Source organism: Curtobacterium phyllosphaerae (assembly GCF_049341865.1).
In the GTDB taxonomy this organism is placed as follows: Bacteria; Actinomycetota; Actinomycetes; order Actinomycetales; family Microbacteriaceae; genus Curtobacterium; species Curtobacterium phyllosphaerae.
This window is the reverse complement of record NZ_JBMPIU010000002.1, coordinates 56,231-111,518: the sequence shown is the minus strand read 5'-3', so window position 1 is coordinate 111,518 and position 55,288 is coordinate 56,231. Positions and strand designations below refer to the sequence as shown.

Sequence of the window (55,288 nt, the reverse complement as noted above, 5' to 3'; positions counted from 1 at the left end):
CGACGACGACCGAGGCGATGACCTGCGGCAGGAAGAGCACCGTCCGGAAGAACGACATGCCCGCGAGCCGGTTCGCCCGGGAGATCAGCGCCGTGAGGAACAGCGCGATGGCGACCGGGACGACCGAGTAGAAGAGCATGAGCACGAGCGCGTGTCCGAAGGCCCCGCGGAGCTCGGTGTCGGTGAAGACGGACGCGTAGTTCGCTGCGCCCGCCCACGTCGCCGGGGAGAGGCCGTCCCAGTCGTAGAACGAGTACTGGATCGTCTGCAGGAACGGCCAGCCGAGGAACACCGCGAAGACGAGGAACGCCGGCAGGACGTACAGGTAGGCGACGAGGCTGCGGCGCCGTCGGCGCGGCGTGCCGCGTACCGGACCGGAGGCACGGGGCGGGGCCGCTCCGTCCCTCCCGTCCGTCTGCGGCTCGGTCCCGGGACCGGCGCCCGAGCGCCCGGACCGGGCGCCACCTGCCCGGGCGCCCGATCCGGTCCGTGTCGCTGCGTCGGTCACGTCAGCCGCGGCTCTTCGCGAAGGCGGAGTAGTCCGTCTGGAGTGTCTCGGTGTACTCCGCCGGCGTCGACTTGCCGGCGATGAGGTCCTGCATGGCCGCCGACAGGGTGTCGTAGAAGGTCGGCGTCGCGTAGTCGAGGTACGGGGTGATGCCGTTCGACTCCGAGATGGTCTTGTACTCGCTCGTGATGTCGGCCGCGAGCGTGCCCGTGGCGGGGGTGTCGTCCGACGGCACGACGGTCGGCAGGTTGCCCGTCTTGACGAGGACCTCCGACGCGCGCTCGTCCGTCACGAAGTCGACGTAGGCGGCCGCGGCGTCGGCGTGCTTCGTCTTCGAGGTCAGCGCCCATGCGAGCCCCTCGCCACCCATGGTCACGGCGGTGTCCGACCCCTTCGGGGTGAGTGCCGTGAACCGGATGTCCTTCGCTGCGGACGCGGCCTCGAGCGTCGCCTGGTTCCAGGTGCCGGTGACGAGGAACGCCGACTCGCCCTTGCCGAAGGTCGCGACGGCGTCGTCGCGCGAGACGCCGTTCGACCCGGGGGTGATGTAGCCGTCGTCCTGCCAGCCCTGGATGGTCTTGGCGGCCTCGACGCCGTCGGCGTCGGTCCATGCGCCGCTCTTCGAGGTGACCAGGTCGTTCACTGCGTCGTGTCCGGCGAGCGCCGACAGCACGAGTCCGTACAGGTGGATGCCGGGGCTCTTCTCGACGTCACCGTAGCTCAGCGGCAGGTCGCCCGCCGCCTTGACCTTCGCCATGTCGGCCGTGAGGTCGGCGACCGTCTTCGGTGCCTCGCTGATGCCTGCCTTCTGGAGGACGGCCGAGTTGTAGTACAGGCCGACGAGCTCGCCGGTCTGCGAGACGCCGTAGAGCTTGTCACCCTGCCAGGTCGTGCCGTCGGACGAGAACGAGTTGAGCTTCAGCAAGCTCGACGGGTAGTAGTCGTCCCAGCCGTAGAGGTCGGAGTAGTCGTCGACCGGACGCAGGAGCTTGGCCTTCACGAAGGCGCCCATGTCCGGGTACCCCTGGTTGGCCTGCACGACGTCCGGCGGGTTGTCGCCGGAGAGCGCCAGCTTGAGCGTCGTCTTGAGGTCGGCGAACGAGCGCGAGACCCGCTTGATCGTGACGTTCGGGTACTTCTTCTCGAAGGACGCGTTGAGCTGCTGCTGGGCGTCGCTGATCCCGCCGTCGGTGTTCTGGTCCCAGACGGTCAGGGTGATCTTGTCCTTGCCGACGCTCTTCGAGACCGGGCCGAGGCTCTGGTCGCTCGTCGCCGCGGAACCGCCCGGTGCGCAGCCGGCGAGGCCGAGCGCGACGGCGGCGGCCGCGCCCACGAGGAGCGATGCCTTCCTGAGGTGCTTCATGGTGTGTTCCGATCTGTCGGGAGTCCGGATGCTACGGGGGTGGGTACTGCGGTGCGGCCCGGAGCCGCTGGCCTGTGGGGGAACCGGCGGGATCAGCCGGTGGGGAGGGACGGCTCGCTGAGGAAGGACCAGTCGCCGTCCGGACGGGTGCGGTCCACGAACGCGACGAGGTCGGCCGGGCGGGGTGCACTCGCCGCGCCGCCGAGGCCGGTGACGGACATCGACGCGCAGAGTCCTGCGAACCGGAGCTGCGTGGCGAGGTCCCACCCGCGGTCGGCCGCTGCCATGAACGTCGCGACGAAGACGTCGCCGGCACCGGTCGGGTCGAGCACGGGGACCCGCACGGTGGGCACCTCGACGAGCGTGCCGTTCGCGGAGTCGACCGCGACGGCACCGTCCGGACCGCGCGTGACGACGGCCAGCGGGACCCGTTCGGCGAGGGCCTTGGCGGCGGCGACGGCGTCGTCGGTGCGGGTGTACCGCATCGCCTCGACGTCGTTCGGGACGAAGACGTCGACCTCGGCGAGTCGGTCGAGCACGTCCGCCGACCACGCACCGGTGTGGTCCCAACCGACGCCGCCGACGACCCGGGTCCCGGAGGCCCGGAGCCGCGCGACCCACGCCGGCAGGGGCGCCGCGATGCCGACGTGCGTCGCGCCGATCGGTCCGATGTCCGTGGGGAGCACCAGGTCGCCGAGGCGCTCCTGGTAGGTGATGAAGCTCCGGTCGTGTGCGCCGGTCTCGGCGTGTGCGCCGGTCAGGGAGACGCTGACCGGGCTCTGGAAGCCGGGGACGACCTCGAGCAGGGACGTGTCGAGGTCCGGCTCGGCGTCGAGCACGGCGTGGATGTGCTGGCCGAGCGGGTCGTCACCGAGACGCGCCAGGAGCATCGTCCGCGCACCGGCCCGCGCCGCCGCGACGGCTCGGTTCGCGACGCCGCCCGGGGTGATGCCGAAGCCGTCGGCGTACACCTCGGCGCCGACCTCGGGCACTGCGACACCGGAGAACACGACGTCGCAGAAGACGTCGCCCGCGAACAGCAGGTCGGCGCCGCTCGTGCGGGCTGGGTCGGTCACGGTGTCTCCTCGTCGTCGCGGATCCGTCTGGACAACGGCTGCGAGATGTCATGCAATCCTGAGCATCCGTTGTTGCAAGCACGTTACCGACGTGACGCACTTTTGTTAACTCTGCGCAGGTAACGGTTTCGTGATGCGCGACTTTGCTCGACTTCGCGCAACTCTTCGGTACAGTGGCGATCGTGATCCTCCGCGACCGGCAGAACCGCATCCTCAGCGCACTGCGCGTGGGCGGCGCTGCCTCGGTGCGCGAACTCGCCGAGGCACTCGACGTCAGCGAGTCGACGATCCGACGCGACCTCGAGATCCTCGACCGGAACGGCGAGCTCACCCGGACGTACGGCGGTGCGGTGCTGAAGCCCGGCACGACGGTCGAGGAACACGGCGGACAGGCATCCGAGAGCGCGTTCGACCAGTCGGCCGATCGCGACCTCAAGGAACGGATGGCCGATGCCGCCGCCGCGATGGTCACCGACGGCAGCGTCGTCGTCCTGGACATCGGGACCACCACCCCGCTCCTCGCCGCACGGCTGCACGGTCGCGACGTCACGGTCGTCACCTCGAACCTCGCCGTGTTCGACGAACTCCGCGACGACGACGCCGTCCGCCTCGTGCTGCTCGGCGGGGTCGTGCGCCGGAACTACCGCACGCTCGTCGGCTCGCTCGCCGAGCAGGCGCTCCAGCAGATCAGCGCGGACATCGTGTTCCTCTCGTGCACCGGTGTCCGTGCGAACGGCCACGTCGTCGACAACATGGCGGTCGAGGCCCCGATCAAGCAGTCCATGATCGCCGCCTCGGACCGGGTCGTGCTGCTCGCGTCCGAGAACAAGTTCCCCGGGAGCGGCGCCCTGCGCCTCTGCTCCCTCGCCGACGTCGACGTACTCGTCACGACGACCGGCGCACCCGACGAAACACTCGAACTGTGCCGGAACGCCGGCGGAGAGGTCACGCTGACATGAAGCTCTGCATCCTCGGAGGTGGCGGGTTCCGCACCCCCTACGTCTACCAGGCACTCCTCCGTGACACGGGCTCGCCCCGGGTCGAGGAGGTCGCCCTGTACGACGTCGACGAACAGCGTCTGCACGCCATGATGGCGATCCTCTCGGAGTTCGCGGCGGACTTCCCCGACGCGCCGACGCTCGTCCCGACGACGTCGCTCGAGGCGGCGGTCGAGGGCTCGGACTACGTGTTCGCCGCCCTCCGCGTCGGCGGGCTCGAAGGCCGTCGCTGCGACGAGCACGTCGCCCTCGACCTCGACGTCCTCGGACAGGAGACGACGGGCCCCGGCGGCCTCGCCTACGCGATCCGGACCGTGCCGGTGATGGTCGAGGCGGCGAAGGTCATCAAGCGCCTCGCACCGAACGCCTACGTGATGAACTTCACGAACCCGGCCGGGATCATCACCGAGGCCATGCAGACCGTCCTCGGCGATCGTGTCCTCGGCATCTGCGACACCCCGTCGGGCCTCGGGCGTCGCGTCGCCGGGCTCATGGGCCTCGACCACACCCGCGTGCAGATGGACTACGTCGGGCTCAACCACCTCGGGTGGATGCGCCGCGTCATGTACGACGGGCGGGACGTCCTGCCGCAGCTCATGGAGTCGGACGAGCTCCTCGGCGCGATGGAGGAGGGCCACGTCTTCGGGCTCGACTGGGTCCGGTCACTCGGCGCGATCCCGAACGAGTACCTGTTCTACTACTACTTCAACCGCGACGCGGTCCGCTCGATCATCGACTCCGGCACCACGCGCGGGGACTTCCTCGCACAGTCGCAGGGTGCGTTCTACGAGCGTGCGACCGCGGCGGGGGACGGCGTCGCCGAACTCTGGCGCGAGACCGTCGAACGGCGCAGCGCGTCGTACATGGCCGAGGCGAAGGGCGGCACGCAGGAGGCGCCGACCCACGAGAAGGAACGCGAGGCCGACCCCGCCCACCAGGGCTACGCCGGCGTCGCGCTCGGCGTGATGGCCGCGATCAGCCGGAACGAACGGCAGACGATGATCCTCAACGTGCGGAACAACGGCACCATCACGGGCTTGCCGGACGACGCCGTGGTCGAGGTGCCGACGATGGTCGACGCCAACGGCGTGCACCCCCTCTCGACCGCGCAGCCGGACCTGCACCAGATCGGCCTGATGTCGCAGGTCAAGGACGTCGAGCGGTACACGATCGCCGCCGCGATGACCGGGAGCCGGGACGAGGCGCTCAGGGCGTTCGCTCTGCACCCGCTCGTCGACAGCGTGACGATCGCGCGACAGCTCGTCAGCGGCTACATCGACAGGATCCCCGAGGTCGCGGCGGTCCTCACCCGCTGACGGGGTCAGCCCCGGGGTCGGTCGAAGCGGGACCCCTCCGGCCGGGAGTCCAGTGCGAACCAGATGATGAGGATGATGCCGCCGACGATCGGGATGAGCTGCAGGAGCTGCCACCAGCCGCTGCGGTTGCGGTCGTGCAGTCGGCGGGCGCCGAGGGCCCACCCGGGGATGAGGATCGCAAGTCCCCACACGTAGGAGACCCAGTTCCCCGGCGCGGCGAACGACGACCCGACGAGGGTCGACAGGTTCGACGGGTCGCCCTGGAGCTGCGACGCCATCTGCATGGTCGAGCCGGTGACCGCGTCGATGACCGAGCCGACGATCGACAGCACGAACGCGATGATGATGTTCCACAGGGCGAACCACCAGTACTCGCTGCGGCTCGCCCGCCCGGTGAAGTCGGCGTACTTCTTGAAGACCCGGACGAACGCCTGCGCGAACGGGATGCCGTACCAGGGCGCCCAGATCGGCGGCTCGCCGCCCGTCGGTCCCGACCGACCGGACTGCGGGTAATGACCGGACTGCGGGTACTGGCCGGGCTGCTGTTCGCCGTACTGGGGGGTGCTCATGTCGCGAACCTACCGGGGTGGCGGCGACCGTGTTCCGCCTCCCGGTCGGTCCCGCCGCTACGGGGTCGCCCCCGCCGCCGCCCGTGCCGCCGCCGGGAGCGCGTCGAGGACTCGGGACACGGCGCGCTCGTCGTGGGCCGCCGTGACGAACCACGCCTCGAACACGCTCGGCGGGAGGGTGACCCCCGCGTCGAGCATCGCGTGGAAGAACGGCGGGTAGCGCCACGTGTCCTGCGCGCGCACGTCGTCGTAGTTCTGCGGGGCCGTGTCCGTGAACGCGAACGAGAACAGGTTGCCGGCGTGCTGGACGGTGTGCGCGACCCCCTCGGCGCCGAGCGCGGCGGACGCCGCCGTGGCGATGGTGGCGGCGGTCTCGTCGAGACGCGCGTACACCGCGGCGTCCGCTGCCCGGAGCGTCGCGATCCCGGCAGCGACGGCCAGCGGGTTCCCGGACAGGGTGCCGGCCTGGTACACCGGCCCGAGCGGGGCCAGGAAGTCCATCACCTCACGCCGACCGCCGAGCGCGGCGAGCGGCATGCCCCCGCCGATGACCTTGCCGAAGGCGACGAGGTCGGGCTTCCACCCGCGACCGTCGGGGACGACCTGGGACGCCTCGAGCCCCCACCACCCGGCCGGCCCGACGCGGAACCCGGTGAGCACCTCGTCGAGGATCAGCAGCGCACCGTGCGACTGCACGATCTGCGCGAGCGCCCGGTTGAACCCGCGTGCCGGTGCGAGCACGCCCATGTTCGCGGCGGCGGCCTCGACGATCACACCAGCGATCCGCTCGGAGTGCTCGTCGAACGCGCGGCGGACGGCGTCGAGGTCGTTGTAGGGCAGGACGAGGGTCTGCGCCGCGGTCTCCGCCGTGATCCCGGCGGACCCCGGGAGGGCGAGGGTGGCGACCCCGGAGCCGGCCTCGGCGAGCAGCGAGTCGGAGTGCCCGTGGTAGTGGCCCGCGAACTTCACGAGGAGGTCGCGGCCGGTGTACCCGCGGGCGAGCCGGATCGCGGTCATGGTCGCCTCGGTGCCGGTCGACACCATCCGGAGCTTCTCGACCGGACCGTCGCCGTCGACGCTCACCCGGTGGCGGACCAGCTCGGCGAGCTCGGTCTCCCCCGGGGTCGACGCCCCGAACGACAAGCCCCGCGCCGCGGCGTCCTGCACCGCACGGACGGTGCCGGGGTGCGCGTGCCCGAGGATCGCCGGGCCCCACGACGCGACGAGGTCGACGTACTCGCGACCCTCGGCGTCGGTGACGTACGGACCCGTGGCCGAGACGAGGAAGCGCGGCGTCCCGCCGACCGACCCGTAGGCGCGGACGGGTGAGTTCACGCCGCCCGGGATCGACTTCTTCGACCGGCGGAACAGGTCGTCGTTCGTGGCCGCAGCCGTCGCGCCGCTCATCGTGCGCCCCCGAACGCACCGGTGCGCGACCCCGTCAGGGTGCGCGCGACGTCGACCGCGAAGTACGTCAGGATCGCGTCCGCCCCGGCGCGCTTGATGCCGACGAGGCTCTCCATGGCCGCGGCCTCGAGGTCGATCCACCCGTTCGCGGCGGCAGCGTGGATCATCGAGTACTCCCCGGAGATCTGGTAGGCCCACACCGGCACCGGCGAGGTCTCCGCGGTCCGGGTCAGCACGTCGAGGTAGCTCATCGCGGGCTTGACCATGACGATGTCGGCACCCTCGTCGATGTCGAGCGCGACCTCGCGGAGCCCGGCACGGCCGTTCGCAGCGTCGATCTGGTACGTCCGGCGGTCGCCGACGAGCGACGACGACACGGCCTCCCGGAACGGGCCGTAGAACGCCGAGGCGTACTTCGCCGCGTAGGCGAGGAGCGCGGTGCCGGTGTGCCCTGCCATGTCGAGTGCGTCGCGGGCCGCGTGGATCTGGCCGTCCATCATGCCGCTCATGCAGACGAGCTCGGCACCGGCTTCGGCCTGCGCCACCGCCATGTCCCGGTACCGGACGAGGGTGGCGTCGTTGTCGACCGAGCCGTCGGCCGCGAGCACCCCGCAGTGTCCGTGGTCGGTGAACTCGTCGAGGCACAGGTCGCTCTGCACGACGAGGGCGTCGCCCACCTCCTCCTTCGCCACGCGGATCGCGACGTTGAGGATGCCGTCGGGGTCGGTCGCACCGGACCCCGTCGCGTCCTTGTGCTCGGGCACGCCGAACAGGTTGACGCCACCGACCCCGGCCTCGGCCGCCTCGACGAGCGCGCGGCGGAACGAGTCGAGCGAGTGCTGGACCACGCCCGGCATCGACGCGATCGGCACCGCCTCGGCAGCGCCCTCGCGGATGAACATCGGGAGCACGAGCTCGGCGGGGTGGAGGCGGGTCTCGGCGACCAGGCGGCGCATGGCCGGTGTGGCGCGGAGACGGCGGGGACGGACCTGCGGGAATCGTCCGACGGCGGAGCTGTGTGCGGAGGAGAGCGGCACGGTCACCTTTCCGGGGTGTGGTGGTTCGGGGATGTATGGAGATCGGCGACGACGGCGTCGAGGAGTGCGGTGGCCGACCGGGAACGCCCGACCACGTGGACGGGGAGCCCGGCGGCACGGGCGTCGGCGGCCGTCCTGGGACCGATGCACGCGATGCGGGTCCGGGGACCGAGCGGCGTCATCCGCCGGGCGACCTCCCGGGCGACGCTCCCGCTCGTCACGAGGACCACGTCCGGCGCCGGATCGAGGACGATCGGCTCGGTGCCGGTCCCCACCGTACGGTACGCGACGACGTCCTCGACGTCGATGCCGCGGGCGCGGAGGCCGTCGGACACCGTCGTCGCCGCGATGTCCGACCTCGGGAACAGGACCCGACCGGGAACGTCCGGCATCGCGAGCACGAGGTCGGCGGCGGAGGCCTCCTCCGGGACGACGGCGACGTCCCAGCCGACGGCGCGGCACGCGGCGGCGGTCGCCTCCCCGACGGCGGCCACCCGGAAACCGTCGGCCTGGAGGCGCGGGGCCGCGTCCGCCACCACGCGGACGGCGGTCGCACTGGTCACCACCACCCATGCGTGCGCGCCGTCCGCGAGTGCGCGCACGGCGCGGGCCAGCGCGTCGACATCAATCGGCGGCACATCGGTGATGAGCGGGACCGTGACCGGCTCGAGACCGCGAGCACGGGCCTCCCGTCCGATCCGTTCCGCCCACTCGCCGCCGCGCGGCAGGACCACGGTGGGGCGCTGCGACGTGTCCGTGACGATCCCTAGCGCGAGGTGCTCGCGATGTCGGCCAGGTCGGCCGCGCCGCTGTCGAGGAGCTCCCGAGCGACGCGCTGGGCGACCTCGCGGGCCTCGGCGAGACGGGGCGCGGCAGCACCGGGCTCGAGGTGCGCGCCGTGGGACGCCGACCGGTACTCGGTGCCGTCCGGGCGGTAGACCGTCGCGGTGACGAGGAGCAGCTCGGCGTCGACGACGGCGGTGGCACCGATCGGCGCCGAGCAGCCGGCCTCGAGCGTCGCGAGCACCTGCCGTTCCGCCGTGACGGTCAGCCGGGACTCGGCGTGCTCGATGCCGCGGAGTCCCCGGTCGAGCGACGCGTCCCCGTGGTCGTCGCGCACCTCGATCGCGAGTGCTCCCTGCCCGGGAGCGGTCGGCCAGGAGCCGAGCCCGATGAGGTCGGTGGCGTCGGCCAGTCGGTCGAGTCGTCCGAGGCCGGCCGCGGAGAGCATGACGGCGTCGAGGTCGACCCCGACCCGTCCGAGCCGCGTGTCGATGTTGCCGCGGATGTCGACGATCTCGAGGTCCGGGCGACGTCGACGGAGCTGCGCCGCGCGGCGCGGGGACCCGGTGCCGACGCGCGCACCCTCCGGCAGCGTCTCCAGGGTCAGACCGTCCCGGGCGCACAGGGCGTCCCGGGCGTCGGCGCGGAGCGGGACGGCCCCGATCGAGAGTCCCGGGTAGGGCGCGGTCGGCAGGTCCTTGAGCGAGTGCACGAGGACGTCGACCTCGCCCGCGACGAGCGCCTCGCGGAGTGCCGACGCGAACACGCCCGTGCCGCCGAGGGTCGCGAGCGACTCCTTGGAGCGGTCGCCCTCGGTCCGCACCGTGACGAGCTCCACGGATCGGCCGGCGGCCTTGCCGAGCCGCGCCGCGACCTGCTGGGACTGCGCGAGGGCCAGGGCGCTCCCGCGCGTCCCGACCCGGATCGGGGCGGGACCGGCCTCCGGTGCGGTGCTGTCGGTCGTCGTCCGGGTCACGGCTTCAGTCCGGCGACCGCCGGCTTGAAGCCCGCACGGACGTTCTCGCAGCACCCGGGACGGCAGACGTCGTACCAGGGGCCGATGTCGGTCAGGTGCGGACGCTGCTCGACCGGGGTGGCGTCACGGCGTTCGAGGACGAGGTCGACGAGCCCCGAGACGTACGCCGGGTCGACACCGGGGGTCGGCGTCCGGGTCGACCAGAACCCGAGCTCGCCCGCGGTCTCGGTGGCCTCTTCGTCGAGGTCCCACATGACCTCCATGTGGTCGCTGACGAAGCCGAGCGGGACGATGACGACGGCGCGCGTCGGACCGCCCGCGAGTTCGTGCAGGTGGTCGTTGATGTCCGGCTCGAGCCAGGGCTGCGTCGGCGGGCCGGAGCGCGACTGGTACACGAGCTTCCAGGACGGGAGCGCCGACCCGGCGAACGGTGCGCCGAGCGGGGTCGCGACGAACTCCGCCCATGCGGTGTCGAGGACGACCTGGGCGACCGCGGCGTGCTGGGCCGCGTACGCCCCGTGCTCGTCGAAGCCGCGGAAGTCCGGCCCGGACCGTTCGGCGTCGGACGACGGGATCGAGTGGGTCGAGAACAGGACCTGCAGCTCGGTCCCGAGGTCGAGTCCCTCGTTCGCGACGACCGCCTCGGCGATCGCGGTGCGGACCCCGTCGACGAAGGGCCGGACGAAGCCCGGGTGGTCGAAGAACTGGCGGACCTTGTCGATGGCGACGGTGTCCTGGAGACCCGTTGACTCGAGCACGCGCGCGAAGTCCTCGCGGTACTGCCGGCAGCCGGAGAACGAGCTGTAGGCGCTCGTGGCGATCGCGATGAGCTTCGTGTGGCCGGCGTCGGCGGCCTCCTGCACGGCCTCCTCGAGGTAGGGCGCCCAGTTCCGGTTGCCCCAGAGCACCGGCAGGTCGATGCCGCGCGATGCCAGTTCGGCCTCGAGCGCGGCCTTGAGCGCACGGTTCTGGGCGTTGATCGGGCTCACGCCTCCGAAGTGCCGGTAGTGGTGCGCGACCTCCTCCAACCGCTCGTCCGGGATCCCGCGGCCGCGCGTGACGTTGCGGAGGAACGGGATGACGTCGTCCTGCCCCTCGGGGCCGCCGAACCCGGCGAGGAGGATCGCGTCGTACGCCGTCGGGGCGGTGACGTACTCCGGGCCGTCCGCCGCTGCGGCCGTCGCGGCCATCACCAACTGACCGTTCGAGATGTTGCTGGTGTCCGTCACGCCATGACCTCCGGGAGTTCAGTGGTGTCGATGCGTCGGCCCGTGAAGAACGGGACCTCCTCGCGCACGTGCAGGCGGGCCTCGGTGTACCGGAGGTCCCGCATCAGGTCGACCAGGTCGACGAGTTCCGGCGACTCGAGCGGCAGGATCCACTCGTAGTCGCTGAGTGCGAAGGTCGCGATCGTGTTCGTCAGCACCCGGCGGTACTTCGCGCCGGCGATGCCGTGGTCGCGGAGCATCGCGCTCCGCTCGACCTCCGGCAGCAGGTACCACTCGTAGGAGCGGACGAACGGGTAGACCGTGATCCACGCCTCGGGGTCCTTGCCGCGCAGGAACGCGGGCGTGTGCCGCTTGTTGAACTCGGCCTCGCGGTGCATCGCCATCGCGTTCCACACCGGTTCGGCGGTCTGGAACAGCATGGTGCGTCGGATCCGGCGGAGCGCGGCCTGGATCGCCTGCGCCTCGTCACCGTGCAGCCAGAGCATGACGTCCGCGTCGGCCCGGAACCCGGAGACGTCGTAGATCCCGCGGAGGGTCACGCCGTGGTCCGCCGCGGCGGCGATCACCGCGTCGAGTTCGTCGACCGCCGCGGCGTCGGCTTGCCGGATGCCCTCGATGGGACGGCGGAACACGGCCCACAGCGCGTAGGCGGTGAGGAGGTTCGGGTCGACACCGGTCGCAGGGTCGACAGTGCTCTCCGGGACGGTGCTGGTCGTGCTGTCCGGCGCGGGCGCGCTCGTGCTCATGGGAGCCTGGTTCCTTCGGTCGAGGAGGATGGTCGTCGCGGCGCCCTTGCCGTCATGGGTGCCCGACCGACGTTCCCTACCGGCGACGGATCACCGTGACGACGATACCCCCGATGGCCAGGGCACCCCCTGCGAACGCAGCCAGGTACGGCACCGGCTTCCGTTCGATCCCGCGCTTGACACGGGAGGCCGCGAAGCCGATCTGCTTCGGCACGTTGAGGCGGTCCTCGATCGCGTCGAGGGTGTCGAAGAGCTGTGCCCGGGTCGCCGCGACGCGTTCCGTCAGGCCGTCGAAGTCGGGGCCGTGGTCCTGGTCGTCGTCGGCCATCAGAAGGTCCCGGGGACGTCGGGACGCCGGTCGGCGTGCTGGCTCGGCGGGGTCGGCTTCTTGCCCATGCCCTTGACCGCGTTGATGTCGTTCTTGACGCTGTCGATCGTGCGCTTGGGCAACGGCGGGAACCCGGTCTTCAAACGACGCCACCCGAGGAGCCCGAGGATGCCGGCGACGATCAACAGGACCACCGCGACGATGATCGCCGCGAGCCAGCCGGGAAGGACGGTCGCGAGACCGAGCACCGCAGCGGTCAGCAGGACGCCGATCGCGTACAGGACGATGACGAGCGCGACGATGAGGAACGCGGCGGCGAAGGCGAACACCTTCGCCTTGCCGAGCAACTCGGCCTTGAGCAGGGCGATCTCACCCTGGACCAGGTCCTTGACGAGCCTCGGGACGTCGCCGACGAGTCCGAAGAGGGACTTGCGGCCGGTGCGCGTGTCGGACATTCAGGACCCTGCCGACCCGGAACCCTTGGGCCCGGCCTTGCGGACGACCTTCTTGGTGGTCTCGCCGATGAACTCGGCGACGTCCGGGGTGCGGTCGGCGATGAAGTCCTCGACCGTGTGCACCTGCTTCTGCACGCCGTTGCTGTTCCAGACCCGGCTCGACACCGACTTGATCTGCTCGTACCGTGCGCGGCCGGCGCGGGCTCCCAGGACGTACCCGAGTGCTGCACCGGCGACGAAGATCAGTCTGCCTCGCATGTGGAGTTCCTCCGGTTGGTGTCATGCGCCGAACGGAATGTGTCGGCGGGTTGGGATGGTGACTCGGTCAACAGTAGACCCCGGGGCACCTCGCCGTTCAGGCCGGGTGCGGGTCTCGTCCGTCGAGCACCTCGGCCGCCCGGGCCCTGGCACCGGCCACGATCCCGGCGAGCCCCCGCCCCGTCGACGCCTCGCCGACGCCTCGGACCCCGTCCGCGAGCCCGGCCGCCTCGGTGTCGGGGCCGTGCCAGCGGACACGGGCGGCCCCGACCACGTGGCGGGCGCCGAGCGGCACCCCGAGGAGCGTCGCGGCGTCCGCTGCCGTCGAGGCCGCCAAGGCGCTGTCCGGGTCGACCGCGACGCTCCGTCCGACGTCGGTCGTGTCCGGGCCGTCCTGCGGGCCGACGGCGTAGCTGAGCCGCAGCACGTGCCTCCCGTCCGTCCGCTCGGCGAGCCACGGCCACTTGACGGTCGCGTGGGTGAGCGCCTTCGGTCCGGGCCGGGCACCCCGTGCTCCGGTCCCGCGGGCGAACGGCGCGTCAGGGTGGACGAGCATGCCGGTGCCGCGGGGGGCGTCGTCGAGCGCCGGTTGGTCGACCACCAGCGTGACGAGCTCGATGCCGGTCCGGTGCGCCGGCACCGTGCGCTCGGGGTCGGGGACGCCTGCGACGACGTGGTCGGCGACGAGCCGTTCCACCGGACCGGAGCCGGCGTCGGCCGCGACGACGTCCACGCCCGCCCGGTCGATCCGGACCGCCCGGGTCCCGAGGCGGACGTGCACCCGGTAGGTGTCGAGGTCGGCGACGAGCTCGTCGACGAGCCGGGCGACACCGCCGCGGATCCCGCCGACTGCCGAACCGGCCGGGGCCGCGGCGCGCTGCGCGAGGACGGCGCCGGCGAGGGAGCCGTCGCGGAGGAGCGCTGCCCGGAGGCCCGGCGCGACGCGGTCGAGCGGGAGCCGGTCCGGGTGGGTGGAGTGCACCCCGCCGGCGATCGGCACGACGAGGTCGTCGAGCACCCGCGCGCCCATCCGCCGCCGGACGAGCTCGCCGAGCGTCCCCGCGGAGGCACCGACGGGTCCGGGCAGCAGCGAGTCCATCTGCGCGCGGAGTCCGCCGCGGGTCCCGATCACGGCGAGGACGTCGGCCGCCATCGGGATGCTCGGGATCCCGAGCAGCCCGGCCGCGGGCAGCGGTGCCGTCCGGCCGTCGCGGGTCATCAGCCACGCGCCGCGCGGATCCGGTGCGCAGAGCTCGTTGCCGAGTCCGAGTTCGATCGCCAGCGTCGAGACGACGTCCCCGCGGGTGGCGAAGGAGTCCGCGGCGAGGTCGAGCGCGATCCCGGCGACGACGTGCGACCGGACCATGCCACCGAGTGCGCCCGACGCCTCGACGAGGGTGACGGCGGCGCCGCCCTTGGCGAGGTCCCGGGCGACGACGAGACCGCCGACACCGCCGCCCACCACGACGACGTCGGTCACGCGACCGTGCCGTCGCCGAGCGAGTGCACGAGCTCCACGATGCGGGTCAGCACCGTCGGGTCGGTCTCCGGCGGCACGCCGTGCCCGAGGTTCACGACGTGCGCCCGCGCCGACCCGCCCCGGGCGACGACGTCCCGCACGTGCGCCTCGAGCACCGGCCACGGCGCCGCGAGCATCGCCGCGTCGATGTTGCCCTGCAGCGTGTGCCCGGTGCCGACGCGGCGGACGGCCTCGTCGAGCGGGATCCGCCAGTCGACGCCCACCGCGTCCGTGACGAGCGGGCTGTCGCCGACGCCCGCCATGTCGGCGAGGACCTCGCCGCTCCCGACGCCGAAGTGGATGCGGGGCACACCGAGGCCGTCGACGTGCCCGAGCGCCCGCGCGGAGTGCGGCGCGACGGACGCGCGGTAGTCCGCCCGGGAGAGCGAGCCGACCCAGGAGTCGAACAGCTGCACGGCGGAGGCACCGGCGAGCACCTGGGCCAGGAGGAACGCTCCGGACACGTCGGCCGCCCACGTGAGCAGCCGCGCCCAGACCTCGGGCTCGGCGTGCATGAGCGTGCGGGCTCGGATGTGGTCCTTGCTCGGGCCGCCCTCGACGAGGTAGGCGGCCAGGGTGAACGGGGCCCCGGCGAACCCGATGAGCGGTGTCGTCCCGAGCTCCGCGACGGTGCGGGCGACGGCGTCCTGGATCGGCGCCAACGCCGCGGGGTCGAGCGGCGCGAGCGCGTCGACGTCGGCGGCCGTGCGGATCGGGCTGCCGAGGACGGGACCGCGACCAGGGACGATGTCGACGTCGACGCCCGCGAGCTTGATCGGCACGACGATGTCGCTGAAGAAGATGCCGGCGTCGACACCGTGCCGTCGGACCGGCTGCAGCGTGATCTCGGACGCGGTCGCCGGGTCGAGGCACGCGTCGAGCATCGCCGTCCCGATCCGGAGGTCCCGGTACTCGGGGAGGGAGCGCCCGGCCTGCCGCATGAACCAGACCGGGAGCCGCTCCGGTCGCTCGCCGCGGAGTGCCCGGATCAGCGGGGATCCCGCGGTCGCTCCGGAGGCGAGCGGGTGCGCCGGCGGGAGTGCGAGCGTCGGGGTGCGGGTGGCGTCGGTCACAGCGCCAAGTCTCGCATCCGCAGCGGGACCAGACCTTGCCGTGTCCTCAGCACGGGGGACGCGGTCCACGAGGGACCGTCGGACGTCGGGGTTACCATGGAGCACGTGCTCATCTGTCTCACGGCGTCGCACCAGAACGCCAGCTTCGACCTCCTGGAGCGACTGAGCATCGGCGCGCCGGCCGCCGCGGACGGACTCGTCACCGGGTCCGGCGTCCTCGACGGCGCCGTGGTCCTCGCCACGTGCAACCGGTTCGAGGCCTACCTCGACGTCAGCGACGCACCGGACCAGGCCGTCGCCGCCCTCATCGACGCGGTGAGCACCGCCTCGGACGTCCCGCCGTCGGAGCTCGCGTCGTCGGTGCGCGTCCTCGGCGACGGCGACGTCGTCGAGCACCTCTTCGCGGTGTCGAGCGGGCTCGAGTCCGTCGTGATCGGCGAGACCGAGATCTCCGGCCAGGTCCGCCGCGCGCTCGAGGACGCCCGCGCCGCCGGGACCACCACGTCGGACCTCGAACGGCTCTTCCAAGAGGCCGCGCACACCTCGCGCGGCGTCAAGACCCGCACCCGGATCGGTGCCGCCGGCCGCTCGCTCGTCCGCCTGTCCCTCGAGCTCGCGGCGTCGCGGGTCACCGACTGGGCCGGCACGCGCGTGCTGCTCGTCGGCACCGGCCGCTACGCCGCCACCACCGTCGCCGCACTCCGCGAGCGCGGCGCCGCCGACATCACCGTCTTCTCGCCGTCCGGACGGGCGGCCGCCTTCGCGGCGAAGCACGCGCTCGCGGCGACGACGGACCTGCGCGCCACGATCGGCACGTCCGACATCGTGATCACGTGCACGTCGAGCGAGCAGCCCGTGATCGACGCCACCGACCTCGCCGACGGCACGCGGCGGCTCGTGATCGACCTCGGACTCCCCCGGAACGTCGACCCCGCCGCGTCGGACGTCCAGGGCGTCGAGCTCCTCGACCTCGAGACGATCAGCCTGCACGCCCCGCTCGCCGAGCTGAACGCCGAGACCGAAGCCCGTGCGATCGTCGACGACGCCGTGCACCGCTTCCACACCGCGGCGCTCGAACAGTCCGCGACGCCGGCCCTCGTCGCCCTCCGGAAGCACGTGTTCGACGTCCTCGACGACGAGATCGCACGGGCGAGGAGCCGCGGGGACTCCTCCGAGCGCACCGAGCAGGCGCTCCGACACCTCGCCGGCGTCCTCCTGCACGGTCCGTCGGTCCGTGCCCGCGAACTCGGACGGACGGGTCGCGCCGACGAGTTCGTCGCCGCGGTCGAGGCGATGTACGGCATCGTGCCGACACCGACCGGAGCCGACACCCCGGTCGTCCCGCTCCCCGACCGTGCCGCCGCCGTCCGGCCCGCACTCGGCACCGCGACCGGCTCGGCGTCCTGACCGGGTCCGTCCCCGCCGTGCTCCGCGTGAGCGGGCTGCTCCTCGTCCGCGACCGCAGGGTGCTCATGGTGCGCAGCCGGGGACGCGACGTCCTGTACCTGCCCGGCGGCAAACAGGAACCCGGCGAGACCGCGCTCGACGCCGTCGTCCGGGAGACGCTCGAGGAGACCGGGCTCGCCCTCGCCCCGACCGACGTCACGTCGTTCGGCTCCGTGACGGCACCGGCGCACGACCAGGCCCCCGGCACCCTGGTCGCGATGGACCTGTTCCTCGTCACCCCGTCCGCGGACCGCACGGGCGGCTCGCTGCACGGCCGACAGCCGATCGCCGCGGCCGAGGTCGACGCCGTCGAGTGGGTCACCGTCGAGGACGCCCACCGGTGCCCGCCCGCGGGCGTCGCGACCCTGCGGCGCCTGGCGGCCGCCGGGCTGGTGGACTGACGGACGGGAGGCCCGTGGCGGCGTCGCCACGAGCCTCCCGTCCGGTGGTCCACGGTCCGGGCTAGACGTCCTTCGTCGTGTCGCCGGTCCCGTCCTCCGGGATCTCCGAGTCGATGTACGACCCGACGGTCTCGTCGGCGTCGTCGGTCGCGTCGTTCTCGCCGGGGATGTCCGAGTCCTCGTAGGCGCCCTCGCCGGAGCGGGCGCCGTCGGCCGCGTGCGTCTCACCCGGGATCTCGCTGCTCGTGTACTCCCCGACGGGCTCGCGGGAACCGGAGCGCTCCTCGCCCGGGATGTCCGAGTCGACGTACTCGCCGCTCGACGTCGTCATGCCGTCCGCTCGTCCGCCGTCGCCGCGCGCCTGCTCGTGCTTGCCAGCCATGGGGTCCGCCCTCCTGGTCGTGCGCGGGTCGTCGTCGACACCGCGTCGTGCCGGCCAGTCTGCCCGGCCCGGTCGTCATCCGCCAGGAGGACTTCCAGGTCGGGAACGGTCCGACACGGCGGCGATCCGGTCACGATCCACACGATCTGCACGCGGTCGTGGTTGCCTGGGGCCATGCTGCACAGCAAGCGTCTCGGACTCGCATCGGTCATCACGGGGATCGTCGTCCTCGGCACCCTCACGGCCTGCGCCGGCGGCGGCGGGTCCCCGGAACCGACGAAGACCGTCGTCGCCACCACGACGACGACCGCGTCGCCCGGCCCGTCCGGCTCCTCGTCCCCCTCGCCGACCTCGACCGACGCCGCGGGCGGCGACACCGGCGGCGGGACCCAGTCCGGGTCGCGCTGCACCGTGTCGGACCTGCGGGGCGGCACCGCCGACGGCGGCGGGGGCGCGGCCGGCAGCACCGAGATCGTCCTCACGTTCACGAACACCGGCGACAGCGCCTGCACGCTGCAGGGCTGGCCCGGGGTGTCGTTCGTCGGCGGGGGAAACGGCACGCAGATCGGGGCGCCGGCCACCCTCGACCGGTCGTCCGCCCACGCGACCGAGACGCTCGCACCGGGCGCGACCGTCCACGCACCGCTCCGGATCGTCCAGGCGGCGAACTTCGACGCGGCCGACTGCTCGCCGACGCCCGCGGACGGCTTCCGCGTCTACCCGCCAGGGTCCGAGCAGGCGATGTTCATCGCGGCGTCCGGCTACACGGGGTGTGCGAACACCGCCGAGCAGGTGTTGAGCGTCCAGGCGATCGTCGCCGGGTAGCGTCCGGCTGCGGTCGGCTGCTGCCGGCTGCGGTCGACTGCTGTCGCTTGCTCAGGCGTGCACGACATCGAGCACGTCGGCGCCCATCGCCCGCAATGCGTCGACGACGGCGAGCCGCCGCTGCAGCGAGTCGTCGTCGAACGACACCGACACCGCGTAGCTCACGGACCGTTCCGGTCCGCGGAGCACCCCGGTCTCGCTGCGGACCCCGGGTCCGGAACCGGTGATGGTCACCGCTTGGAGGCCGTGGTCGAGCGCCCGGTGCGCGAGCGGGTCGAGCCCGAACGCCCCGGCCACGAGGGTCATGTCCATCCCGAGCGACAGCCAGCCGAGCACCCGGTTGCTCGTCGCCTCGTCCACGACGTCACCGAGTGCGAGCCCGCGCATCAGCCAGCTGATCTCGCGGGCGGCGGCCACCGCCGAGTCCGGTGCGTCGTCCGGGCCACGGCGATCGCGGATCCGGTCGATCACGGCGCTGCGGTCGATGCCGAGCGCCTCGGCCCGGAGTCGGACCGCGTCGATGCCCACCGTCGAGAGCAGCGCGTTCGTCGCCCACGCGTCCGCCGTCGCGCCGACGAGTGTCGCGAGGTCGGACACCTGCATCGTCGGCTCCTGGAGGAACTGCCAGAGTCCCGGGCCCGTCGCGGTGTCCCGGGCCATCCGCTGCAACCGGTCGCCGTGCAGCCGACCGTCCTCGAGCTGCGCCGCGACCTCGACGAGGAGCAGCAGCCGACCGATCCCGGCCACGGGCAGCACGACCCGGTCGTCGACCGCGAGCAACGCGTGGCCGGTCGAGGTGTCGACGACCGACGCGCTCACCTTCGCGCCGTCGTGGGCGAGCCCGCCGAGGGCGTCGATCGTCCCCGCGAACGCCTCGTCCGCGGCACCACGATGGCGGCCGCCGGCACGGGCGGACCGTGCCTGCTGCCGTCGCCGTGGTGCCGCGTCGGGTTCGACCATGCTCACCAGATGGTGACGCGCTCGGCCGGGTCGAGCCACAGGGCGTCCGACTCCGTGACGCCGAAGGTCGCGTAGAACTCGTCGATGTTGCGGACGATCTGGTTGCAGCGGAACTCGTTCGGCGAGTGCGGGTCGATCGACAGGAGCCGGGCCGCCTCCTCCGGACGGATCGCCATCTGCCACGCCTGCGCCCAGCTCAGGAAGAACCGCTCCGCACCGGACAGCCCGTCGATCACGGGCGGCTCCTGACCGTCGAGCGAGAGGAGGTACGCCTTCCACGCGATCGCCAGGCCACCCAGGTCGCCGATGTTCTCGCCGATCGTCAGGGCGCCGTTCACGTGGCCGTCCGGGACCTCGCGCGGGATGAGCGCGTCGTACTGCGCGATGAGCGCCGACGTGCGCTCCTCGAACGCCGTCCGGTCGGCGGCCGTCCACCAGTCCTGCAGCCGGCCGTCACCGTCGTACTGCGAGCCCTGGTCGTCGAACCCGTGACCGATCTCGTGGCCGATCACCGCGCCGATCGCGCCGTAGTTCGCGGCGGCGTCCCGGGAGGCGTCGAAGAACGGGTACTGCAGGATCGCGGCCGGGAACACGATCTCGTTGAACCCCGGGTTGTAGTACGCGTTGATGGTCTGCGGGGTCATGAACCACTCGTCGCGGTCGATCGGCTTCCCGATCTTGCCGAGTTCGCGGTCGACCTCGAACGACGCCACGGCACGGACGTTGCCGAGCAGGTCGTCCGGCCGCACCTCGAGCTTCGAGTAGTCGCGCCAGACCTCCGGGTAGCCGATCTTCGGCGTGAACTTCGCGAGCTTCTCGAGTGCTCGGCCGCGGGTCTCGTCGGTCATCCAGTCGAGGCCGGTGATGCTCTGCCGGTACGCCTCGACCAGGTTCCCGACGAGGTCGTCCATCGCGACCTTCGACGACTCATCGAAGTGCTCGTGCACGTAGATGCGTCCGACCGCCTCGCCGAGAGCGCCCTCGACCAGTGACACCCCGCGCTTCCAGCGGTCGCGCTGCTTCGGTGCGCCGGTGAGCGCCGTGCCGTAGAACGAGAAGCTCGTCGCCGAGAACGCACTCGTCAGGTACGCCGCCGACGAGCGGATCACCTGCCAGCGGAGCCAGTCCTTCCAGACGTCGAGCGGCTGCGCGGTGAGCTGCGCCGCGAGACCGGCGAGGAAGTCCGGCTCGCGCACCACGACGGTGTCGAACGCGTCGGCCGGGGCGTCGACGGCGTCGCGCCAGATCGACAGGTCGACCCCGGGCGCGAGTTCCGCGGCGTCGGCCCACGTCATGCGGTTGTAGGTCTTCTGGCTGTCCCGGGTCGTCACGTTGTCCCAGTGCGCGGCGGCGAGCGCCGTCTCGAGCGCGATCACGTGCTCCGTGCGGTAGGCGCCCTCCTCGAAGCCCGCGAGCGGGAACATGGCAGCGACGAACTCGCGGTACTTGTCGCGGATGTCCGCGAACCGCTCTTCCCGGTAGTACGACTCGTCGGGCAGGCCGAGCCCGGACTGCTCGAGGAACACGACGTACGACTGCGGGTCCCCGGGGTCGTTGTCGACGAAGAGCTGGATGAAGCTCGAGACTCCGAGCCGCTCGAACCGGCCGACCATCGCGAGGACCTGCTCGATGGTCTCGATGGACTGGATCTCGCCGAGGAGCGGGTCGATCGGCCCGCTGCCCTGTGCGTCGAGCGCTGCCTCGTCCATGAAGCTCGCGTAGACGTCGCCGATCTTCCGGGCCTCGCCGCCCTCGGACTCCTGCGACCGCTCGACGATCGTGCGGACGGCCTCCTCCGCCGCCTCGGCGAGCACCGTGAACGAGCCGTAGCGCGCCTTGTCGTCGGGGATCGCGGTCGAGCGGATCCAGATGCCGTTGACGTGCCGGTACAGGTCGTCCTGCGGCTTCACGGTCGCGTCGAGGTGGGCGGTGTCAATCCCGGACACCAGTTCGGTTCCGGAGGGCTGGCCTGCGTCGCTCGTCATGCGGACCACGATAGCCATCGTCGTCGATAGGGTTCCCGCATGGCACTCGGGTGGACGCTGCACGGCGACGGCAAGACGGTCTCGGCATCGGCGATCGTGCTCCCCGAGGAACGTCTCGGCTGGGGTCGGACGATCGGACTCGGCGTCCAGCACGTCGTCGCCATGTTCGGGGCGACGTTCCTCGTGCCGCTCATCACCGGGTTCCCGCCGTCGACGACGCTGCTGTTCAGCGGCATCGGCACGCTGCTGTTCCTCGTCGTCACGAAGAACCGACTGCCGAGCTACCTCGGCTCCTCGTTCGCGTTCCTCGCACCGATCGCCGCGGCGACCAAGCTCGGCGGCATCCCGCTCGCGCTGTCCGGGATCATCGTCGTCGGCGCGCTGCTCGCGGTCGTCGGGCTCGTCGTCGGACTCGCCGGGTCGCGGTGGATCGACGTCCTCATGCCGCCGGTCGTCAGCGGGGCGATCGTCGCCCTGATCGGGTTCAACCTCGCGCCGACCGCCAAGGACAACTTCACGAAGCAACCCGTGATCGCGGTCATCACCCTCGCCGCGATCGTGCTCACGACGGTCGTCTTCCGCGGCATGACCGGGCGGCTGTCGATCGTGGTGGGCGTCGTCGTCGGGTACGTCGCGGCGGTGGTCGGCGGCGGGGTGGACTTCTCGGCGGTGGGGCACGCCGCGTGGGTCGGCCTCCCGACCTTCACGCTCCCGGCGTTCGACGGCGGACAGCTCGCGGTCTACCTCGGGTTCCTGCCGGTCGTGCTCGCGCTCATCGCCGAGAACGTCGGGCACGTCAAGGGCGTCGGGCAGCTCACCGGCCGCGACCTCACACCGCTCACCGGCCGGGCGCTCTTCGCGGACGGGCTGTCCACGGTGCTGGCCGGCATCGGCGGCGGTTCCGCGACCACGACGTACGGCGAGAACATCGGCGTGATGGCGGCGACCCGGGTGTTCTCGACCGCGGCGTACTGGGTGGCGGGCATCGCCGCGATCCTGCTCGGGCTCTCCCCGAAGATCGGCGCGGTCATCTCGACGGTCCCGGCCGGGGTGCTCGGCGGGGCGACGACCGCGCTGTACGGCCTGATCGGCGTGATCGGCATCCGGATCTGGGTGGAGAACCGGGTCGACTTCGCAGCGCCGAAGAACCAGCTGACCGCCGGCATCGCGCTCATCATGGGCATCGCCGACTTCACGTTCGGAGTGGGCGGGGCGACCTTCGGCGGCATCGTCATCGGCACGGTCGCGGCGATCGTCGTCTACCACCTGATGGACCTCGTCGGCCGGGCGCGCGGTCCCGAGGGCGGCGCCGACCACGTCGCCGACTGAGGCGATGTCGGGGAACCCCGCCACCCGCCGCCGCACCGTCGACCGGGACATCGTCCGCCTCGCCCTGCCGGCGCTCGGGGCGCTCGTCATCGAACCGCTCTTCCTGCTCACCGACACCGCCCTCGTCGGACACCTCGGCGCGACGTCGCTCGCCGCCGTCGGGATCGCGTCGGCGGTCCTACAGACGGTGACCGGCCTCCTGGTGTTCCTGGCCTACGCGACGACCCCGACCGTCGCGCGCGCACTCGGTGGCGGCGACCGACGGGGCGCGGTGCACGCCGGCATCGACGGCATGTGGCTGGCGCTCGGACTCGGGGCCGTCCTCGCGCTCGTCGGCTGGCCGCTCGCCGGACCGCTCGTCGACCTGTTCGGAGCCGCGACGGACGTCGCCGCCGCCGCGACCGCGTACCTCGTGCTCTCGCTCGTCGGGCTGCCCGGGATCCTCGTCGTGACGGCCTCGACCGGATTGCTCCGCGGACTGCAGGACACCCGGACGCCGCTCGTCGTCGCGACCGTCGGCTTCGTCGCGAACGGACTGCTCAACGCACTCTTCATCTACGGCCTGCGGCTCGGGGTCGAGGGGTCCGCACTCGGCACCGTCGTCGTGCAGTGGGCGATGGCGATCGTGTACGTCGTCATCGCGGTCCGGGCCGCACGGGCCACGGGAGCGCCGGTCGCCCCGGGCCGCTCGGGTCTCGGGTGGGCCCTCCGCTCGGGTGCGTGGCTGTTCCTCCGGACCGCGTCCCTCCGTGTGGCCATGCTCGCGACCGCCGGCGTCGCGGCGGGACTCGGGATCACCGGGCTCGCGACCACCCAGGTGGCCCTGACGGTGTTCTCGACGCTGGCGTTCGCGCTCGACGCCCTGGCGATCGCCGGACAGTCGCTCGTCGGACACGCCCTCGGTGCCGGCGACGTCGACCGGGTGCGCCTGACCACGAGTCGGCTCGTCGTGCTCGGTGTCGCCGGCGGGGTGCTGCTCGGCGGGCTGACGGCCGCGGTGAGCGGGGTGCTCGGCCCGGTGTTCTCCGACGACCGGTCCGTGCAGGGGTCGTTGCCCCCGGTGCTCGTGCTCATGGCGCTCGGGGTGCCGATCGCGGGGTACGTGTTCGTGCTCGACGGGGTCCTCATCGGGGCCGGCGATGCCCGGTACCTCGCGATCGCCGGCGGGGTCGTCCTCGCTGTGTACCTGCCGCTGCTGGTGGTCGTCGGGGCCGGGTCGCTCCCGGCGCTGTGGGCGGTGTTCTCGTTCGGGTACATCGGCGTGCGGGCGGTGACGCTGGGGGTGCGGGCGCACCGGCCGGGGTGGATCGCGGCGGCGGTCGCGCGGCGCTGAGCCGTCGATCGGACGGGCGCTGCCGTGCCGCCACACCGCCGTGCCGCGGCACCGCGGACCACCACCACACCGCCGCCCGGACAGGACACCGCTGCGGACGCCGGTGTCTCAGCGTGTGCGCGGTGTCGTGCTCGGAGCGGGCGGCGGCCCGGCCGTGTCCCCGATCCGGAGCTCACTCCGGAACGACGCCGCCTCGGGCTCCGCCCCCTCGAGCATCGCCAGCGCAGCCCGAGCCGCGGCGCGACCCTTCTGCACCGCCGGCTGGACGAGCGTCGTCAGCGTCCTGATCGGTGCGCGGTGGAGCAGGCTGTCGTCGATCCGGATGCCGTCGAAGCCCACCACGCTGAGGTCCTCCGGCACACGGAGCCCGAGCTCCAGCGCCGCCGAGATCACCCCGACCGCGAGCAGGTCGCTCTGCGCCACGATCGCCGTCGGACGCTGCCCCGCGGGCAGGGCCGTCGCCGCGGGCAGGGCCGTCCCCGCGAGGAGCGCCGTCCCCGCGAGCCGACCCTCCTCGACGGTGCTGCCACCCGTCGCGTACACCGGGGCGTCCCCGAACACCCCGTGCACGCCAGCTATCCGCTCGGTCGTGGTGAAGGCCGTCGACGCGTCGAGGTCCGCGTCCGACGCGGGTCCCCGGGTCCGTGCGGCGTCGAGCGGCAGCGACACGACGGTGACCTGGACGTGCCCGAGCTCCCGCAGGAACGCGGCCGCGCGGCGTGAGGCCTCACGGTTGTCGAGCTGGATCGGCACGGCGCCGTCGATGCGGTCCGCCTCGATCGCGACCACCGGGATCCGTCGCCGGCCGAGGACCGCGACGGCGGCGTCGATCCGGACGTTGCAGCCGATCAGGATCACGGCGTCCATCGGGGCGTCGACGAGCGGCCCGAAGCCGACGGCGTCGTCGAGCGGACTGCGGACGAGGAGCAACGACGCCCCGGCCGCACCGGCGACCTCGGCGATGCCGTCGAGGGTCTGCACGTTGACGGGGTCGTGGAACGCGTCGCTGAGGCGCTCGTCGAGGACCACCCCGACGACGCCGGAACGACCGCGACGGAGCGACCGTGCACGGGGGTCGGGGCCGTCGTACCCGAGCTCGGCCGCGACGGCGAGCACCCGCTGCCGGGTCTCCTCGGCCACGGGGCCGGACCCGCTGAAGGCGAGGGACGCGGTCGACGCCGCCACCCCCGCCGCGCGGGCGACCTGGGCGAGCGTCGGACGGCGGCCGTCGTGCCCTGATCGCCGAGTGTCGCTTGCCGCATCCTCCATGGGTCGTTAGCGTAGTCACATCGGTCGGTCGAATCGATTCGACCGCGCGACGACCCCGTTCCCACACCGCCGTCCAGGAGCCGCACCATGACCACCGCCCCGAACGTCTCCGCGTTCCGCGCACCGGGCACGACCGCCTGGCGGAACGCCGTGTTCGTCGTGTTCACGCTGTCCGGTCTCGCCATCGCCACCTGGCTCGGCCGGGTCCCGAGCGTCCGGGACGCCCTGCACGCCTCGACCTTCGACATGGGCGTGCTCGTCGTCGGGATGTCGGTCGGCTCGATCGCCGGTCTGACCGTCGCCGGGCACATCGTCGCGCGGCTCGGTGCCCGGCGGAGCGTCGAGATCGCCGCGGCCTGCCTGATCGTCGGGATGATCACGGCCTCGCTCGCCGTGACGATGGACTGGGGCTTCTGGACGATCTGGGTGTGCCTCCTCGCGTTCGGGTTCGGCAACGGGCTCGCGGACGTCTCGATGAACGTGTCGGGTGCCGCCGTCGAGCGGAAGGGCGGCCGGTCGATCATGCCGCTGTTCCACGCCGCGTTCAGCCTCGGCACCCTCGCCGGTGCCGCCCTCGGCTCCCTGGCGGAGGCGCTCGACGTCCCCGTCGCACTGCACCTCGGCGTCGTCGGCGTGCTCGTCGGCGTCGCGATGGTCGTCGCGGTCCGGTCGTTCGGCGAGGAGCGCATCACCGACCCGGTCGGCACCGACACCTCGCCCGTCCCCGTCCCGGTCTCGCGCTGGGCCGTCTGGGCCGCGCCGGGCACCATCCTCATCGGACTCATCGCCCTCGGGATGGCCCTGGCCGAGGGATCCGCGAACGACTGGCTCGCCCTCGCGATGGTCGACGGCCACGGCCTGACGAACGCGGCCGGCACCGCGACCCTGTCGGTGTTCGTCGCCGCGATGACCGTCGGCCGGGTCCTCGGGGTGTTCGTCCTCGACCGGTTCGGGCGGGTGCCGGTCCTCCGGGCGAGTGCGCTCCTCGCCGTGATCGGCATGGCGATGCTCATCTTCATCCCGTCCGTCCCGCTGGCGATCGCCGGCGTCGTCCTGTGGGGTGCCGGTGCGTCGCTCGGGTTCCCCGTCGCGATGTCGGCCGCGGCGGACGACCCCCGGGTGGCGGCCGCGCGGGTCAGCGCCGTCGCGACGATCGGGTACGTCGCGTTCCTCGCCGGGCCCCCGCTCATCGGGTTCCTCGGCGGCGTCGTCGGCCTGCTCGACGCGTTGCTCCTGGTGTTCGTGTTCGTCATCGTCGCGGGGATCGTGTCCGGTGCGGCCCGGGAACCGGGCCGGCCCGCCGGACGGCAGCCGCGCCTCCAGGACGGGGCAGCGGGCGGGAGCGGCGAGGCCGGCGCCGACCGCACGGTCAGCGCGATCAGCGCGGCCGGCGGTCCGGCCGACACCGTCCCGACCGAGGCGCGCGCCGACCGCCGTTAGGCTCGACGGGTGCGTCTCGTCATCGCCCGCTGCTCCGTCGACTACGCCGGGCGGCTCTCGGCCCACCTGCCCCTCGCGACCCGCCTCCTCATGCTCAAGGCGGACGGCAGCCTGCTCGTGCACTCCGACGGCGGCAGCTACAAGCCGCTCAACTGGATGAGCCCGCCGTGCTCGATCGCGATCGCCGGACCGGACGCGGACCAGACCGCGGCCGGCATCGCCGAGGTCTGGACCGTCACGCAGAAGAAGACGCAGGACCGGCTCATCGTCTCGATCCACGAGGTCTTCTCCGACGAGACCCACGACCTCGGCGTCGACCCGGGACTGGTCAAGGACGGGGTCGAGGCGCACCTGCAGCAGCTCCTCGCCGAGCAGATCGAGCTCCTCGGCGACGGGCACACGCTCGTCCGCCGCGAGTACATGACGGCGATCGGGCCGGTCGACATCCTCGCGCGGGACGACCTCGGGGCGAGTGTCGCGGTGGAGATGAAGCGGAACGCGAACATCGACGCGGTCGAGCAGCTGACGCGGTACCTCGAGCTGATGAACCGCGACCCGATGCTCCGTCCGGTCCAGGGCGTGCTCGCGGCGCAGTCGTTCGCGCCGCAGGCCCGGACGCTCGCCGAGGACCGCGGCATCCGGGTCCTCGTGCTCGACTACGACGCGATGCGCGGCATCGAGGGCGGCCACACGCGCCTGTTCTGACCGGACCTGACCGGACCGGCCGGCGTGCGGACGGGAGGGACGGTGCCGGGCCGCCCCGTCCCTCCCGTCCGCGCCGGCGCCGCCCGGTAGGCTGGCCCCGATGTCAACGAGCCCCTTCAGCGTGGTCCTCTTCGACCTGGACGGCACGATCAGCGACTCAGCTCCGGGCATCACCGCGAGCCTGACGCACACGTTCCGGACGGTGGGTGTCCCGGTACCCGCGCCCGAGACGCTCCGATCGTTCGTCGGACCGCCGATCCTCGACACCTTCCGCACCGCGATGGGGATGGACGAGGCCTTCGCGGACCGGACGCTCGCCGTGTACCGCGAGCACTACCTCGCCCACGGCGCACTCGACTCCGAGCCGTTCCCGGGCATCGACGTCGTGCTCCGCACCCTGCACGACGCCGGCGTCCCGCTGTCGACCGCGACGAGCAAGCCGGAGACCCCCGCGACCTACATCCTCGACCACCACGGCCTCGCGCAGTACTTCGACGTCATCGCCGGCGCGAGCGACGACGAGGTCCGGAGCGCCAAGGCCGACGTCGTCGCGGAGGCGCTCCGGCGGCTCGACCGGGCCGGCTTCGACGTCTCCCGGCCGGTGCTCGTCGGCGACCGGCGCCATGACGTCGAGGGCGCTGCGGTGCACGGCGTCCCGACGGTCTTCGCGGCGTGGGGGTACGGCGCCCCGTCCGAGGCGGAGGGCACGATCGCGACCGCGACGACCCCGCTCGACCTCCTGCCGGTCCTGCTCCCCGGGACCGCTGCCGAGGACACCCCGACGATCACCGCCGCACCGTGAGCGTCGCCCGGACCGCCGCCCGCTCGGCCGGCTGGCTGCTGCCCGCCGCTATCGTCCTCATCGCGCTGAACTTCCGTGGGCCGATCGTCGCGACCGCTCCCGTGATCGGCGACGTCCGGGCCGACCTCGGGATCAGCTCGACCGTCGCGGGACTCCTCACGACGATCCCGGTGCTGTGCTTCGCACTCGCGACACCGCTCGCGTCGTGGCTCATCGCGAAGCTCGCGCCCGAGCGCGCCGTGACGGCCTCGCTCGTCGGGGTGCTCATCGGCACGGTGATCCGGTCCGGTGGCTCGGCGACGGCCCTCATCGTCGGCACGGTCGTGATCGGCGTCGCGATCACCATCGGCAACGTCGTGATCCCGGTCGTCATCCGCCGGGACACCGCTCCGGCCCGGGTCGGCATGGTCACCGGGATCTACACGTCGGCGCTCAACGTCGGGTCGATGATCACCTCGCTCGCGACGGCCCCGATCGCCGCGCTGTGGGGCTGGCCGGTGGCGATCGCGATCTGGGGCGTCTTCGTCCTGCTCGCCGCGTTCGCGTGGACGCGCACGGTCGGGGTCCGCGCCGCGTTCCTCCGGGTCGGCGGTGCTCCGGTGCGCCACGAAGCCGAGCCCCTGCCGGTCACCGGTCCGATCGACGCGGTCGTGAACCCCGACGACGTCCGCGCGCGCACCCCGCACGGACCGCGGCCCGCAGCCCGGCTCGTGACCTGGGGCCTGACGCTCGCGTTCGCCGGACAGGCGTTCTCCTACTACGGGCTGACGGCGTGGATCCCGACGCTGCTCCACGACGAGATCGGTTTCGACACGGCGTCCGCAGGCGCGAGCTCGTCGGTCTTCCAGGTGCTCGCGGTCGTCGGTGCGCTCGGCGTCCCGGTGCTCGCGCAGCGGTGGCGGCCACGGCGCATCATCCTGCTGATCAGCGTGTTCTGGCTCGCGATGCCGATCGGACTGCTCGTCGCACCGCACCTCTGGCTGCTCTGGTCGATCTTCGGCGGGGCGGCGCAGGGCGGTGGGATCACCATCGTGTTCATCGTCATCGTGCGGCTCGTCTCGAACGACGGGGACGCCCGGCGGATGTCAGCGTTCGTGCAGGGTGGCGGGTACCTGCTCGGGTCGGCGGGGCCGCTCGTCGTCGGGAGCCTGCACGAGGCGTCCGGGTCGTGGACCGTGCCGCTCCTCGTCGTCGTCATGTCGGTGCTCGTGCTCGCGGTGGCCGGGTCCGTCGCAGCGCGCGACGTCGACTGACCCTCCGACCGGCCCGTCCCCCTGCGCCCGGCGCCCCGGCCCCCCGCCCCGGTCCCCCCAGTCGCCCGCGAGTGAGCAGCAATCGTCGGGTGGCCGGGGCCGACTCGACGATTGCTACTCACTCACCGCCGCGCCACCACTCACCGCCGCGCCAGGCCCGCGCCGCGTCAGGTCAGGACGGTGAACGATGCACGCACCGCGGTCGCCTCGACCCGCGCGGCGTTCGCACCGTCGACGTCGACGGCCCAGGCGCGCGCCGCCGCGAAGTCCCGGCCGTGCCGCATGTGGCGGCCGACGAGCCGGTCGACGCGGACCTCAGCGGCGGCGCGGCAGAACCAGGACTCGGACAGGAGGCCCGGGATCGCGTCCCACGGACAGCTCGCGTCGAGCAGGTAGTTGCCCTCGGTCACCACGAGCCGGACCGACGCGGCGACGGCGATGCTGCCCGCCACCGGCTCGTCGACCCGTCGGTCGAAGTCCGGCGCCCAGGTCACCGGCTCACGGGCCACGACGAGACGTCGGAGCAGCGACACGTAGCCGTCGGCGTCGAACGTGTCGATCGCGCCCTTCCGGTCCCGGCTCCCGAGGGCGTCGAGCGCGGCGTTCGCGAGGTGGAACCCGTCCATCGGGACCTGCACCGCGACGCCCGGACCGTACCGCTCGGTGACGGCGGCGACCACGCGGCGGGCGAGTGTGGACTTGCCGGCGCCGGGGCTGCCTGCGATGCCGAGGACGTGCCTCCCGGCCGGGTCTGCGTCACCGCCGCGAGTCGGGCCCGCCACGGCGAGCGCACGTTCGACGGCCGCGTCGACGGTCAGGGCAGGTGGCACTGGCCAATCCTCGCAGGACCGAGGACACTGTGCCGCATGATCGATGCGACGAAGGCGTTCAGCGGGTTCTCGGTGCGGGACCCGGCAGCGGCGAGGACGTTCTACGAGGACGTCCTCGACCTCACCGTGACCGAGGAGCACGGCATGCTCTCGATCGACCTCGGGGGCGGGCGGTCGGTGCTCGCCTACCCGAAGGGCGACGCGCACGAGCCGGCGTCGTTCACGGTCCTGAACTTCCCGGTGCCGGACGTCGACGCGGCCGTGGACGACCTCGCGTCGCGGGGCGTCGCGTTCCTGCACTACGAGGGCATGACCGACGACAAGGGCGTCAACCGGCAGGGCGGACCGCTCATCGCGTGGTTCACCGACCCGTCCGGCAACGTGATGAGCGTCATCGAGGGCGGCTGACCCGAGCTGGTCCGCGCCGAGCGCGGGCGTCAGTCCGAGCGCGGGCGCACCCCGCCCCGAGCCGCCGCGGCGGCCGCGGCGAGTTCGAGCGCGTGCTCGATGTTCCGCGCGTGCTGGATCGTCGGCAGGTCCGCGATCGGGACCCACGCCGCGGCGTCCGTGCTGCCGTCGACCTCGTCCCGGAGCGCGCCGCCGGTGATCCGTGCGGTGTAGAACACCTGGACGACGCGCATCGGCCGGTCCGTCGGGACGAACCGCTGCTCCGCCGGGATCGTGCTCGTCCGGACGTCGAGCAGCGTGCCGCACTCGACGTCGTAGCCGGTCTCCTCCTCGAACTCCCGGACGAGCCCGTCCTCGGGCGTCTCGCCGAATTCCACGCCGCCGCCCGGCAGGATCCACATGTCGCCGGACGGGGCGTTCCAGCGGGCGAGGAGCACCCGGTCGTGCTCGTCGACCACCACGCCGTACGCGCCGAGCCGGGTGTCGTAGTCGGTGAAGTCGAGGGCCATGCCCCGAGCCTGGCACACTCGCGCGGAGTGCCGACCCCGGGGTGCGTGCCCGTCGGGCGTGGACAGCCGCAGCGCGCAGCCTCGGCGTTCAGCCTCGGCGCAGCACCTTCGGGACGACCGCGTTCCACACGCCGAGCACGAGGAGCGCCCCGCCCACCCCGGCGAACAGCGCGCCGAGGACGTCCGTCGGGTAGTGCGCGCCGACGTACAACCGCGACCAGCCGACCAGCAGCACGAAGAGCACGCCGACCACCCCGACGACCCAGCGCTGCGCGGCGGTCCTGGTCAGGGCGAGCACCGCGACGACGAGCGTCACCGCGAACACCGTGTGCCCGCTCGGGTAGCTCAACGTCGACCGGCCGGCGTCCACGTGGTGCGCGAGCGCGTCCGCGGCGGGGCGGACCTCGTGCACGAGCTGCTTCGGGACGAGGCAGAAGAGCCAGCCGGCACCCGACGCCACCGCGGCCCCGACCGCCCGCAGCCACCCGGCGAGGAGTCCGCCGACGATGACGAGCACGACGAGGCACACGGCCACGACCGGCACGCGGTCGAGGCTGTCGAGCACCCGTGCGATCGCGTCGAGCGCAGGGGCGTTCGCGGCGTTCAGCACCCGGTCGAGGCCGAACTGGACGTCGAGGAAGCCGGTCGCGCCGCGCACCGCGAACCCGAGGCCGAACGTCAGGATCCAGAGCACGACGACCGGCACCACCCAGTGGCGGGGTACGGCGAGCCGGACCGTGTCCCGGCGGGTGCGGCGGGACGTGCGGGGACGGGAGGAGCCGGAGCGCGGGCGGGGACTGTTCGACGTCACGAGGAGATCATGGCGTGCCCCGGCTCCCGAACCACCGGGAGCGCGCGGAAGCCTGCATGAGTACGCAGGAGACACGGTGCCGACCGGCAGTCACCGGGCGGACCGATCGGCGATCCTGGGCGGATGACGATCACGCCGCGCGTCCACCGGTCCCGCCGCTACCACCTGCGGCTCGTCCTCATGCTCGTCGTCGGGATCGTGGTGGCCGGGGTCCTCGTCGCCACCGGGCTCGGCGTCTGGGCGGCGTCCGGGGGCTGGGCCGCGGCCTGCGCGTTCTACGTCGGCACGATGTGGCCGGTGATCCTCGCCGCCGATGCCGAACGGACCGCGCGCATCGCGACCCGCGAGGACCCCCGTCGCACGGTCAGCGACGTCCTGCTCATCGGCGCGGCACTCGCGGGGGTCGTCGCGCTCGTGGTGGTCCTCGCGATCGCGCGGTCGCTGCACGGGACCGAGCAGACGATCGCCGCCGTCTTCGGCTGCGTCAGCGTCGCGCTGTCCTGGCTCCTCGTCCAGACGCTGTTCACGCTCCGGTACGCCGAGCTGTACTACAGCGGGACGGACGGCGGCATCGACTTCAACCAGCAGGAACGGCCGCGGTACTCCGACTTCGCGTACTTCGCGGTGACGGTCGGCATGACGTACCAGGTGTCCGACACGAACATCTCGACGAGCCGGATCCGGGCGACGACGTTGCGGCACGCGCTGCTGTCGTTCTTCTTCGGGACCGTGGTGATCGCGAGCGTTGTGAACCTGGTGGCCGGGCTCGGCTGACGCCCCCGGCGCACCGCGAGTGGCATCGGACGGGAGGCGCGGGTCGGGCCCGCCCCGCGCCTCCCGTCCGTCTCCGGTCGCGCCGTAGGATCGCACCATGGCAGATCGGGACCGGAGCGGCGCTGCCGCGACCGACCCGTCCGACTGGCCGACCGGGCGACTGCTCAGCACCGCCGCACGCATCGTCGAGCGTCGCTGGGACGAACGGCTCCGCGAGCTCGGGCTCAGCCACGCGGCGGTCGTCGTCCTGCACCACCTCGCGACGGACGGACCGACGAACCCCGACACGCTCGCCCGCCGGGTCCGGGTGCAGCCGCAGACCATGTCGCGCACCCTGGACCGGATGGAGCGCGACGGCACGGTCGAACGACGGCCGGACGACAGGGACCGCCGACGCCGGATCGTGACGATCACCGACGCCGGCCGGGCCGCCTGGGCGTCCGCGCACCACCTCGAGCGATCCGTGATGCCCGAGGACGAGCGGCTCCGCGCCACACTGCTCGAGATCATCGACGAGGGGCGAGGCCCAGGCGTCCGCGAGTAGACAGGGACGGTGCCGTCCCAGCTCCACCGGATCCCCCTCGCGGATGCCGACGACGCGACCCTCGCCGAGCGGGCCGCCGACGGTGACGTCCGTGCGTTCGAGGTCCTCATCCGCCGGTTCACGCCGTTGCTCCGTGCGGTCGCACGCCGCACGCTCGGATCCGGCGACGAGGTCGACGACGTCGTCCAGGACACGTTCATCACGGCGTGGGAGCGGCTCGACTCGCTGTCCGAGCCCGCCAAGGTGAAGGCTTGGCTGAGCCGCATCGCGTCGCACCGGAGCATCGACCACGTCCGCGCCCGTCGACTGCACGACGACGTCCACGAGCTCGACCCGGCCGGCGACGACCGCACGACGCCGGACCGCATCGTCGAGGCCCGATCCCGGGAACACGCCGCCGACCTCGCACTGCGGGGCCTGCCGGACGACCAGCGCCGGTGCTGGTTGCTGAAGGAGGTCCTGGAACTGTCCTACGACGACATCGCGGAGGAGCTCGGCGTGCCGGTCTCGACGGTCCGCGGGCTACTCTCTCGGGCACGGAAGAACATGTCGACACGGATGGAGGGCTGGCGATGAACACCACTCCACCACAGGCCGGGGGGTCGCACGGGGTGCCGGGTGCCCCGGTCGGCGGCGTCCCGATCGGCGGCGTCCCGTCCGGCGGCGTCCCGTCCGCCGGCGTCCCGACGGGCGGGGTGCAGGCCGGCGGCGCGCCGTCTGCCGCCGTGCCGGTGCTCGGCGACGATCCAGGGCTCCTCGACGGCCACACGGTCGACGAGCTCGCCGACTACCTCGACGCCGGCATGAGCCCCGCGGACCCGACCATCGACGAATCCCCCGCCTGTCAGAACGCCCTCGCCGCGATCGTGCGGCTGCGGGAGCTGTCAAGGGACGCGCTCGACGCCGCATCGCTCGACGAGGACCCCGCGGACGACGGCTGGGTCGGCGGCATCCTGGCGAACATCTCGCTCGAGGCCCGCGCCGGCCGTGACATCCCGCTGCGCGGAGCGGCGCCGACCGAGCACAGCGTGATCACCGAGGGCTCCGTCCGCTCACTGATCCGGCGGGCCGCCGACGACGTCGACGGCATCCTCGTCGGGCGCTGCGTCCTCGAGGGCGACGTCGACGAGCCCGGCGCGCCGATCCGGGTCCGCATCACCGCGAGCGTGCTCTGGGGCAACTCGATCCCCGACGTGGTGGGACGGCTCCGGACGGGCGTGGTGCACGAACTGCTGGAACACACCGAGCTCGCGATCGAGGGCATCGACGTCGAGATCCGCGACGTGCTGCTCGATCGCGTGGCGCCGTCGGACGACCCGGAGGTGACGCCGTGAGCGACCAGGACCTGCCCCACGAACTCGAGGCCGTCATCACGGCGGTCCCCGGCGTCTGCCGGCTGTTCGCGTCCGCGCCGGCGATCGGCGACGCCGCGACGATCGCCCGCGAGCTCGTCACGACGGGTGTCCTCACCGGCCCGCCGCGGGTGCGGGTCGACGACGGGGTGGTGTCCGCGGTCATCTCCTCGGACCACGCCACGCCGGCACCGCGGGTGGCCCGGGCGGTGCACGACGCGGTCGAGACGTTCATGGCGAGCCGAGGTCTGCCGCTCGTCCGGGTGGAGGTCAGGATCGCCCGCGTCGACTGACCCGCGCGTCGAGCCGCGCTCCCGGGCCTCGGCCGGCGCTGACCCGCGCGTCGAGTGAGCAGGAATCGTCGCGTGACGACCGCCGACCCGACGATTCCTGCTCACTCACGGCGTTCGACCCGCGGCCCGGGTACCGGTGGCGTCGATCAGAACCGGATCGCGTCGATCGGCTTGACCCGCACCGCGATGATCGCCGGCAGCAACCCGGCGAGCGCGCCGACCCCGACGGCCACGGCGAGCCCGAGCAACGACGCGGATGCGGGGAACGCCGGCACACTGATCACGCCGTGCTCGTGGAGCCAGCCCGTCACGAGCGGGTTCTTCAGCGCGAGGATCGACACCGCGACCCCGGCGATCCCGGCGATCGCCGTCGCGACGACGCTCTCGAGCATGATCGCCACGAACACCCTCGACGCCGTCGCCCCGAAGCTCCGCCGGATGCCGATCTCCCGCACCCGCGTCCGGATCGTGACGAGCGAGATGTTCACGAGGCCGAGTGCGCCGAGCACCAGGATCAGCCCCGCGGCCCCGCCCACCACGATCTTGAGGAGCAGGAGCGGATCGGGCCCCGGGTACGCCTTGTAGTCGACGCGCTGCACGTCGACCTGCCAGCCGTCGCCCGCCACCTCGGAGAGGTCGTTCGACAGGTGCGAGGACAGCGCCCTGGCCGACGCCGGCGGCACCCACGCCTCGTACTGCACCGACGCCTGCGACGGGTCGAGCGCGTTGGTCCCCGCGGCGAGCCGGACCACCGCGTCGTACAGCATGATCGCGCTCGGCGACCCCGGGAACCCGCCCGGCGTCACACCGACGATGACCGCGGTCGCCGCGGACGGCCCGGTGAGCGCGATCGTCGGGTGGGTGCGGAGGTCGGGTGAGCCGAGGTCCTTCCACCATGCCTCGTCGACGATCACCGCGGGCGCGAGACGGGCGGCGTCGTGCGCGCCGAACCACGCGCCGTGCACGAGGCGGAGGCGGTGCATCGTCGCGTAGTCCCGGTCGACGGCCTGGAGGGACACCGACACGGTGCCGCCCTGCCCCTGGGCCTCGGCCGGGAACTGCACGTTCCGACTCGCGTAGTCGATGTCGTACCGGCTCATCTCACGCTCGATCGCGTCCCCGAACCCGGCGGGCGGGGCCACGGGGACGGCGTTGGTCGCGTCCGGCTGGTACGGGGTGCCGATGCTGAGGAGGGCCGGTCGACCGCTCTGCCGTTCGAGGCCCTCGGTCACGGACTGCTGGGCGACGGCGCTGACGGCCGCGACGGAGGTCAGCGCGAGCACGGCGAGCCCCACGCCGATCAGGCTCATGAGGACGCGGGTCTTGTGCGTCCGGAACTCGGACCAGGCCTCGGAGACGCTGCCGACGAGGAACGTGAGCGCCCGCATCAGCGACCCGGTCCGGCCAGGTGGACACCGCCGGTGCGGGGCGCGCGGACACCGGACCCGGCGACGACGGGGCCGGACACGCCGCTGTGCGCCACGACCGCCGCGGCGCCGCTCGGTGCAGCGACGAGCCGCCCCGCGTCGAGACGGTAGTGCCGTCGGGCGAGCGCCGCGATGTTCGGGTCGTGCGTGATCGTGATGAGCGCCGCACCCGACGCCTCGACGACCTCGTCGAGCAACGCCATGATGACGTTCCCGGTGTCGACGTCGAGCGCTCCGGTCGGTTCGTCCGCCAGGATCAGCCGCGGCCGCCGGACGAGCGCCCGGGCGATCGCGACCCGCTGCTGCTCACCACCGGACAACCGGCTCGGCAGCGACCCCGCGCGTTCGGTGAGTCCGACCCGCTCGAGCATGTCCGCCGCGATCCGCTCCCGTCGCCAGAACGTGCGCCCGGTACTGAACAGCAGCGGTGTCATGACGTTCTCGAGCGCGGTGCGACCGGGCAGCAGGTTGAACTGCTGGAACACGAACCCGACGTCGCGGCCCCGTCGGATGTCCCGCTGGCGGGCGCTCATCCGCTCGAGCGGGACGTCGTCGAAGACGATCCGCCCGGTGGTCGGCTCGTCGAGCAGCCCGAGCAGGTTGAGCAGGGTGGACTTGCCGCTGCCGGAGCGCCCCACGATGCTCACGTGGTCGCCGTTCTCGACGTCGAGGTCGATGCCGCGCAGGATGTGCAGCGGCTCGGCGTCCGGCAGCGCGACCGTGCGGGTGACGCCCTCGAGCCGGAGGAGGCTCATCCGCCGTTCCCCGCGCTCGCCTCGGTCGAGGTGCCCGTCCCGCCCGGCACGAACTCGAGGACGTCGTCGCCCTTCGCGACGCCCTCGGTGACCGCGACGACCTTGCCGTCGGTGACCCCGAGCTTCACCGCGTGCCGCTGGGGCGTGCCGTCGTCCGCCATCGTGTACACGACGCCGGAGCCGCCCGGCGCGCCCTCGACCGCCGTCACCGGCACGGTGAGCGCGTTCTCCGCGACGCCTCCGGACACCGTGAGCTTCGCGGCGATGCCGCTGAACACGGTGACGCCGCCGGGGACCGCGCAGCGCACCGTCGTCGTCGCGGTGGACCCGCTGGTCGAGCCCGAGTCACCGCCGTCGGACGGACCGGAGGCACTGCTCGACTCCCCCGCGCCGGCCAGCGGCGTCGAGATGGTCAGGTTCGTGCAGGTGAACGGCTCGGGCCCGCCGGTGACCGTCACGGCACCCTCGGTCGGACGGTTGACGAGCCGGTACTGCTGCTCGGGCGGCATCGTCCCGACGACGCTGAAGGTGGGCGGGGCGACCTGCGCGAGGACGTCGCCGACCGAGAGCTGCTGGCCCGCGAGCACGGGGACGTCGCTGACCGTGCCCGCGGCCGAGGTGGTGAGGGTCGTGACCTTGCCCGGGGTGACGCCGTCCGCGGAGACCGCCCGGACGGTCGCGACGGCGGCGTTCGCGCCGAGGGACTGACCCGTCGTGACGAGGACCTTGACGACCTCGCCCGCCGCGGTCGCCCGGACCGGGACCGCGGCGTCGGCGGTGATCGTGGCGGCGAGGACGACGTCGCTCTTGACCGTGGCCTCCGTGACGGACACCGTGGGCTGGGAGACCGACCCCGTCGGGATCGTCGTGTCGCTCGCCGCCGTGAGCCCGCCGAAGAACGCCAGCTTGACGAGCGCGGCGGCGATGGCCGCGAACACCACGAGCCGCAGCACCGGCAGGATCCACCGTCGCGTGACACCCATGTCTCCCCCTGGGGCGGGGGTTCGGGGCCCGCCGACCTCGACCGTAGCGGAGGGTGAGCCTGGCTCGCCTCATCCTCCCGACTGACCTCGGCGCCTCAGCCCGCAGCGGGTACGGCGTCCGCGACCGGGCGCGTCGGCCGGAGCGATCCAGCCGCGACGAACGCGACGGCGAGGAGCAACGCCACGAGCCAGAGCGCCCCGAGGAGTCCCGTCGCACCGGCCAGGAACCCGATCGCGGGCGGCCCGGCGAGGTTCGCGAAGTACCCGATGGACGCGACGACGCTGACCCGGGCGGCGGGGTTCGAGCCGGACTCCGCCGCGGCGGACATCCCGAGGGGGAACCCCATCGACACACCGACCGCCCAGAGCAGGACGCCGACGAGCACCAGCCATGGACTCCCGCCGAGGATGAACAGCACGACGCCGACGACCCCGAGCGCGGTCGTCGCCCGTGTCGTCCGGACACGGCCGAAGCGGTCGACGAGCGGGCCGCCCAGCGCTCGTGCGGTCGTCTCACCGATCGCGAACGCGGTGAAGAACAGCGCAGCGACCGCGGCGGACTGCCCGTGGTCGTTCTTGGTCGCCAGGGTCAGCCAGTTGTTCGCCGACCCCTCGCCGAGCTCCGCCCCGAGCATCACGAGCCCGATCATGAGCAACCGCCAGTCGGTCCAGCCCCGGAGCCAGCTCTGGACCCGCTGCCCGACGGTGCGGCTCGGGTCGTGCTCCTCCGACGTCGCGCGGGACCCGAGCGGGATCGCGCGCATGACCGGTACGGCGACGACGGCCATGAGCACGGCCTCGCCGACGAACTGCCCGACCGGGTCGATCCCGATCGCCGCGCAGGCCGCCCCGATCCCGGAGCCGATCGCCGCTCCCGCCGACCACGCCGCGTGCAGCAGTGGCATGAGCGTCCGACCGAGCCCGCGTTCGATCGCCGAGCCCTCGACGTTGATCATGACGTCGAACGCGCCGATGCCGAGCCCCGCGATCACGAAGCCGACCCCGACGACCGGGACGGAGCGGACCACGTCGACGCCGAGTCCGATCACCGCGAGCGCCACCGCGACGAGCAGCAGCACCCCGCCGATCGCCCGTCGCGACCCGAGCCACGACAGCAGTGGGGTGGCGAGGAGCAGACCGGCGACCGAGCCGACGGTCACTCCGGCGAGGAGGAGTCCGATCCCGGCGGTGTCGAGCCCGAGCGTCGCGGTGATCGCCGGGAGCCGCGGCCCCCAGGTGGAGAGCGTGACGCCCCCGAGCCCGAAGGCGACGATCATCGCGGTGCGCCAGCGCACGAGGGTGGGGCGGTCCGTGGTGGCGCGTCCTTGGGTCACCGGGACATTCGATCACGGTCCGGAGCACCGTGACGACCACCGAGGCCGACCGGACCCGCTCGGCCGGAGGATGTGAAGCCCCTCAGTCGCACTGGCCGCTCCCGCCGGACGTCCTAGGGTGGCGAGAGGACCCGACACCCGGGGCCGTGGGGAGGCGCACCGTGTCCGAGCTCGACCTCGGGGGACCGTCCGACGACGTCCTCCAGCCGCCCGCGGCCGCCGAGCTCCGGCTGCAGCCCCCGGAGCCCGTGCGCGAGGTCCCGGAGGAGCGCGCCGCGGGCATGGTCCCGGTCCCGCCGGAACGGCGCACCGAACTGCAGGCGACGGCCCGTTCGTTCGTCGACGCCCTCGCGGCCGAACAGCCGGGCAGCCCCGAGTTCACCCGCCGGGTCGGGGACATCGTCCGGATGGGCCAGCAGGACGTCGAGCGCTCCGCCCAGACCTCCAGCCGCCTCCTCGACCGCCCGAGCACCTCGTTGGCGGCGACCCGGGGCCGCGGCGACACCGCCGCACCGCAGGCGCAGGTCGCGAGGACGCTCCAGGACCTCCGGGAGACGGTGTCGGACCTCGACCCCGGCAAGGCCGACCTGACCGGCGCGCGGCGGATCCTCGGGATGATCCCGGGCGCCTCCCACATCGCGCGCTACTTCCACCGGTTCGAGTCGTCGCAGCAGCAGCTCGACGCGATCATCGAGGCGCTCGTCTCCGGGCAGGACGCCCTCCGGAAGGACAACGCCGCGATCGACGAGGAGCGGGCCGCGCTCTGGACGACGATGGGCAAGCTCGCCGAGTACGAGACCCTCGCACGAGCGCTCGACGCCGCGATCGAGCAGAAGGCCGCCGAGCTCCGTCCGACGGACGCCCACGCTGCCGACGGTCTCGTCGCCGACGCGCTGTTCCCGATCCGCCAGCGCCGGCAGGACCTCCTGACGCAGATCGCGGTCTCGGTCCAGGGGTACCTGGCGCTCGACCTCGTCCGGAAGAACAACGTCGAGCTCGTCACCGGCGTCGACCGGGCGCGGACGACGACGGTCGCCGCGCTCCGGACGGCCGTGGTGGTGTCCGAGGCGCTCGGCCAGCAGAAGCTCGTGCTGCAGCAGATCAGCGCCCTGAACGAGACGACGGACGCGATGATCGCCCGGAGCGGGGACCTGCTCCGCCAGCAGACGGCGTCCGTCCACGACCAGGCGTCGTCGTCGGGTGTCAGCGTCGCGACCCTGCAGAAGGCGTTCGACGACGTCCTCGCGACGATCGATGCGGTCGACTCCTACCGCGCGCAGGCGGTCGGCGCGATGGCCGAGACCGTCGACGCACTCGAGACGCAGGTCACCCGCGCATCCGGCGCCCTCGAGCGCTCGCACCGCGAGACGGAGCAGCGCGACAGGTAGGGGGCGGTGGGGACTCAGTCCCCGAGATCCAGACTGGAGGCCCGGAACCGGTCGTCGAGGAACCGCCCGTTGACGAGCACCTCCGTCGCGTCCCGGCCCACGGCGGCGTCGCGCATCCGGGTCGCGGCGGCCTCGAGCGCACCGAGCTGATCGCGGAGCGCCTCGGCCGGCGTCGACCCGTTCGCGAGCCGGTGCGTCGCCGCCCAGTCCGCGGGGAGCGCGGTGAACGCCCGGAGCGTGTCCGGGAGGTAGCTGGTCGCGGTCCGACGCACGACGACCTCGGCCTCGCCCGACCCGGCGACGCGGGGCAGCGCGTCGGTGAGCATCGCGCCGATCCGCTGCACGGTGGCAGCGGCGTCCGGGGGGAGCCGGGCCTGCGCGGTCGCGACGAGCGTCGCGAGACCGCCGGCGACGTCCGCGTCCGGGACTCGGAACGGGTCGGCGGTCCGCACCCCGAGCCGCCCGAGCGATGCGGCGACCTCGGCGGCGTCACCGGCGGTCTCCGCGGCGACGGCTGCGACCTCCCCGGCGAAGAGGGTGAGCCAGTGGCCGAGCGCCGGTTGCCGACGCGCGATCGTCACGCCGCCGGAGACGCGGGCGGCCTCGGTGGTGAGCCGACCGTCGTCCTCGGCGAGGGTGAGCGTCTCCTCGACCCCGGTGAGGCGCAGGGAGCGCACCGCACCGGGCCTCCCGGCCAACCGGTCGGCCAACGAGCGTCGCCGCTCGACGGTCACCACCCGGTCGACGACCGATGCGGGCAGGGCGCGTCCCGCGGCCGTCGCGAGGGCGTCGAGGAGCGTCCGGGGATCGGCGGTCGCGTCGATCGGCGCGAGGGGCGCGGATCCGGAGCGGTCGAGGTCGGTCATCGCTCGGTGCGGGTCATCGGTCCGTCAGCGGCAGGACGAGGTTCGGGGTCTGGATCACGTGGTCCGGACGGAGCGAGCGGACCGCCGTGCCGATCGCGAAGAACTCGGTCGTGTGGCCGCCCCACCGGTGCGGGAGGGAGAGGAGCTGCACGCCGACGATGCCCTCGGCCTCGAGCTGTTCCGCCTCGGTCTGCATCCGTCCCATCGCGAGCTCGCGGGCGTCGTAGAGAGCCTCCGTGTACTGCGTGATCTCGGTGTTCGCGCCGATCGTGGACATCGACGCGAGCATCCCGCGGTGGGCGATGTGGTAGACGCACGTGCCCATCGTGAGTCCGAGCGGGGCGTACCCGGCCTGGATGAGGGTCCAGAAGTCCTGCCCGGAGAGGTCCGACGTGAACGGCAGGCTCCGCGAGTTCCGCCACTTGCCGGTGGGCGGCGGGGCGTCCGCGACGACGGCGGTGCCGATCGCGATGAACTCGGCGAGGTCGTTGCCGTACTCCTTGAACTCGATCTCCAGGCGGACGCCGACGATGCCGTCCGCACCGAGCCGGTCCGCCTCGGCCTCCATCCGGGTCATCGCGAGCTCGCGGGCGTGGTACATCGCCTGGCTGAGCTTGTCGAGCTCCATGTTCTTGCTCCAGCGCCCGTTCTGGATGCCCACGTGGTAGACGCTCGACCCGAGCACGAGTCCGACGGGGCGGAACCCCGCCTGCCGGACGAGCAGGAACTCGTTGACGGACAGGTCGGACGTGAACAGGCGGTTCCGTCCGTCGTCGAGTCGGGCCTGGGCGTCCCTGGGGAGCGGGACGCCGCCGAGGTCGGGTGTGCTCATCGTTCAGTCCTCGTGGTCGGTGCGGAGTGCGGTGCGCGCGCACATGATCGTGCGCGATGGGTGGTCACAGGTGTCTCCTGGCGGACCGGACGCCGGGATCGCGGAGGGGGATGACCGTCGTGACGTCCCGCCGGGCCCGTGCGGTCGCGGAGTGGTCGCGGAACGCGTGCATCGGTCCGGGCGCGATCACGGTGGCGACGAAGACCGCCTCGGCGTGCAGGTCGACCTCCTCGCCGCAGGGGGTCTCGAACTCGCCGACGTGGTTCTCGGTGACGACGAGGTCGGAGCCGCGCAACGGGGCCGCCCGTCGGGCGAGTTGCGCCCGGGCGTCGTCGCGTGCCGCCTCGAGCAGCTCGGTCAGCCCGTCGATCTCGGTGTTGTCCGACCACATCGACCGCTGGGACTTGAGCACCGGGTCCTCGTGCTTGGTCGACACCGACAGGCCGAGCGCCATCCCGCGCGGGACGTACCCGGACTGCAGGAGGACCGTGGTGTGCTCGGCGGAGAAGCCCGCGGTCCACGGGGTGCCGCCGCTCGCGCTCGGGCTGACCGACGTGTCGAGCGACCGGACGGCCGTGCCGGTCGCGGTGTACTCCCAGATCTGGCCCTCGAGTCGTTCGCGGCGGACGTGCACGTCGACGATCCCGTCCGCCCCGAGCAGGGTCGCCTCGGCCACCATGCGGTCGTGGGCACCGTGCCATGCGTGACCGAACGCCTGCACGTAGGACCCGAACCCGGCGTTCCGCCCCCCACGCCCGCCGGTGGTCAGGACCGGGGTCGTCCAGGCGCCGTACCCCCCGAAGGGACTGTTCGTCGCACCCGACCCGAGGAACGGTCCCCGGAACACACCGCCGGTCAGGGCCGCCGTGCCGCCGCCGTTCGACACCGTGCCGTACCCGGTCGTCCCGAACCCGTTGACACCCCAGAAGCCGCAGCCGCCGCCGGTCCAGCCGAGCTGCATGACGACGCTGCCGAAGACCTCGCCGACGGGCTGGAGTGCGACGGCACGGATCGCGGCGGCACCGGGTGCGGAGAGGAGGGAGCCGGCGACACCGCTCGCTCGTTGGCGTGCCGCGCGGGCGTGGGCCGCTGGCGGGAGGCCGTCGACCCACGGGCCACGGGCCTCGTCTGCCCGATCCGACATGGCCGCCCCCGTCGTCCGCGTTCGCGCCGGTTCGTGCCGGCCGCTTCAGCATGGCACGCGCGCGCCGGTGCGGGGCCTGGCTGTGGGGAGGTTCAGCGGAGGCGGCGAGGACGGGCCGGGAGCGCCTCGGTGACCGCGTCTCGGCGCACCCCCGTGGACGTGTCCCGGCGCACACCCGGACAGACGGAAGGCCGGTCCCGAGGGACCGGCCTTCTCCATGCTGGTGTGTGCGCGAGGGGGGACTTGAACCCCCACGCCCTCACGGGCACACGGACCTGAACCGTGCGCGTCTACCAATTCCGCCACTCGCGCCAGCCGGACGACACTACCACGTACAGGAACGGCCGCGCGCCACCTACTACCATGCATGAGTTGGCGACCCCGGCCACGTGACCGAGACCACTGGAGAACCATGGGCCTGTTGGACAGATTCGAGCGAGGGCTCGAGCGGACCGTCAACGGTGCGTTCGCGAAGACCTTCCGCTCGGGCGTGCAGCCCCTCGAGATCACCAGTGCCCTCCGCCGCGAGCTCGACACCAAGGCGGCGGTCGTCTCCCGCGAGCGCATCCTCGTCCCGAACGAGTTCGTGGTGCACCTCGCGCCGCCGGACTTCACGCGCATGCACGACATCGGCCGGCCGCTCATCGACGAGCTGACCACGCTCCTCCAGCAGCACGCGGTCGCGCAGAACTACTCGTTCTCCGGGCCCGTCGCGATCACCCTGCGCCAGGACGGCACCCTGTCCACGGGCATCCTGCAGGTCGACTCGACGACGGTCCGCAAGGACGTCGCCTGGACGGCCGTCCTCGACATCGGGTCCGAGCGGCACCGCCTGTCGGTCGGCCGGACCGTGATCGGCCGCGGCTCGGACGCGGACATCACGATCGCGGACACCGGGACGAGCCGCAAGCACGTCGAGCTGCTCTGGGACGGCAAGCACGCGCAGGCCACCGACCTCGGCTCGACGAACGGCTCGAAGCTGAACGGCCAGGCGTTCGACCGGGTGATCGTCGAACCGGACTCGACCATCGAGATCGGCCGGACCCGTATGGTGTTCCGCGTGGTGCCGGAATCTGACGGAGGAGCCCGATGACGAGTGGCCTGACCCTCCTCGTGCTGCGGTTCGCGTTCCTCGCGGTCCTGTGGCTGTTCGTGTTCGCGATCGTCTTCGCGCTCCGCAGCGACCTCTTCGGCCAGCGCACGCGCTCGATCCCGACCGACGCCAAGGGCCAGCCGCAGGGTCCGACGACGCCGACCGTCCCGGCCACGACACCGGCGGGCGCTGCGCAGGGCGCGTTCACGGAGGCGATCCTGTCCGGTGGACCGACGGGCACACCGCCAGGAGGCACGGCCGCGCCCGCCACGGCGGTCGCCACCCGACTGGTCATCACCGACGGTTCCCGCGAAGGCATGGAGATGCCGCTCGGCCGCGGCCCGATCACGGTCGGCCGGTCGAGCGACAGCAACGTCGTGATCCGCGACGACTACACGTCCACGAACCACGCTCGACTCGAGCTCCGCCCCGACGGATGGATCATCACCGACCTCGACTCCACGAACGGCACGTTCCTCGACGGACAGCGCGTGACGGCCCCGATGCGGGTCGCCGAGGGTGCGCCGATCACCATCGGGACCACGACGTTCGAGTTGCGGCGGTAGCGCGGCATGACGGCCCGCACCATGAGCGCAGCCGTGTCCCACGTGGGCCGGATCCGCGCGAACAACCAGGACTCCGGGTACTCCGGGGCCCACTTGTTCGTCGTGGCCGACGGCATGGGCGGCCACGCCGGGGGCGACGTCGCCTCCGCGATCGCCGTCCGCCGGATCCGCGAGGTCGACCGGGACTTCCCGACGGCGCAGGACGCCGAGTTCGCCCTGCAGACCGCGCTCATGGCCGCGAACCAGCTCATCACCGAGACGGTGTTCGAGCACCAGGAGCTCACCGGGATGGGCACCACCGTCAGCGCGATGATCCGCGTCGGCGACGAACTCGCCATCGCCCACATCGGCGACTCCCGCATCTACCGGTTCCGCGACGGAGTCCTCACGCAGGTCACCGCGGACCACACGTTCGTGCAGCGCCTCGTCGACAGCGGCCGGATCACCCCGGAGGAAGCGGCGGTGCACCCGCGCCGCTCGGTCCTCATGCGCGTGCTCGGCGACGTCGACGCGGCACCCGAGGTCGACACGACCGTCGCGGACATCCGAGCGGGTGACCGCTGGCTCATCTGCTCCGACGGGCTCTCGAGCTACCTCGCCGAGGAGCGCATCCGGCACGCCCTCGCGACCGACATGGACGCCAACCAGGTCACGCAGCGACTCGTCAAGGAGACGCTCGACCACGGCGCCCCGGACAACGTGACCGTCGTCGTGATGGACGTCGCGGACTCGGCACCCGACGACGATGCCGACGACGCCGCCACCACCGTCGGCTCCGCCGCCGCACCCCTGACCTTCGAGGCACCGACCGGCCGCAAGCCGATCCGCCTCCCCACGATCCTGCTCCACCCGCTCAAGGTCACGACGCTGCCCGAGGACTCGCACTTCGAGCCCGAGTCCGACCAGTACTTCGCCGAGCTCATCGCCGAGGACCGCCGCCGGAGGTTCCGCCGTCGCGTGTCCTGGACCATCGCGCTCGTCGCCGCGGTCGTCGTCGTGCTCGGTGCGGTGCTGCTCGGCTACCGCTGGACCCAGATGCACTACTACGTCGGGTCGGACGCCGGGAACGTCGCGATCTACAAGGGCGTCCAGCAGAGCATCGGGCCGATCCGGCTCTCGAGCGTCTACGAGGACTCCGACACCCGGGTGGGCGACCTGCCGGAGTACACCCGGGAGAACGTCCGCCAGACGATCAACGCGGCGTCGCTCACCGATGCCCGGGCGATCCTCGTGCGCCTCGAGGCGGCCGCTGCGACCGGCGTCGACACCGGACCCTCGACCGCGACGCCGACCGCGACGCCCACGCCGACCCCGTCCGCCAGCGCGACCGCGGCCGCGGAGGGCAGGTCGCGCCTCCAGACCGACGCCGCGGCCGCGTCCGCCGGAGGTGGGCGATGACCGCCACCGCGTCCCGCCAGTCGCTCACGCAGGCCATCACGATCAAGCTCCGGGAGCCGGCCCGCGCCCGCAACCTCGAGCTCGGGCTGCTCGTCATCGCCTGCGGCATCTGCGCCGGCGCCATGGTGCTCGTCCAGCTCGGCGCCGAGGGCACAGTCGTCGACACGAGCGTGTTCGTCGTCGGTGCCGGGATCCTGCTGCTCGCACTCGTCATGCACGTCGTGCTCCGGGTCGTCGCGAAGAACGCGGACCCCTTCATCCTCCCGATCGCGCTGGTCCTCAACGGGATCGGGATCGCGGAGATCTACCGGATCGACCTGCACAACCACCTCAGCGGGTGGAGCGCCCTCGGCGTCAAGCAGATCGTCTGGACGCTCCTCGCGATGGCGTTCGCGATCGCGGTCCTGCTCCTCGTCAAGAACCACCGGTTCCTGCAGCGCTACCGCTACATCTTCATGTTCCTGACGATCGTCCTGCTCCTGCTGCCGATGCTGCCCGGGATCGGGCAGGACATCGGGGGCGCCCGCGTCTGGATCCGCATCGGGCCGTTCTCGTTCCAGCCGGGCGAACTGGCGAAGATCACGATGGCGCTGTTCTTCGCCGGCTACCTCGTCACGGCCCGGGACTCCCTCTCGATCGTCGGCCCGAAGATCCTCGGCATCCGGTTCCCGCGGCCCCGCGACCTCGGCCCGATCCTCATCGTCTGGGGCGCCGCGATGAGCGTGCTCGTGTTCCAGCGCGACCTCGGGACCTCGCTGCTGTACTTCGGCCTGTTCCTCGTCATGCTCTACGTCGCGACCGGCCGGGTGAGCTGGGTCGTGCTCGGCCTCGTGCTGTTCGTCGGCGGCGCGAGCATCGCCGCGAGCACCCTCACCTACGTGCACGGCCGGTTCGAGCAGTGGCTGCACCCGTTCGACAGCACGATCTACAAGGCGTCGACGCAGTCGAGCTACCAGCTCGTCACCGGCCTGTTCGGGTTCGCGAACGGCGGGATCACCGGCACCGGCCTCGGGCAGGGCCGCCCGTACCTGACGCCCGTCGCGCAGAGCGACTACATCATGTCGGCGATCGGCGAGGAGCTCGGCCTCATCGGCGTCTTCGCGGTCCTCGGCCTGTTCATCCTCCTCGTGTCGCGTGGGTTCCGCGTGGCGTACTCCGGGCAGGACGACTTCGGCAAGCTCATCGGCATCGGGTTCGGGTTCACCATCGCGCTGCAGGTGTTCATCGTCGTGGGCGGTGTCACCCGCGTGATCCCCGTGACCGGACTGACGACCCCGTTCATGGCCGCGGGCGGCTCGTCGCTCGTCGCGAACTGGATCATCGCCGCGCTGCTGCTCCGGCTCACCGACTCGATCCCCGCCGAGCAGCGTGTCGGCCAGCAGATCCTCCAGCCCGGTCCCGACACCGGCAACGCGACCAGGAACGGACGGTGACCACATGAAACGCCAGCTCAGGGCCATCTCCACGGTGGTCGTCCTGATGTTCGTCGCCCTGTTCGTGTCGACGACCAGCATCCAGTTCTTCGCGGCACAGCAGCTCCGTGCCGACCCGCGGAACTCGCGAACCATCCTGGACAGTTACTCGACCAAGCGCGGTGCGATCCTCGTCGACGGCACCCCCATCGCCGAGTCGAAGCCGGTCGACGACCAGTACAACTACCAGCGGTCGTACCCGAACGGCGAGCTGTACTCCGCGGTCACCGGGTACTTCACGATCGGCCAGGGCGACACCGGCATCGAGAGCGCCGAGAACACGTACCTGTCCGGCAACAGCGACGACAACTTCTTCGGGAACATCAATTCGATCCTCACCGGGCAGGACGTCCAGGGGGACAACGTCAACCTGACGATCGACCCCGCGGTCCAGCAGGCGGCGTACGACGCCCTCGGGTCGAACTCGGGAGCCGTCGTCGCGATCCAGCCGAAGACCGGCAAGATCCTCGCGATGGTGTCGAAGCCCGGGTACGACCCGAACTCGCTCGCCGTCCACGACACCGAGCAGGTCATCGCGACCTACAAGTCCCTGCTCGCGAACCAGTCGCAGCCGCTCGCCAACCGTGCCATCGGCGGCGACCTCTACGCGCCCGGGTCGGTGTTCAAGCTCGTCGTGGCGTCCGCGGCGTTCGAGAGCGGGGACTACACGCTCGACTCCACGCTGCCGAACCCCTCGACACTGACGTTGCCCGGGACCTCCCGCACGATCAACAACGCCGAGGGCGGCTCGTGCGGCGGCGGCGACACGGTGACGATCGCGGTCGCGATCCAGGACTCGTGCAACATCCCGTTCGCGGAGCTCGGCCAGAAGCTCGGGTACGACGCGATCAAGGCGATGGCGGACAAGTACGGGTTCGGCGACAGCATCCACGTCCCGATGGCGTCGACGCCGAGCGAGTACCCGCAGACGGACGGCGTCGCCGAGCTGATGCGCAGTGCGTTCGGCCAGCAGAGCGTCCGGGTCTCCCCGCTGCAGATCGCGATGGTCACCGCCGGGATCGCGAACGGCGGGACGGTCATGCAGCCGACCCTCGTCGACTCGATCCAGACGAGCGACCTCAAGACCGTCGAGTCGTTCCAGGCCAAGCAGTACAGCAGCCCGATCTCGGGTTCGGTCTCGGCCGACCTCACCACCGCGATGCAGAGCGTCGTGTCCGGCGGGACCGGCACGAATGCGAGAATCGACGGGGTCGACGTCGCGGGCAAGACGGGGACTGCCGAGAACGGCACGGGCGACCCGTACACGCTGTGGTTCACCGGGTTCGCCCCGGCGAAGAACCCGGAGGTCGCGGTCGCGGTCGTCGTCGGCAACGGCGGCGGGCTCGGACAACGGGGGGTCGGCAACACGGTCGCGGCTCCCATCGCGAAGAAAGTCATGGAGGCGGTGCTGAACAAATGAGACCCACCAGCGGACTCACATTCGGTGGGCGGTACCAGCTCTCCTCCCGCGTCGCCATCGGCGGCATGGGCGAGGTGTGGCAGGCCACCGACCTGGTGATCGGTCGGACCGTCGCCCTCAAGATCCTCAAGGACGAGTACCTCGGCGATCCCGGCTTCCTCGAGCGGTTCCGTGCCGAAGCCCGGCACGCCGCACTCGTCAACCACGAGGGCATCGCGAACGTCTTCGACTACGGCGAGGAGGACGGCAGCGCCTACCTCGTCATGGAACTCGTGCCCGGCGAAGCTCTGTCGACCCTGCTCGAGCGCGAGCACACCCTCTCGGTCGACAAGACCCTCGACATCGTCGCGCAGACCGCGAACGCGCTCCAGGCCGCCCACGCCGTCGGGCTCGTGCACCGCGACATCAAGCCCGGCAACCTGCTGATCACCCCGGACGGCCGGGTGAAGATCACCGACTTCGGCATCGCCCGCATCGCCGACCAGGTCCCCCTCACCGCGACGGGCCAGGTGATGGGCACCGTCCAGTACCTCTCCCCGGAACAGGCCAGCGGGCACCCGGCGTCACCGTCGACCGACATCTACTCCCTCGGCATCGTCGCGTACGAGATGCTGGCCGGCCGACGTCCGTTCACGGGCGAGTCGCAGGTCGCGATCGCGATGGCGCACATCAACGAGCAGCCGCCGGCACTCCCGCCGACGATCCCGGACCCGGTCCGCGACCTCGTGATGTCCTGCATCGCGAAGAAGCCCGCCCAGCGGCCGGCCACCGCCGCGAACCTCGCCCGCGCCGCACAGGCCCTCCGTCGCGGGGACGTCGCCGCCGCGACGGTCGCCGTGCCCGCGCTCGGCGCGGGGACGGTCGCGTTCAACCCGCCGGCCGGGAACGACCAGGCGACGAGCCTGATCGGGACCTCCGCGACGACGCGCCTGCCCCCGGGCGGAGCCGCCGCTGGGGCCGGTGTGACGAGTGCGGCCGAGCCGGACGAGGACGAGCGCAAGGAGCGTCCGGGCTGGTTCTGGCCGCTGGTCATCGGGGCGATCGTCGTCGTCATCGCGCTCATCATCGGCGCGGTCGTGTTCGCGCGGAACAACGACCCGGCCCCCGTTCCGACGTCCTCGGGGTCGGCGTCGAGCACGCCCTCGGCCACCACCCCGTCGGCCACCCCGAGCACGACGCCCTCCGCGTCGCACCCGGCACGTGTCACGGTGAACCAGAGCGACTACCTCGGCAAGAACGCGAACGACGTCCAGGCCATCCTGCAGGGCCAGGGCTTCACGGTGAACCCGGTCGACGGTGACGCTGCGTCGAGCGCCGAGCAGGTGGGCACCGTCCAGTCGATCGGCCCGACCGGCAATCTGCCGTACGGCTCGACGATCACGCTGAAGGTCTACCAGGAGGTCCCGTCGCCCGCGCAGCCCGGGGCCGCCACGGCCGGGTCCGTCTCGGCGACCGGCAAGTTCACCGCATCGTGGGCCGCCTACACCAGCTGCCCGACCGGGTACACCCTCACCGGCTACTCGTACACCATCCAGAACGGTGTTGACAGCAAGAGCGCCGGGTCAGGCGCGACGACCGCGACGTCGTTGGACATCACGGCGACGGGCCCGGGCAACGTCGTGTTCACGTACACCGTGAACTGCGGAGAGCTGCAGTCCCCGGCGTCGCCCGCGCTCACGGTGCCGTACACGCCGGTGCCGTCGAACTCGCCGACCGCTGGTGCGTCCGGGCCGGGGGCGAGTTCCGGGACGGGACCCGGGAACGGCAACGGGAACGGCAACGGCAACGGCAACGGGAACGGGAACGGGAAGGGCAACGGCCCCGGCTCGCTCGAAGGCGTCGTGGCGAAGCTCGAAGAGGGCCACTGACCCGACGAGCACCGCAGCGCGACCGCACCGCCACCAGCGCGACCGCAGCGCGACCGCGCCACGACCGCGCCGCGACCGCCAGCCGATCGTCAGCGACCGCTGCCGTACACTGGCTCGGACGCGAGATTCGGAGGAGTACGTGGCTGAAGGTGTGACCGCGGGGATCACGCTCCTCGCCAACCGGTACGAGATCGGTGAGACGATCGGCCGTGGCGGCATGGCGACGGTCCACGTCGGCAACGACACCCGGCTGGGGCGCCGTGTCGCGGTCAAGCTCCTCAAGCCGAGCCTCGCCAACGACCCGGCGTTCCGCACCCGGTTCCGGCAGGAGGCCCAGGCCGCCGCCCGGATGGCGCACCCGACGATCGTCCGCGTGTACGACGCCGGCGAGGAGACGGTGCGCGAGCAGTCCGGCGCCGAGGTCAAGGTGCCGTACATCGTCATGGAGTACGTCGAGGGCCGCCCGCTCAACGACATCCTCGCCGACGGCAGCCCGATCGCACCGGACGAGGCCGTCCGCATCGTCGAGGGCATCCTCACGGCGCTCGAGTACTCCCACCGCGCGGGCGTCGTGCACCGCGACATCAAGCCGGGCAACGTGATGCTCACCCCGACCGGCCAGGTCAAGGTGATGGACTTCGGCATCGCCCGGGCGATCACCGACACGTCCGCGACCGTCGCGCAGACGACGTCGATCCTCGGCACTGCGGCCTACTTCTCGCCGGAGCAGGCCCGCGGCGAGACGGTCGACGCGCGGACCGACCTCTACTCCACCGGGATCGTGCTCTTCGAGCTCCTGACCGGCCGCCCGCCGTTCCGCGGCGACTCCCCGGTCGCGGTCGCCTACCAGCACGTCAGCGAGCAGCCCGTCGCCCCGAGCACCGTCGTGCCCGCGGTGTCCCCGGCGCTCGACGCGGTGACCCTGCACGCCCTCGCGAAGGATCGCACCCAGCGGTTCCAGAACGCCGCCGAGTTCCGCCGCGACCTCGGACAGGCCGCGTCCGGGCACGTTCCCTCCACCCGCCGGATGCCCGCCGCGAACGACGCCTCGACCGTCCTGTTCGGCGTCAACCCGCGGACGTCCTCGAACCCCGCTGCCGCGTTCAACGAACTCGACGACACGCAGGAGCACCGACCGCAGCGGACGCAGTCCCGGCCGCCGGTCGCCTGGATCTGGGTCGGCATCCTCGTCACGGCTGTGGTCATCGTCGCGGTGGTCGTCTGGGTGGTGAACCTGCAGCCCGGCCAGGCGCCCGTGTCGTCCTCGGTGAACGTGCCGAACATCGCCGGCGCCACCTACGACTCCGGTGCGGCCGCCCTGCACAAGAAGGACCTGATCGCCGTCAAGGTCGGGCAGAACTCCTCGTCCGTGCCCGTCAACACGATCATCAAGACGGACCCAGGCGCCGGCACGAACGTCGCCCGGCAGCAGAACATCCGTGTCATCGTCTCGCTCGGCCCGGAACAGGTCACGGTCCCGGACGTCGCGAACCAGGCGCAGGACGCCGCCACCGCGACGCTGACCGGGGCCGGGTTCACGATCGGCAGCACGAACAGCGACTACTCGCCGGACGCACCGGAGGGCACCGTCCTCAGCACCGACCCCGCGGCGGGCGCGTCGATCGACAAGGGCAGCGTGGTGAACCTCGTCGTCTCGAACGGCAAGGTCCAGCTGCCGAACGTCACGAACCAGCCGTTCTCGGACGCCAACTCGGCGCTCCTCGGGCTCGGCCTCACCGTCATGACGACGCCGGACTACTCCTGCACCGGCGGCCGGGTGACCTCCCAGTCCCAGCCGCCGGGAGACACCGCCCAGGGCTCGACCATCACGTTGGGCGTGTGCTCGGCGTCCGCGCCGACCTCCGACCCGTCGGCGAACCCGCCGGCGAACGACGGCGGCGGGAACGGCGACCAGAACGGCGCTCCCGGGCAGTGAGCACGGGACGCTCGAGGCACCCGTCTGGTTACCCGGACGTCGCCTGACGGCGCTGCGTCGCGCCTCCAGGCCGGCGGTCGTCCGTGCGCTCCGTGCGCTCCGTGCACTCGTGCGCTCCCTGCACCCGTGCGCTCCGAGCGCGTCATGTGCACACCCTCGAGCGCGGTCCGGACGGGAGGCCCGTCATCCGCCCGACGAGCGCCGCACCACGGACGGACGGCCCGGTCCGGGAGCGCTGCCGGAGCAGGCTGGAGCCGGGTCGGCTAGGACGTCGCGATGAGCGGTCCGAACCCGTCCGCACGCTCCGCGGCTCCGGAGAGCCCCGCGACCTCGAGCCAGTTGCCCACCATCCGGTAGCCGCCCTCGGTGAGCACCGACTCCGGGTGGAACTGGACCCCGAAGACCGGTGCGTCGCGGTGCTGGACGCCCATGATCACGCCGCCCGCCGTGCGTGCCGTGACCTCCAGGACATCGGGGACGGTGCCGTCGACCACCGCGAGTGAGTGGTACCGCGTCGCCGTGAAGGGCTGCGGGACGCCGACGAACAGGGGACTCGCGTCGTGCGTGACCTTCGAGGTCTTGCCGTGCATGAGATCCTCGGCGTGGGTCACCGTCGCGCCGAGCGCCTCGGCGATCGCCTGGTGCCCGAGGCAGACACCGAGCAGGGGCAGTCCGGACTCGATCGCGGCGTGCACCGCCGGGATCGACACGCCAGCGTCCGCCGGCGCACCCGGGCCCGGGGAGAGCAGCACGCCGTCGTACTCCGCGATTCGGGCGGCGATCCCGTCCGCGTCGACGTCGTCGTTGCGGACGACGTCGGTCTCCGCGCCGAGCTGCTGCACGTACCCGTTCAAGGTGTAGACGAAACTGTCGTAGTTGTCGACCACGAGGATTCTGGTCATTGCCGGTCCACCGTCACGTCGGGGGTCGGGATGAGTTCCTGGACCCAGGGGAACACCCAGAGTACGAGCACCACCAGGACGATCGCCAGGAGCACGAGGACCTCGAGCACCCGGAGCCACACCGGACCGGGCAGGATCCGCCAGAGCGCACCGTACATCAGCCGTTCACCTCTCCCGCGATCGCGGCCGGCGGTCCGGCGGTCCTCGGCTGCCAGGAGTCGAACACACTGAACGCGACGATGCGCTCCCGGGCCGAGAACATCGGGTTGCAGCTCGTCATCGTCATCACGCGGTCCTTCGTCGCGACACCCGGCTCGTCCGGCGCCGCGTCGAGGACGGACACCTGCGTCGGCGCCACGTACTCGAGGTTCCGGAACGAGTAGGTGTACCAGCCGTCCTTCGTGCCGATGTAGATCTTGTCCCCGACCTGCAGGTTCGCGATCCCGTTGAACGGTGCTCCGTGTGTCGTACGGTGCCCCGCGACGGCGAAGTTCCCGAGCTCGCCCGGCATCTGCGTGCCGTCGTAGTGACCGACGCCGATGGTGTCGAGGGTCCCGGCCGTGGTCGTCCCGCCGGCGAGCGGGACGGCGTAGGTCGCACCGAACCGCGGCA

At 72.4% G+C, this 55,288-nt stretch carries 57 protein-coding genes and 1 tRNA gene (2 of these 58 cut by a window edge); 25 read left to right on the top strand and 33 right to left on the bottom strand.

What is annotated here, in order from left to right; all coding sequences use genetic code 11:
• From ACO0E0_RS03675 to ACO0E0_RS03665, 3 genes are all read right to left on the bottom strand, one after another.
• Nucleotides 1–508, bottom strand: partial view of a carbohydrate ABC transporter permease gene (locus tag ACO0E0_RS03675; protein ID WP_422870052.1) — the start only. Its footprint begins 518 nt before the window's first position; only the first 508 of its 1,026 coding nucleotides appear in the window; the start codon lies at nt 506–508; its stop codon lies beyond the left edge, outside the window.
• Nucleotide 509: 1 nt separating this feature from the next.
• Nucleotides 510–1,871, bottom strand: a complete 1,362-nt coding sequence (locus tag ACO0E0_RS03670; protein WP_422870051.1) for an extracellular solute-binding protein — start codon at nt 1,869–1,871, stop codon at nt 510–512.
• A 92-nt stretch (nt 1,872–1,963) separates the two neighbouring features.
• Nucleotides 1,964–2,947, bottom strand: coding sequence for a carbohydrate kinase family protein (locus tag ACO0E0_RS03665; protein WP_422870050.1), 984 nt, complete (start codon nt 2,945–2,947; stop codon nt 1,964–1,966).
• 182 nt (nt 2,948–3,129) lie between these two features.
• On the opposite strand from ACO0E0_RS03665, the gene ACO0E0_RS03660 reads away from it, so the two are divergent.
• Both ACO0E0_RS03660 and ACO0E0_RS03655 read left to right on the top strand, forming a co-directional pair.
• Nucleotides 3,130–3,906, top strand: coding sequence for a DeoR/GlpR family DNA-binding transcription regulator (locus tag ACO0E0_RS03660; protein WP_422870049.1), 777 nt, complete (start codon nt 3,130–3,132; stop codon nt 3,904–3,906).
• Nucleotides 3,903–5,261 carry a 6-phospho-beta-glucosidase gene (locus tag ACO0E0_RS03655; protein ID WP_422870048.1) on the top strand — a complete coding sequence of 453 codons (1,359 nt, stop codon included), beginning with the start codon at nt 3,903–3,905 and terminating at the stop codon, nt 5,259–5,261. The genes ACO0E0_RS03660 and ACO0E0_RS03655 overlap by 4 nt, the downstream gene beginning before the upstream one ends.
• 5 nt (nt 5,262–5,266) lie before the next feature.
• Here ACO0E0_RS03655 and ACO0E0_RS03650 read toward each other — a convergent pair whose 3' ends face one another.
• The 12 genes from ACO0E0_RS03650 to hemE form a co-directional block, all read right to left on the bottom strand.
• Nucleotides 5,267–5,830 carry a DUF805 domain-containing protein gene (locus ACO0E0_RS03650; protein WP_422870047.1) on the bottom strand — a complete coding sequence of 188 codons (564 nt, stop codon included), beginning with the start codon at nt 5,828–5,830 and terminating at the stop codon, nt 5,267–5,269.
• Nucleotides 5,831–5,887: 57 nt separating this feature from the next.
• Entirely contained in the window at nt 5,888–7,237 is a 1,350-nt protein-coding gene (gene hemL, locus ACO0E0_RS03645) for a glutamate-1-semialdehyde 2,1-aminomutase (protein WP_422870046.1), read from the bottom strand.
• Nucleotides 7,234–8,274: a porphobilinogen synthase gene (gene hemB, locus ACO0E0_RS03640; RefSeq protein WP_422870045.1), complete on the bottom strand. Its 1,041-nt coding sequence runs from the start codon at nt 8,272–8,274 to the stop codon at nt 7,234–7,236. The genes hemL and hemB overlap by 4 nt, the downstream gene beginning before the upstream one ends.
• 2 nt (nt 8,275–8,276) lie before the next feature.
• The gene (locus ACO0E0_RS03635) at nt 8,277–9,008 is read right to left on the bottom strand and encodes a uroporphyrinogen-III synthase (RefSeq protein WP_422870044.1); all 732 of its coding nucleotides are present in this window, start codon (nt 9,006–9,008) and stop codon (nt 8,277–8,279) included.
• A gap of 32 nt (nt 9,009–9,040) precedes the next feature.
• The gene (gene hemC / locus ACO0E0_RS03630; protein ID WP_422870043.1) at nt 9,041–10,033 is read right to left on the bottom strand and encodes a hydroxymethylbilane synthase; all 993 of its coding nucleotides are present in this window, start codon (nt 10,031–10,033) and stop codon (nt 9,041–9,043) included.
• The gene (locus tag ACO0E0_RS03625) at nt 10,030–11,223 is read right to left on the bottom strand and encodes a ferrochelatase (RefSeq protein ID WP_422870443.1); all 1,194 of its coding nucleotides are present in this window, start codon (nt 11,221–11,223) and stop codon (nt 10,030–10,032) included. Before ACO0E0_RS03625 ends, hemC begins: the two co-directional genes overlap by 4 nt.
• A 35-nt stretch (nt 11,224–11,258) precedes the next feature.
• Nucleotides 11,259–12,008 carry a hydrogen peroxide-dependent heme synthase gene (hemQ, locus tag ACO0E0_RS03620; RefSeq protein WP_422870042.1) on the bottom strand — a complete coding sequence of 250 codons (750 nt, stop codon included), beginning with the start codon at nt 12,006–12,008 and terminating at the stop codon, nt 11,259–11,261.
• A 76-nt stretch (nt 12,009–12,084) separates the two neighbouring features.
• The gene (locus ACO0E0_RS03615) at nt 12,085–12,336 is read right to left on the bottom strand and encodes a hypothetical protein (RefSeq protein WP_422870041.1); all 252 of its coding nucleotides are present in this window, start codon (nt 12,334–12,336) and stop codon (nt 12,085–12,087) included.
• On the bottom strand, nt 12,336–12,791 hold the full coding sequence (locus ACO0E0_RS03610) for a phage holin family protein (protein WP_422870040.1): 456 nt from the start codon (nt 12,789–12,791) through the stop codon (nt 12,336–12,338). Before ACO0E0_RS03610 ends, ACO0E0_RS03615 begins: the two co-directional genes overlap by 1 nt.
• Entirely contained in the window at nt 12,792–13,049 is a 258-nt protein-coding gene (locus tag ACO0E0_RS03605) for a hypothetical protein (RefSeq protein WP_422870039.1), read from the bottom strand.
• Nucleotides 13,050–13,146: 97 nt separating this feature from the next.
• Nucleotides 13,147–14,529, bottom strand: coding sequence for a protoporphyrinogen/coproporphyrinogen oxidase (locus ACO0E0_RS03600; protein ID WP_422870038.1), 1,383 nt, complete (start codon nt 14,527–14,529; stop codon nt 13,147–13,149).
• Nucleotides 14,526–15,641: a uroporphyrinogen decarboxylase gene (gene hemE, locus ACO0E0_RS03595; RefSeq protein WP_422870037.1), complete on the bottom strand. Its 1,116-nt coding sequence runs from the start codon at nt 15,639–15,641 to the stop codon at nt 14,526–14,528. Before hemE ends, ACO0E0_RS03600 begins: the two co-directional genes overlap by 4 nt.
• 105 nt (nt 15,642–15,746) lie before the next feature.
• On the opposite strand from hemE, the gene ACO0E0_RS03590 reads away from it, so the two are divergent.
• Together ACO0E0_RS03590 and ACO0E0_RS03585 are read left to right on the top strand one after the other, a co-directional pair.
• Nucleotides 15,747–17,048: a glutamyl-tRNA reductase gene (locus ACO0E0_RS03590; protein WP_422870036.1), complete on the top strand. Its 1,302-nt coding sequence runs from the start codon at nt 15,747–15,749 to the stop codon at nt 17,046–17,048.
• A 26-nt stretch (nt 17,049–17,074) separates the two neighbouring features.
• Nucleotides 17,075–17,488: an NUDIX hydrolase gene (locus ACO0E0_RS03585; protein ID WP_422870035.1), complete on the top strand. Its 414-nt coding sequence runs from the start codon at nt 17,075–17,077 to the stop codon at nt 17,486–17,488.
• 61 nt (nt 17,489–17,549) lie between these two features.
• On the opposite strand, the gene ACO0E0_RS03580 is transcribed toward ACO0E0_RS03585, so the two are convergent.
• Nucleotides 17,550–17,870 (bottom strand): hypothetical protein, encoded by a 321-nt coding sequence (locus tag ACO0E0_RS03580; protein WP_422870034.1) that lies wholly within the window; start codon nt 17,868–17,870, stop codon nt 17,550–17,552.
• Between the two features lie 174 nt (nt 17,871–18,044).
• Between ACO0E0_RS03580 and ACO0E0_RS03575 the strand changes: the two genes are divergently transcribed.
• Nucleotides 18,045–18,695 (top strand): DUF4232 domain-containing protein, encoded by a 651-nt coding sequence (locus ACO0E0_RS03575; RefSeq protein ID WP_422870033.1) that lies wholly within the window; start codon nt 18,045–18,047, stop codon nt 18,693–18,695.
• A 51-nt stretch (nt 18,696–18,746) separates the two neighbouring features.
• Here ACO0E0_RS03575 and ACO0E0_RS03570 read toward each other — a convergent pair whose 3' ends face one another.
• Together ACO0E0_RS03570 and ACO0E0_RS03565 are read right to left on the bottom strand one after the other, a co-directional pair.
• Nucleotides 18,747–19,655: a serine hydrolase gene (locus ACO0E0_RS03570; protein ID WP_422870032.1), complete on the bottom strand. Its 909-nt coding sequence runs from the start codon at nt 19,653–19,655 to the stop codon at nt 18,747–18,749.
• 2 nt (nt 19,656–19,657) lie between these two features.
• Nucleotides 19,658–21,640 (bottom strand): M13 family metallopeptidase, encoded by a 1,983-nt coding sequence (locus ACO0E0_RS03565; protein ID WP_422870031.1) that lies wholly within the window; start codon nt 21,638–21,640, stop codon nt 19,658–19,660.
• A gap of 39 nt (nt 21,641–21,679) precedes the next feature.
• On the opposite strand from ACO0E0_RS03565, the gene ACO0E0_RS03560 reads away from it, so the two are divergent.
• Entirely contained in the window at nt 21,680–22,969 is a 1,290-nt protein-coding gene (locus ACO0E0_RS03560; RefSeq protein WP_422870030.1) for a uracil-xanthine permease family protein, read from the top strand.
• Between the two features lie 4 nt (nt 22,970–22,973).
• Nucleotides 22,974–24,302, top strand: coding sequence for an MATE family efflux transporter (locus ACO0E0_RS03555; protein ID WP_422870029.1), 1,329 nt, complete (start codon nt 22,974–22,976; stop codon nt 24,300–24,302).
• A gap of 108 nt (nt 24,303–24,410) precedes the next feature.
• Here ACO0E0_RS03555 and ACO0E0_RS03550 read toward each other — a convergent pair whose 3' ends face one another.
• Nucleotides 24,411–25,571: a LacI family DNA-binding transcriptional regulator gene (locus ACO0E0_RS03550; protein WP_422870028.1), complete on the bottom strand. Its 1,161-nt coding sequence runs from the start codon at nt 25,569–25,571 to the stop codon at nt 24,411–24,413.
• A 36-nt stretch (nt 25,572–25,607) separates the two neighbouring features.
• Between ACO0E0_RS03550 and ACO0E0_RS03545 the strand changes: the two genes are divergently transcribed.
• From ACO0E0_RS03545 to ACO0E0_RS03530, 4 genes are all read left to right on the top strand, one after another.
• Nucleotides 25,608–27,011, top strand: a complete 1,404-nt coding sequence (locus ACO0E0_RS03545; RefSeq protein WP_422870442.1) for an MFS transporter — start codon at nt 25,608–25,610, stop codon at nt 27,009–27,011.
• Between the two features lie 9 nt (nt 27,012–27,020).
• The gene (gene nucS / locus ACO0E0_RS03540) at nt 27,021–27,716 is read left to right on the top strand and encodes an endonuclease NucS (protein WP_422870027.1); all 696 of its coding nucleotides are present in this window, start codon (nt 27,021–27,023) and stop codon (nt 27,714–27,716) included.
• 100 nt (nt 27,717–27,816) lie between these two features.
• Nucleotides 27,817–28,518, top strand: coding sequence for an HAD hydrolase-like protein (locus ACO0E0_RS03535; RefSeq protein ID WP_422870026.1), 702 nt, complete (start codon nt 27,817–27,819; stop codon nt 28,516–28,518).
• Complete coding sequence (locus tag ACO0E0_RS03530; RefSeq protein ID WP_422870025.1) at nt 28,515–29,771, top strand: MFS transporter; 1,257 nt, start codon at nt 28,515–28,517, stop codon at nt 29,769–29,771. Before ACO0E0_RS03535 ends, ACO0E0_RS03530 begins: the two co-directional genes overlap by 4 nt.
• A gap of 167 nt (nt 29,772–29,938) precedes the next feature.
• Here ACO0E0_RS03530 and ACO0E0_RS03525 read toward each other — a convergent pair whose 3' ends face one another.
• A complete protein-coding gene (locus ACO0E0_RS03525) occupies nt 29,939–30,601 on the bottom strand; it encodes a nucleoside/nucleotide kinase family protein (protein WP_422870024.1) in 663 nt (220 codons plus the stop codon).
• A gap of 36 nt (nt 30,602–30,637) precedes the next feature.
• On the opposite strand from ACO0E0_RS03525, the gene ACO0E0_RS03520 reads away from it, so the two are divergent.
• The gene (locus ACO0E0_RS03520; RefSeq protein WP_422870023.1) at nt 30,638–31,009 is read left to right on the top strand and encodes a VOC family protein; all 372 of its coding nucleotides are present in this window, start codon (nt 30,638–30,640) and stop codon (nt 31,007–31,009) included.
• Nucleotides 31,010–31,038: 29 nt separating this feature from the next.
• Here ACO0E0_RS03520 and ACO0E0_RS03515 read toward each other — a convergent pair whose 3' ends face one another.
• Nucleotides 31,039–31,518, bottom strand: coding sequence for an NUDIX hydrolase (locus tag ACO0E0_RS03515; protein ID WP_422870022.1), 480 nt, complete (start codon nt 31,516–31,518; stop codon nt 31,039–31,041).
• 88 nt (nt 31,519–31,606) lie between these two features.
• Nucleotides 31,607–32,329, bottom strand: a complete 723-nt coding sequence (locus ACO0E0_RS03510; RefSeq protein WP_422870021.1) for a phosphatase PAP2 family protein — start codon at nt 32,327–32,329, stop codon at nt 31,607–31,609.
• A 123-nt stretch (nt 32,330–32,452) separates the two neighbouring features.
• Between ACO0E0_RS03510 and ACO0E0_RS03505 the strand changes: the two genes are divergently transcribed.
• The 5 genes from ACO0E0_RS03505 (at nt 32,453) to ACO0E0_RS03485 (ending at nt 35,292) form a co-directional block, all read left to right on the top strand.
• The gene (locus ACO0E0_RS03505; protein ID WP_422870020.1) at nt 32,453–33,103 is read left to right on the top strand and encodes a DUF1345 domain-containing protein; all 651 of its coding nucleotides are present in this window, start codon (nt 32,453–32,455) and stop codon (nt 33,101–33,103) included.
• A gap of 97 nt (nt 33,104–33,200) precedes the next feature.
• Nucleotides 33,201–33,647, top strand: coding sequence for a MarR family winged helix-turn-helix transcriptional regulator (locus ACO0E0_RS03500; protein WP_422870019.1), 447 nt, complete (start codon nt 33,201–33,203; stop codon nt 33,645–33,647).
• A 9-nt stretch (nt 33,648–33,656) separates the two neighbouring features.
• On the top strand, nt 33,657–34,223 hold the full coding sequence (locus ACO0E0_RS03495; RefSeq protein ID WP_422870018.1) for an RNA polymerase sigma factor: 567 nt from the start codon (nt 33,657–33,659) through the stop codon (nt 34,221–34,223).
• Nucleotides 34,220–34,981: a hypothetical protein gene (locus ACO0E0_RS03490; protein WP_422870017.1), complete on the top strand. Its 762-nt coding sequence runs from the start codon at nt 34,220–34,222 to the stop codon at nt 34,979–34,981. Before ACO0E0_RS03495 ends, ACO0E0_RS03490 begins: the two co-directional genes overlap by 4 nt.
• A complete protein-coding gene (locus ACO0E0_RS03485) occupies nt 34,978–35,292 on the top strand; it encodes a hypothetical protein (RefSeq protein ID WP_422870016.1) in 315 nt (104 codons plus the stop codon). Before ACO0E0_RS03490 ends, ACO0E0_RS03485 begins: the two co-directional genes overlap by 4 nt.
• Nucleotides 35,293–35,438: 146 nt before the next feature.
• On the opposite strand, the gene ACO0E0_RS03480 is transcribed toward ACO0E0_RS03485, so the two are convergent.
• From ACO0E0_RS03480 to ACO0E0_RS03465, 4 genes are all read right to left on the bottom strand, one after another.
• Nucleotides 35,439–36,680: an ABC transporter permease gene (locus tag ACO0E0_RS03480; protein ID WP_422870015.1), complete on the bottom strand. Its 1,242-nt coding sequence runs from the start codon at nt 36,678–36,680 to the stop codon at nt 35,439–35,441.
• Nucleotides 36,680–37,474, bottom strand: coding sequence for an ABC transporter ATP-binding protein (locus tag ACO0E0_RS03475; RefSeq protein WP_422870014.1), 795 nt, complete (start codon nt 37,472–37,474; stop codon nt 36,680–36,682). The genes ACO0E0_RS03480 and ACO0E0_RS03475 overlap by 1 nt, the downstream gene beginning before the upstream one ends.
• Nucleotides 37,471–38,457 carry a permuted SH3 domain-containing protein gene (locus ACO0E0_RS03470; RefSeq protein WP_422870013.1) on the bottom strand — a complete coding sequence of 329 codons (987 nt, stop codon included), beginning with the start codon at nt 38,455–38,457 and terminating at the stop codon, nt 37,471–37,473. Before ACO0E0_RS03470 ends, ACO0E0_RS03475 begins: the two co-directional genes overlap by 4 nt.
• 95 nt (nt 38,458–38,552) lie before the next feature.
• Nucleotides 38,553–39,791: an MFS transporter gene (locus ACO0E0_RS03465; RefSeq protein WP_422870012.1), complete on the bottom strand. Its 1,239-nt coding sequence runs from the start codon at nt 39,789–39,791 to the stop codon at nt 38,553–38,555.
• A gap of 161 nt (nt 39,792–39,952) precedes the next feature.
• Here ACO0E0_RS03465 and ACO0E0_RS03460 point away from each other — a divergent pair, with 161 nt between their 5' ends.
• The gene (locus tag ACO0E0_RS03460; RefSeq protein ID WP_422870011.1) at nt 39,953–41,179 is read left to right on the top strand and encodes a toxic anion resistance protein; all 1,227 of its coding nucleotides are present in this window, start codon (nt 39,953–39,955) and stop codon (nt 41,177–41,179) included.
• A gap of 14 nt (nt 41,180–41,193) precedes the next feature.
• Here ACO0E0_RS03460 and ACO0E0_RS03455 read toward each other — a convergent pair whose 3' ends face one another.
• The 4 genes from ACO0E0_RS03455 to ACO0E0_RS03440 form a co-directional block, all read right to left on the bottom strand.
• Nucleotides 41,194–42,045 (bottom strand): hypothetical protein, encoded by an 852-nt coding sequence (locus ACO0E0_RS03455; protein WP_422870010.1) that lies wholly within the window; start codon nt 42,043–42,045, stop codon nt 41,194–41,196.
• A gap of 13 nt (nt 42,046–42,058) precedes the next feature.
• A complete protein-coding gene (locus ACO0E0_RS03450; RefSeq protein ID WP_422870009.1) occupies nt 42,059–42,877 on the bottom strand; it encodes a heavy metal-binding domain-containing protein in 819 nt (272 codons plus the stop codon).
• A gap of 64 nt (nt 42,878–42,941) precedes the next feature.
• Complete coding sequence (locus tag ACO0E0_RS03445; RefSeq protein ID WP_422870008.1) at nt 42,942–44,021, bottom strand: heavy metal-binding domain-containing protein; 1,080 nt, start codon at nt 44,019–44,021, stop codon at nt 42,942–42,944.
• A 228-nt stretch (nt 44,022–44,249) separates the two neighbouring features.
• A tRNA-Leu gene (locus ACO0E0_RS03440) sits at nt 44,250–44,333 on the bottom strand.
• A gap of 100 nt (nt 44,334–44,433) precedes the next feature.
• On the opposite strand from ACO0E0_RS03440, the gene ACO0E0_RS03435 reads away from it, so the two are divergent.
• The 7 genes from ACO0E0_RS03435 (at nt 44,434) to pknB (ending at nt 53,774) form a co-directional block, all read left to right on the top strand.
• The gene (locus ACO0E0_RS03435; protein ID WP_422870007.1) at nt 44,434–45,114 is read left to right on the top strand and encodes an FhaA domain-containing protein; all 681 of its coding nucleotides are present in this window, start codon (nt 44,434–44,436) and stop codon (nt 45,112–45,114) included.
• Complete coding sequence (locus ACO0E0_RS03430; protein ID WP_422870006.1) at nt 45,111–45,680, top strand: FHA domain-containing protein FhaB/FipA; 570 nt, start codon at nt 45,111–45,113, stop codon at nt 45,678–45,680. Before ACO0E0_RS03435 ends, ACO0E0_RS03430 begins: the two co-directional genes overlap by 4 nt.
• A gap of 6 nt (nt 45,681–45,686) precedes the next feature.
• On the top strand, nt 45,687–47,078 hold the full coding sequence (locus ACO0E0_RS03425) for a PP2C family protein-serine/threonine phosphatase (RefSeq protein ID WP_422870005.1): 1,392 nt from the start codon (nt 45,687–45,689) through the stop codon (nt 47,076–47,078).
• Nucleotides 47,075–48,511, top strand: a complete 1,437-nt coding sequence (locus tag ACO0E0_RS03420; RefSeq protein WP_422870004.1) for an FtsW/RodA/SpoVE family cell cycle protein — start codon at nt 47,075–47,077, stop codon at nt 48,509–48,511. The genes ACO0E0_RS03425 and ACO0E0_RS03420 overlap by 4 nt, the downstream gene beginning before the upstream one ends.
• A 4-nt stretch (nt 48,512–48,515) precedes the next feature.
• A complete protein-coding gene (locus ACO0E0_RS03415; RefSeq protein ID WP_422870003.1) occupies nt 48,516–49,970 on the top strand; it encodes a peptidoglycan D,D-transpeptidase FtsI family protein in 1,455 nt (484 codons plus the stop codon).
• Nucleotides 49,967–51,838, top strand: coding sequence for a protein kinase domain-containing protein (locus tag ACO0E0_RS03410; protein WP_422870002.1), 1,872 nt, complete (start codon nt 49,967–49,969; stop codon nt 51,836–51,838). Before ACO0E0_RS03415 ends, ACO0E0_RS03410 begins: the two co-directional genes overlap by 4 nt.
• A 139-nt stretch (nt 51,839–51,977) precedes the next feature.
• Nucleotides 51,978–53,774: a Stk1 family PASTA domain-containing Ser/Thr kinase gene (gene pknB / locus ACO0E0_RS03405; protein ID WP_422870001.1), complete on the top strand. Its 1,797-nt coding sequence runs from the start codon at nt 51,978–51,980 to the stop codon at nt 53,772–53,774.
• 263 nt (nt 53,775–54,037) lie between these two features.
• On the opposite strand, the gene ACO0E0_RS03400 is transcribed toward pknB, so the two are convergent.
• The 3 genes in view from ACO0E0_RS03400 to ACO0E0_RS03390 are tightly spaced (each overlapping or abutting the next) and all read right to left on the bottom strand, a layout consistent with a single transcriptional unit that may run on beyond the window.
• Complete coding sequence (locus ACO0E0_RS03400; RefSeq protein ID WP_422870000.1) at nt 54,038–54,676, bottom strand: anthranilate synthase component II; 639 nt, start codon at nt 54,674–54,676, stop codon at nt 54,038–54,040.
• On the bottom strand, nt 54,673–54,834 hold the full coding sequence (locus tag ACO0E0_RS03395; protein ID WP_422869999.1) for a hypothetical protein: 162 nt from the start codon (nt 54,832–54,834) through the stop codon (nt 54,673–54,675). The genes ACO0E0_RS03400 and ACO0E0_RS03395 overlap by 4 nt, the downstream gene beginning before the upstream one ends.
• Nucleotides 54,834–55,288, bottom strand: the 3' portion of a protein-coding gene (locus ACO0E0_RS03390) for a class E sortase (RefSeq protein WP_422869998.1). It continues 310 nt past the right edge of the window; 455 of the gene's 765 nt are visible here — the last part of the coding sequence; its start codon lies off the right edge, out of view; the stop codon is at nt 54,834–54,836. The genes ACO0E0_RS03395 and ACO0E0_RS03390 overlap by 1 nt, the downstream gene beginning before the upstream one ends.

What these genes read in the sequence shown, in the direction of transcription:
- ACO0E0_RS03670 (WP_422870051.1), bottom strand. Translation starts at nt 1,871, where the DNA reads ATGAAGCACCTCAGGAAGGCATCGCTCCTCGTGGGCGCGGCCGCCGCC.
- ACO0E0_RS03655 (WP_422870048.1), top strand. Translation starts at nt 3,903, where the DNA reads ATGAAGCTCTGCATCCTCGGAGGTGGCGGGTTCCGCACCCCCTACGTC.
- ACO0E0_RS03650 (WP_422870047.1), bottom strand. Translation starts at nt 5,830, where the DNA reads ATGAGCACCCCCCAGTACGGCGAACAGCAGCCCGGCCAGTACCCGCAG.
- hemL (WP_422870046.1), bottom strand. Translation starts at nt 7,237, where the DNA reads ATGAGCGGCGCGACGGCTGCGGCCACGAACGACGACCTGTTCCGCCGG.
- ACO0E0_RS03625 (WP_422870443.1), bottom strand. Translation starts at nt 11,223, where the DNA reads ATGGCCGCGACGGCCGCAGCGGCGGACGGCCCGGAGTACGTCACCGCC.
- hemQ (WP_422870042.1), bottom strand. Translation starts at nt 12,008, where the DNA reads ATGAGCACGAGCGCGCCCGCGCCGGACAGCACGACCAGCACCGTCCCG.
- ACO0E0_RS03615 (WP_422870041.1), bottom strand. Translation starts at nt 12,336, where the DNA reads ATGGCCGACGACGACCAGGACCACGGCCCCGACTTCGACGGCCTGACG.
- ACO0E0_RS03610 (WP_422870040.1), bottom strand. Translation starts at nt 12,791, where the DNA reads ATGTCCGACACGCGCACCGGCCGCAAGTCCCTCTTCGGACTCGTCGGC.
- ACO0E0_RS03605 (WP_422870039.1), bottom strand. Translation starts at nt 13,049, where the DNA reads ATGCGAGGCAGACTGATCTTCGTCGCCGGTGCAGCACTCGGGTACGTC.
- ACO0E0_RS03580 (WP_422870034.1), bottom strand. Translation starts at nt 17,870, where the DNA reads ATGGCTGGCAAGCACGAGCAGGCGCGCGGCGACGGCGGACGAGCGGAC.
- ACO0E0_RS03575 (WP_422870033.1), top strand. Translation starts at nt 18,045, where the DNA reads ATGCTGCACAGCAAGCGTCTCGGACTCGCATCGGTCATCACGGGGATC.
- ACO0E0_RS03570 (WP_422870032.1), bottom strand. Translation starts at nt 19,655, where the DNA reads ATGGTCGAACCCGACGCGGCACCACGGCGACGGCAGCAGGCACGGTCC.
- ACO0E0_RS03565 (WP_422870031.1), bottom strand. Translation starts at nt 21,640, where the DNA reads ATGACGAGCGACGCAGGCCAGCCCTCCGGAACCGAACTGGTGTCCGGG.
- ACO0E0_RS03560 (WP_422870030.1), top strand. Translation starts at nt 21,680, where the DNA reads ATGGCACTCGGGTGGACGCTGCACGGCGACGGCAAGACGGTCTCGGCA.
- ACO0E0_RS03555 (WP_422870029.1), top strand. Translation starts at nt 22,974, where the DNA reads ATGTCGGGGAACCCCGCCACCCGCCGCCGCACCGTCGACCGGGACATC.
- ACO0E0_RS03550 (WP_422870028.1), bottom strand. Translation starts at nt 25,571, where the DNA reads ATGGAGGATGCGGCAAGCGACACTCGGCGATCAGGGCACGACGGCCGC.
- ACO0E0_RS03535 (WP_422870026.1), top strand. Translation starts at nt 27,817, where the DNA reads ATGTCAACGAGCCCCTTCAGCGTGGTCCTCTTCGACCTGGACGGCACG.
- ACO0E0_RS03520 (WP_422870023.1), top strand. Translation starts at nt 30,638, where the DNA reads ATGATCGATGCGACGAAGGCGTTCAGCGGGTTCTCGGTGCGGGACCCG.
- ACO0E0_RS03515 (WP_422870022.1), bottom strand. Translation starts at nt 31,518, where the DNA reads ATGGCCCTCGACTTCACCGACTACGACACCCGGCTCGGCGCGTACGGC.
- ACO0E0_RS03505 (WP_422870020.1), top strand. Translation starts at nt 32,453, where the DNA reads ATGACGATCACGCCGCGCGTCCACCGGTCCCGCCGCTACCACCTGCGG.
- ACO0E0_RS03500 (WP_422870019.1), top strand. Translation starts at nt 33,201, where the DNA reads ATGGCAGATCGGGACCGGAGCGGCGCTGCCGCGACCGACCCGTCCGAC.
- ACO0E0_RS03490 (WP_422870017.1), top strand. Translation starts at nt 34,220, where the DNA reads ATGAACACCACTCCACCACAGGCCGGGGGGTCGCACGGGGTGCCGGGT.
- ACO0E0_RS03480 (WP_422870015.1), bottom strand. Translation starts at nt 36,680, where the DNA reads ATGCGGGCGCTCACGTTCCTCGTCGGCAGCGTCTCCGAGGCCTGGTCC.
- ACO0E0_RS03475 (WP_422870014.1), bottom strand. Translation starts at nt 37,474, where the DNA reads ATGAGCCTCCTCCGGCTCGAGGGCGTCACCCGCACGGTCGCGCTGCCG.
- ACO0E0_RS03470 (WP_422870013.1), bottom strand. Translation starts at nt 38,457, where the DNA reads ATGGGTGTCACGCGACGGTGGATCCTGCCGGTGCTGCGGCTCGTGGTG.
- ACO0E0_RS03455 (WP_422870010.1), bottom strand. Translation starts at nt 42,045, where the DNA reads ATGACCGACCTCGACCGCTCCGGATCCGCGCCCCTCGCGCCGATCGAC.
- ACO0E0_RS03450 (WP_422870009.1), bottom strand. Translation starts at nt 42,877, where the DNA reads ATGAGCACACCCGACCTCGGCGGCGTCCCGCTCCCCAGGGACGCCCAG.
- ACO0E0_RS03445 (WP_422870008.1), bottom strand. Translation starts at nt 44,021, where the DNA reads ATGTCGGATCGGGCAGACGAGGCCCGTGGCCCGTGGGTCGACGGCCTC.
- ACO0E0_RS03435 (WP_422870007.1), top strand. Translation starts at nt 44,434, where the DNA reads ATGGGCCTGTTGGACAGATTCGAGCGAGGGCTCGAGCGGACCGTCAAC.
- ACO0E0_RS03430 (WP_422870006.1), top strand. Translation starts at nt 45,111, where the DNA reads ATGACGAGTGGCCTGACCCTCCTCGTGCTGCGGTTCGCGTTCCTCGCG.
- ACO0E0_RS03425 (WP_422870005.1), top strand. Translation starts at nt 45,687, where the DNA reads ATGACGGCCCGCACCATGAGCGCAGCCGTGTCCCACGTGGGCCGGATC.
- ACO0E0_RS03420 (WP_422870004.1), top strand. Translation starts at nt 47,075, where the DNA reads ATGACCGCCACCGCGTCCCGCCAGTCGCTCACGCAGGCCATCACGATC.
- ACO0E0_RS03415 (WP_422870003.1), top strand. Translation starts at nt 48,516, where the DNA reads ATGAAACGCCAGCTCAGGGCCATCTCCACGGTGGTCGTCCTGATGTTC.
- ACO0E0_RS03410 (WP_422870002.1), top strand. Translation starts at nt 49,967, where the DNA reads ATGAGACCCACCAGCGGACTCACATTCGGTGGGCGGTACCAGCTCTCC.
- ACO0E0_RS03400 (WP_422870000.1), bottom strand. Translation starts at nt 54,676, where the DNA reads ATGACCAGAATCCTCGTGGTCGACAACTACGACAGTTTCGTCTACACC.
- ACO0E0_RS03395 (WP_422869999.1), bottom strand. Translation starts at nt 54,834, where the DNA reads ATGTACGGTGCGCTCTGGCGGATCCTGCCCGGTCCGGTGTGGCTCCGG.